49 protein-coding genes and 1 riboswitch (2 of these 50 only partly in view) are annotated in these 56,953 nt (G+C 61.3%); of the genes, 19 read left to right on the top strand and 30 right to left on the bottom strand.

The window, feature by feature from the left end; translation table 11 throughout:
• The 5 genes from LNV06_RS01680 to LNV06_RS01655 form a co-directional block, all read right to left on the bottom strand.
• On the bottom strand, positions 1 to 95 hold the 5' end (the start) of the coding sequence (locus LNV06_RS01680) for a type IV pilin protein (RefSeq protein WP_318013405.1). 409 nt of this gene lie to the left of the window's left edge; only the first 95 of its 504 coding nucleotides appear in the window; its start codon is at positions 93 to 95; its stop codon lies off the left edge, out of view.
• 119 nt (positions 96 to 214) lie between these two features.
• Entirely contained in the window at positions 215 to 760 is a 546-nt protein-coding gene (locus tag LNV06_RS01670) for a GspH/FimT family pseudopilin (protein WP_263536508.1), read from the bottom strand.
• A 127-nt stretch (positions 761 to 887) separates the two neighbouring features.
• Positions 888 to 1,331 (bottom strand): transcriptional regulator NrdR, encoded by a 444-nt coding sequence (gene nrdR, locus LNV06_RS01665; RefSeq protein ID WP_263536507.1) that lies wholly within the window; start codon positions 1,329 to 1,331, stop codon positions 888 to 890.
• Between the two features lie 21 nt (positions 1,332 to 1,352).
• Complete coding sequence (gene glyA / locus LNV06_RS01660) at positions 1,353 to 2,600, bottom strand: serine hydroxymethyltransferase (protein WP_263536506.1); 1,248 nt, start codon at positions 2,598 to 2,600, stop codon at positions 1,353 to 1,355.
• 68 nt (positions 2,601 to 2,668) lie between these two features.
• Positions 2,669 to 2,804: riboswitch (ZMP/ZTP riboswitch) on the bottom strand.
• A gap of 61 nt (positions 2,805 to 2,865) precedes the next feature.
• The gene (locus tag LNV06_RS01655) at positions 2,866 to 3,762 is read right to left on the bottom strand and encodes a lytic transglycosylase domain-containing protein (RefSeq protein WP_263536505.1); all 897 of its coding nucleotides are present in this window, start codon (positions 3,760 to 3,762) and stop codon (positions 2,866 to 2,868) included.
• A 264-nt stretch (positions 3,763 to 4,026) separates the two neighbouring features.
• Here LNV06_RS01655 and LNV06_RS01650 point away from each other — a divergent pair, with 264 nt between their 5' ends.
• Complete coding sequence (locus LNV06_RS01650) at positions 4,027 to 5,604, top strand: UbiD family decarboxylase (protein WP_263536504.1); 1,578 nt, start codon at positions 4,027 to 4,029, stop codon at positions 5,602 to 5,604.
• Positions 5,605 to 5,823: 219 nt separating this feature from the next.
• Here LNV06_RS01650 and LNV06_RS01645 read toward each other — a convergent pair whose 3' ends face one another.
• A complete protein-coding gene (locus LNV06_RS01645; RefSeq protein WP_263536503.1) occupies positions 5,824 to 6,627 on the bottom strand; it encodes a YdcF family protein in 804 nt (267 codons plus the stop codon).
• A 139-nt stretch (positions 6,628 to 6,766) separates the two neighbouring features.
• Between LNV06_RS01645 and LNV06_RS01640 the strand changes: the two genes are divergently transcribed.
• The 5 genes from LNV06_RS01640 (at position 6,767) to LNV06_RS01620 (ending at position 13,795) form a co-directional block, all read left to right on the top strand.
• The gene (locus LNV06_RS01640; RefSeq protein WP_263536502.1) at positions 6,767 to 10,633 is read left to right on the top strand and encodes a DUF748 domain-containing protein; all 3,867 of its coding nucleotides are present in this window, start codon (positions 6,767 to 6,769) and stop codon (positions 10,631 to 10,633) included.
• Positions 10,634 to 10,710: 77 nt separating this feature from the next.
• Positions 10,711 to 11,268, top strand: a complete 558-nt coding sequence (gene msrA / locus LNV06_RS01635) for a peptide-methionine (S)-S-oxide reductase MsrA (protein WP_263536501.1) — start codon at positions 10,711 to 10,713, stop codon at positions 11,266 to 11,268.
• Positions 11,269 to 11,278: 10 nt separating this feature from the next.
• Positions 11,279 to 11,974 (top strand): ABC transporter ATP-binding protein, encoded by a 696-nt coding sequence (locus LNV06_RS01630; protein WP_263536500.1) that lies wholly within the window; start codon positions 11,279 to 11,281, stop codon positions 11,972 to 11,974.
• Entirely contained in the window at positions 11,971 to 13,200 is a 1,230-nt protein-coding gene (locus LNV06_RS01625) for an ABC transporter permease (protein WP_263536499.1), read from the top strand. The genes LNV06_RS01630 and LNV06_RS01625 overlap by 4 nt, the downstream gene beginning before the upstream one ends.
• Before the next feature lie 85 nt (positions 13,201 to 13,285).
• Positions 13,286 to 13,795 carry a DUF3299 domain-containing protein gene (locus LNV06_RS01620; RefSeq protein WP_263536498.1) on the top strand — a complete coding sequence of 170 codons (510 nt, stop codon included), beginning with the start codon at positions 13,286 to 13,288 and terminating at the stop codon, positions 13,793 to 13,795.
• A gap of 10 nt (positions 13,796 to 13,805) precedes the next feature.
• Here the strand turns inward: LNV06_RS01620 and pdxH are convergent, their stop codons facing one another.
• A complete protein-coding gene (gene pdxH, locus LNV06_RS01615; RefSeq protein WP_263536497.1) occupies positions 13,806 to 14,444 on the bottom strand; it encodes a pyridoxamine 5'-phosphate oxidase in 639 nt (212 codons plus the stop codon).
• A 211-nt stretch (positions 14,445 to 14,655) separates the two neighbouring features.
• On the opposite strand from pdxH, the gene LNV06_RS01610 reads away from it, so the two are divergent.
• Positions 14,656 to 15,315, top strand: a complete 660-nt coding sequence (locus LNV06_RS01610) for a nucleotidyltransferase family protein (protein ID WP_263536496.1) — start codon at positions 14,656 to 14,658, stop codon at positions 15,313 to 15,315.
• Between the two features lie 42 nt (positions 15,316 to 15,357).
• Here the strand turns inward: LNV06_RS01610 and LNV06_RS01605 are convergent, their stop codons facing one another.
• Entirely contained in the window at positions 15,358 to 16,086 is a 729-nt protein-coding gene (locus LNV06_RS01605) for a gamma-glutamylcyclotransferase (RefSeq protein ID WP_263536495.1), read from the bottom strand.
• A 164-nt stretch (positions 16,087 to 16,250) separates the two neighbouring features.
• On the opposite strand from LNV06_RS01605, the gene LNV06_RS01600 reads away from it, so the two are divergent.
• Positions 16,251 to 17,243: an amino acid ABC transporter substrate-binding protein gene (locus LNV06_RS01600; RefSeq protein ID WP_263536494.1), complete on the top strand. Its 993-nt coding sequence runs from the start codon at positions 16,251 to 16,253 to the stop codon at positions 17,241 to 17,243.
• A gap of 18 nt (positions 17,244 to 17,261) precedes the next feature.
• On the opposite strand, the gene LNV06_RS01595 is transcribed toward LNV06_RS01600, so the two are convergent.
• Together LNV06_RS01595 and LNV06_RS01590 are read right to left on the bottom strand one after the other, a co-directional pair.
• On the bottom strand, positions 17,262 to 18,605 hold the full coding sequence (locus LNV06_RS01595) for a sigma-54-dependent transcriptional regulator (RefSeq protein WP_263536493.1): 1,344 nt from the start codon (positions 18,603 to 18,605) through the stop codon (positions 17,262 to 17,264).
• Complete coding sequence (locus LNV06_RS01590; protein ID WP_263536492.1) at positions 18,598 to 20,493, bottom strand: sensor histidine kinase; 1,896 nt, start codon at positions 20,491 to 20,493, stop codon at positions 18,598 to 18,600. The genes LNV06_RS01595 and LNV06_RS01590 overlap by 8 nt, the downstream gene beginning before the upstream one ends.
• A 450-nt stretch (positions 20,494 to 20,943) precedes the next feature.
• Between LNV06_RS01590 and LNV06_RS01585 the strand changes: the two genes are divergently transcribed.
• From LNV06_RS01585 to LNV06_RS01570, 4 genes are read left to right on the top strand one after another with little or no spacing between them, the layout of a single operon-like run.
• The gene (locus LNV06_RS01585) at positions 20,944 to 21,867 is read left to right on the top strand and encodes a branched-chain amino acid ABC transporter permease (protein ID WP_263536491.1); all 924 of its coding nucleotides are present in this window, start codon (positions 20,944 to 20,946) and stop codon (positions 21,865 to 21,867) included.
• An 18-nt stretch (positions 21,868 to 21,885) separates the two neighbouring features.
• Positions 21,886 to 22,977: a branched-chain amino acid ABC transporter permease gene (locus LNV06_RS01580; protein ID WP_263536490.1), complete on the top strand. Its 1,092-nt coding sequence runs from the start codon at positions 21,886 to 21,888 to the stop codon at positions 22,975 to 22,977.
• Positions 22,978 to 23,000: 23 nt separating this feature from the next.
• Positions 23,001 to 23,777 (top strand): ABC transporter ATP-binding protein, encoded by a 777-nt coding sequence (locus LNV06_RS01575; protein ID WP_263537483.1) that lies wholly within the window; start codon positions 23,001 to 23,003, stop codon positions 23,775 to 23,777.
• Between the two features lie 24 nt (positions 23,778 to 23,801).
• Positions 23,802 to 24,527 carry an ABC transporter ATP-binding protein gene (locus LNV06_RS01570; RefSeq protein WP_263537482.1) on the top strand — a complete coding sequence of 242 codons (726 nt, stop codon included), beginning with the start codon at positions 23,802 to 23,804 and terminating at the stop codon, positions 24,525 to 24,527.
• A gap of 52 nt (positions 24,528 to 24,579) precedes the next feature.
• Here LNV06_RS01570 and LNV06_RS01565 read toward each other — a convergent pair whose 3' ends face one another.
• From LNV06_RS01565 to LNV06_RS01550, 4 genes are all read right to left on the bottom strand, one after another.
• On the bottom strand, positions 24,580 to 25,149 hold the full coding sequence (locus tag LNV06_RS01565; protein WP_263536489.1) for a YSC84-related protein: 570 nt from the start codon (positions 25,147 to 25,149) through the stop codon (positions 24,580 to 24,582).
• Between the two features lie 138 nt (positions 25,150 to 25,287).
• Positions 25,288 to 26,340, bottom strand: a complete 1,053-nt coding sequence (locus LNV06_RS01560) for a hypothetical protein (protein ID WP_263536488.1) — start codon at positions 26,338 to 26,340, stop codon at positions 25,288 to 25,290.
• Between the two features lie 102 nt (positions 26,341 to 26,442).
• Complete coding sequence (locus LNV06_RS01555) at positions 26,443 to 28,266, bottom strand: hypothetical protein (RefSeq protein ID WP_263536487.1); 1,824 nt, start codon at positions 28,264 to 28,266, stop codon at positions 26,443 to 26,445.
• 13 nt (positions 28,267 to 28,279) lie between these two features.
• A complete protein-coding gene (locus LNV06_RS01550) occupies positions 28,280 to 29,911 on the bottom strand; it encodes a phospholipase D-like domain-containing protein (protein ID WP_263536486.1) in 1,632 nt (543 codons plus the stop codon).
• A 292-nt stretch (positions 29,912 to 30,203) separates the two neighbouring features.
• Between LNV06_RS01550 and edd the strand changes: the two genes are divergently transcribed.
• Positions 30,204 to 32,021: a phosphogluconate dehydratase gene (gene edd / locus LNV06_RS01545; RefSeq protein WP_411970069.1), complete on the top strand. Its 1,818-nt coding sequence runs from the start codon at positions 30,204 to 30,206 to the stop codon at positions 32,019 to 32,021.
• A gap of 64 nt (positions 32,022 to 32,085) precedes the next feature.
• Positions 32,086 to 32,721: a bifunctional 4-hydroxy-2-oxoglutarate aldolase/2-dehydro-3-deoxy-phosphogluconate aldolase gene (locus LNV06_RS01540; protein ID WP_263536484.1), complete on the top strand. Its 636-nt coding sequence runs from the start codon at positions 32,086 to 32,088 to the stop codon at positions 32,719 to 32,721.
• A gap of 6 nt (positions 32,722 to 32,727) precedes the next feature.
• On the opposite strand, the gene LNV06_RS01535 is transcribed toward LNV06_RS01540, so the two are convergent.
• The 13 genes from LNV06_RS01535 to aptA form a co-directional block, all read right to left on the bottom strand.
• Entirely contained in the window at positions 32,728 to 33,186 is a 459-nt protein-coding gene (locus tag LNV06_RS01535; RefSeq protein ID WP_263536483.1) for a hypothetical protein, read from the bottom strand.
• A 29-nt stretch (positions 33,187 to 33,215) separates the two neighbouring features.
• Positions 33,216 to 33,854: a DsbA family oxidoreductase gene (locus LNV06_RS01530; RefSeq protein ID WP_263536482.1), complete on the bottom strand. Its 639-nt coding sequence runs from the start codon at positions 33,852 to 33,854 to the stop codon at positions 33,216 to 33,218.
• A 40-nt stretch (positions 33,855 to 33,894) separates the two neighbouring features.
• Positions 33,895 to 35,403, bottom strand: coding sequence for an aldehyde dehydrogenase (locus LNV06_RS01525; RefSeq protein WP_263536481.1), 1,509 nt, complete (start codon positions 35,401 to 35,403; stop codon positions 33,895 to 33,897).
• 10 nt (positions 35,404 to 35,413) lie between these two features.
• Positions 35,414 to 36,799 carry a DUF3138 family protein gene (locus LNV06_RS01520; protein ID WP_263536480.1) on the bottom strand — a complete coding sequence of 462 codons (1,386 nt, stop codon included), beginning with the start codon at positions 36,797 to 36,799 and terminating at the stop codon, positions 35,414 to 35,416.
• Positions 36,800 to 36,853: 54 nt separating this feature from the next.
• On the bottom strand, positions 36,854 to 37,711 hold the full coding sequence (locus tag LNV06_RS01515) for an ABC transporter permease subunit (protein WP_263536479.1): 858 nt from the start codon (positions 37,709 to 37,711) through the stop codon (positions 36,854 to 36,856).
• Positions 37,708 to 38,670: an ABC transporter permease subunit gene (locus LNV06_RS01510; protein ID WP_263536478.1), complete on the bottom strand. Its 963-nt coding sequence runs from the start codon at positions 38,668 to 38,670 to the stop codon at positions 37,708 to 37,710. Before LNV06_RS01510 ends, LNV06_RS01515 begins: the two co-directional genes overlap by 4 nt.
• A 15-nt stretch (positions 38,671 to 38,685) precedes the next feature.
• A complete protein-coding gene (locus tag LNV06_RS01505; protein WP_263536477.1) occupies positions 38,686 to 39,774 on the bottom strand; it encodes an ABC transporter ATP-binding protein in 1,089 nt (362 codons plus the stop codon).
• A 38-nt stretch (positions 39,775 to 39,812) separates the two neighbouring features.
• Positions 39,813 to 40,904 (bottom strand): polyamine ABC transporter substrate-binding protein, encoded by a 1,092-nt coding sequence (locus tag LNV06_RS01500; protein WP_411970068.1) that lies wholly within the window; start codon positions 40,902 to 40,904, stop codon positions 39,813 to 39,815.
• Between the two features lie 193 nt (positions 40,905 to 41,097).
• A complete protein-coding gene (locus tag LNV06_RS01495) occupies positions 41,098 to 42,498 on the bottom strand; it encodes an aspartate aminotransferase family protein (protein WP_263536475.1) in 1,401 nt (466 codons plus the stop codon).
• Positions 42,499 to 42,516: 18 nt separating this feature from the next.
• Complete coding sequence (locus tag LNV06_RS01490; protein ID WP_263536474.1) at positions 42,517 to 43,884, bottom strand: glutamine synthetase family protein; 1,368 nt, start codon at positions 43,882 to 43,884, stop codon at positions 42,517 to 42,519.
• 54 nt (positions 43,885 to 43,938) lie between these two features.
• The gene (locus LNV06_RS01485; protein WP_263537481.1) at positions 43,939 to 44,706 is read right to left on the bottom strand and encodes a gamma-glutamyl-gamma-aminobutyrate hydrolase family protein; all 768 of its coding nucleotides are present in this window, start codon (positions 44,704 to 44,706) and stop codon (positions 43,939 to 43,941) included.
• Positions 44,707 to 44,756: 50 nt separating this feature from the next.
• Complete coding sequence (locus LNV06_RS01480) at positions 44,757 to 46,085, bottom strand: NAD(P)/FAD-dependent oxidoreductase (protein WP_263536473.1); 1,329 nt, start codon at positions 46,083 to 46,085, stop codon at positions 44,757 to 44,759.
• Between the two features lie 9 nt (positions 46,086 to 46,094).
• Positions 46,095 to 47,402 carry an omega-aminotransferase AptA gene (gene aptA / locus LNV06_RS01475; RefSeq protein WP_263536472.1) on the bottom strand — a complete coding sequence of 436 codons (1,308 nt, stop codon included), beginning with the start codon at positions 47,400 to 47,402 and terminating at the stop codon, positions 46,095 to 46,097.
• 172 nt (positions 47,403 to 47,574) lie between these two features.
• Between aptA and LNV06_RS01470 the strand changes: the two genes are divergently transcribed.
• Positions 47,575 to 48,045: an Lrp/AsnC family transcriptional regulator gene (locus LNV06_RS01470; RefSeq protein ID WP_263536471.1), complete on the top strand. Its 471-nt coding sequence runs from the start codon at positions 47,575 to 47,577 to the stop codon at positions 48,043 to 48,045.
• Positions 48,046 to 48,107: 62 nt separating this feature from the next.
• Here the strand turns inward: LNV06_RS01470 and LNV06_RS01465 are convergent, their stop codons facing one another.
• From LNV06_RS01465 to LNV06_RS01455, 3 genes are all read right to left on the bottom strand, one after another.
• The gene (locus tag LNV06_RS01465; RefSeq protein WP_263536470.1) at positions 48,108 to 48,317 is read right to left on the bottom strand and encodes a hypothetical protein; all 210 of its coding nucleotides are present in this window, start codon (positions 48,315 to 48,317) and stop codon (positions 48,108 to 48,110) included.
• Between the two features lie 162 nt (positions 48,318 to 48,479).
• A complete protein-coding gene (locus LNV06_RS01460) occupies positions 48,480 to 49,397 on the bottom strand; it encodes a DMT family transporter (RefSeq protein WP_263536469.1) in 918 nt (305 codons plus the stop codon).
• Positions 49,398 to 49,500: 103 nt separating this feature from the next.
• Positions 49,501 to 50,307 (bottom strand): ferritin-like domain-containing protein, encoded by an 807-nt coding sequence (locus LNV06_RS01455; protein WP_263536468.1) that lies wholly within the window; start codon positions 50,305 to 50,307, stop codon positions 49,501 to 49,503.
• A gap of 309 nt (positions 50,308 to 50,616) precedes the next feature.
• Between LNV06_RS01455 and LNV06_RS01450 the strand changes: the two genes are divergently transcribed.
• The 4 genes from LNV06_RS01450 to hslO form a co-directional block, all read left to right on the top strand.
• Complete coding sequence (locus LNV06_RS01450; protein WP_263536467.1) at positions 50,617 to 52,524, top strand: methyl-accepting chemotaxis protein; 1,908 nt, start codon at positions 50,617 to 50,619, stop codon at positions 52,522 to 52,524.
• A 739-nt stretch (positions 52,525 to 53,263) separates the two neighbouring features.
• Entirely contained in the window at positions 53,264 to 55,237 is a 1,974-nt protein-coding gene (locus LNV06_RS01445) for a tetratricopeptide repeat protein (RefSeq protein ID WP_263536466.1), read from the top strand.
• 271 nt (positions 55,238 to 55,508) lie between these two features.
• A complete protein-coding gene (locus LNV06_RS01440) occupies positions 55,509 to 56,042 on the top strand; it encodes a gamma carbonic anhydrase family protein (RefSeq protein WP_263536465.1) in 534 nt (177 codons plus the stop codon).
• Positions 56,039 to 56,953 carry the 5' portion of an Hsp33 family molecular chaperone HslO gene (gene hslO / locus LNV06_RS01435; protein ID WP_263536464.1) on the top strand. Its footprint extends 48 nt past the window's final position, so the window shows 915 of its 963 coding nt (coding positions 1-915); it begins with the start codon at positions 56,039 to 56,041; its stop codon lies off the right edge, out of view. Before LNV06_RS01440 ends, hslO begins: the two co-directional genes overlap by 4 nt.

The following is a 56,953-nucleotide window of genomic DNA, read 5'->3' as shown; positions in this document are numbered from 1 at the left end:
AAGACCAGCTCAATCAAGGTAAAGCCTCGATCGGTTCGGCCAATCCAAGACCGCGCCTTCATCTGTGGGTCACGGGCATGCGCTTGTGCTTTCATGGATGAATTATGAAAAACACCGATCTGAATCGTGCGCGCTTCGGACCGCTAATCGGTGGACGGCGGCCGCTGGTCGGAGTCCACTTAAATGAGGGGGTGTCGTTTGCGGCCGTGTCGTGTCAGCACCGAGGGTATTGACCCATATCGGCGGAGGGCGTGCAGGTCCGGACCCGACCCGCGATGCTGACGATATGGCGGATGGACTCACCGCTGCTCGCGTTGACATCAATGCTGCCCGTGCTGGTCACCGCGCCTTGTCTAGCCTGAAAGCTGAAGCTTGCGATATTGGCTCTGAGCTCGACCTTGTTGGTCTTGGGAATCCAAGCCAGCTTCAAGACCTTGTCGGTGTTGGCACATACCGCCAGCCCTCCAGCATCACATTGGCAGTCTCCTGCAGCGCCGGTGTGCAAGATGTAGCAAGTGCCGTTGGGGTGACGGTTGAAGCGCACTTGCACTGTGTCAGCACGGGAGACCGCCAGGCTGCGCGCTTCCTGCAAGTCTGTAAATAGAGTCGCGGCGATGGCTTCTAAGCGTTGACGTTGTCTGATGCGCTCCAATGAGGGCAGAGCCAAGGCCAGCAAGATGCCGACGATAGCGACGCAGACGCACAGCTCGACCAAGCTGTAGCCGTGAGAGGCGATGAGTCTGACTTGGCGTACTTGCATGGCGCCCCCTCAGTGCTGGTGGATGAGATCAGCACAAATTTAGGTGGGGCAAAGCAAGCTTTCAGCCCTGCTCTAGGGGGCTGGACCACCTCGAAAGGGTGAAGCCGTGATCGGGCGCTCAGAACGCTCAGATATCGCGTATCAGCTTGCGGAACTCGTCAACGTCCTCAAAGCTGCGGTAAACCGAAGCGAAGCGAACGTAAGCCACTTTGTCGATGCGCTTGAGTTCACGCATCACGAGTTCGCCGAGTCGGTTTGACGGCAATTCGCGCGCACCGCTGGTCAACAGGGTTTCTTCAATCTTGGCCAGGGCAGCGTCGATCTGCTCGATGCTGACCGGGCGCTTTCGCAACGCCAGTTGCATTGAGGCGCGCAGCTTCTTGGCGTCGAAGTCCGCGCGCGTGCCGTCTTTTTTGACGATCACCGGCAGGGCGATTTCCGCCCGCTCGTAAGTGGTGAATCGCTTGTCACAGCCCAAGCACCGACGCCGGCGCCGCACCACATCGCCTTCGTCGGATTCCCGCGTCTCGGCGACCTGGGTTTCGGCGTGGCTACAAAAGGGGCAGCGCATGGCGACGGGAGCTGGGTCGGTTTAGCGGTAGACCGGGAAGTCGCGGGTCAAGGCGGCAACCTTGGCGCGCACCGCTTCCAGATTGGCTTCGTCGTTCGGGTTGTCCAAAACGTCGGCAATCAAATTGGCGGTCAAACGGACTTGTTCTTCCTTGAAGCCGCGCGTGGTCATGGCCGGCGTACCCAGACGGATGCCGCTGGTGACCATGGGCTTTTGCGGGTCGTTCGGGATGCCGTTCTTGTTGCAAGTCATGTGGGCGCGGCCCAGCACGGCTTCGGCTTCCTTGCCGGTCATGTTCTTAGGACGCAGGTCCACCAACATCACATGGCTCTCAGTGCGGCCGGAGACAATGCGCAGACCGCGTTTGGTCAACTCTTCAGCCAAGACCACGGCATTCTTCAAGACCTGTTCTTGGTAGGCCTTGAATTCGGGGGTCAGCGCTTCCTTGAAGGCCACGGCCTTGCCGGCAATGACGTGCATCAAGGGGCCGCCTTGGATGCCTGGGAAGATGGCGCTGTTGATCTGCTTGGCGACATGGTCCTTCATCAGGATGATGCCGCCACGCGGGCCGCGCAGGCTCTTGTGGGTAGTGGAGGTGACCACATCGGCGTGGGGTACTGGGTTGGGGTACACGCCCGCAGCGATCAAGCCGGCGTAGTGAGCCATGTCCACCATGAAATAGGCGCCGACTTCCTTGGCAATCTTGGCGAAACGCTCGAAGTCAATACGCAGGCTGTAGGCCGAGGCGCCGGCAATGATCAGCTTGGGCTTGTGCTCGCGCGCGGTGCGCTCCATGGCCTCGTAGTCGATTTCTTCGCGCTCGTTCAGGCCGTAGCTGACGACCTTGAACCATTTGCCGCTCATGTTCAGTGGCATGCCGTGGGTCAGGTGACCGCCTTCCGACAGGCTCATGCCCATGATGGTGTCACCTGGTTGCAGCAGGGCGAAGAACACGCCCTGGTTAGCCTGCGAGCCGGAATTGGGCTGCACATTGGCGTTTTCAGCGCCGAACAACTGCTTCAGGCGGTCAATGGCCAATTGCTCAACCACGTCCACATACTCGCAACCACCGTAGTAGCGCTTGCCGGGATAGCCTTCGGCGTACTTATTGGTCAGCTGGCTGCCCTGTGCCTGCATGACGGCCGGCGAGGTGTAGTTCTCGGAAGCGATCAGCTCGATATGTTCTTCTTGGCGCTGGTTCTCGTTTTGAACGGCGGCCCAGAGATCGGGATCGACAAGGGCGAGGGTAGAAGTGCTACGGTCAAACATGGTGGATGGCAGTGCTCAAGTAGTGGAGTCCCTGGCGGCACGCACTGACTTCGTCAATGCGAGCACTTCAGGGGTGCCCAGGCGAACGGCTGGATGCCACCAGGGGAGGGAAAATCTCCCAAGTGGTTCGCGCTCCCCGGTGGTCCACCACCTTGGACTGCCTCAAATTTGAGTCAGCCTTCATCGCCAGTCGCGCGAAGCTTGCAGTGTAGCGGCAGCGCGAGACCTGTCCGCCAAGCTAGTACCGGTGTGCGTCGGAGCTTGATCAGCGAGCCAGTGCGACGCGCTGAGGCTCGATGGACGCAGATTCAATGTCCACCGGCAAGGGTTGGGCCACAGGGCCTGCGGCCTCACGCAGCGGTTTGGCCGCAGGAGCGGGGGCGGCTGCTGGGGCGTTGGGTACGGCGCGGCCCGCAGCCACGGCCTTCATCTGCTCATGGACGGCCATCACGCGCACAGCGTAACCCGCGTCATCGCTCAGATTGGCTGCACCCACATAGAAGCGCAGGCCTTCTTCCACGCTGCCCGCACGCTGAATGCACTCTTTCAAAACCTGGACGCCAACTCGCAAATTGGTGATGGGGTCAAAAGCTGCAAGATTGCCGCCAAACGCTTCGTACTTGTCGTTGTGCACCCGGGTCATCACCTGCATCAAGCCCTGCGCACCCACATTGCTTTGAGCAAAAGGATTGAAGCTGGATTCAATCGCCATGATGGCCAGGATCAATGTGGGCTCAACCTTGGCGCGCTGGCCGACCGACCAGGCCTCTTGGACCAGTCTGCTGATGGGCTCAGGCGCCACTTTGTAACGATTGGCCAGCCAATGGGCAATTGCAGCCTGCTGGCGTGGCAGATCCTTAGGATCGGACGCGGTCGCACGGTTGATGGCCTCAGCATCATTGCTGTTGACCAAGATATTGCCCTGAGCCAAGGCGCGGGCTTCTTCGCGTTCATGCAGCCAGCCCAAAGCCTGGTCTTCCAGGCGATGGCGTAAGTCAGCTTGGCTGACAAAAGTAATCACAACGGCGACGACAGCCAAGCCCACCAGGGCCAAAGTGTTGTGGCTGACGACCAAAAGGCCTTGGCCAATGTCCTTGAAAAACAAGGAAGTAGCGGCTCCAGTATTGCGAGCCAGGGATAAAAGATCACGACGCGCTGTCATGCGACTCCTTTCTTCTCTGCAGCGCAGGGCTATCGAACCTAAGGGCTCGGCGGCACAAGTGCGGCAGTGATAATGGGCCGGTCCGTTAAGTTTTTGCTGACTTTGGGTCAGCTTGCTTCGGAACGCCGTCCATCGGCAGCGGGGCGTTTTTGCCCTCCCCAGGACAAAAACACGGGTAAACCCTGGATAAGCAGGATGGGCGGATTTTAGGTTGCAAAAATAACCCGTCAAGCTTGTAAGTGCATTTCAATATTACTATTGGTTATGAAGTACCGAGATTTACGTGAATTCATCCACGGACTAGAAGTGATGGGGGAGCTCCGTCGTGTCCGTGAGCCAGTCTCGCCCGTACTCGAAATGACCGCACTGAGCGACCTTGTTTTGCGCCAAGAAGGCCCAGCGCTTTTGTTTGAGAAACCAACGGGTCACGCCGTTCCCGTTTTGAGCAACCTCTTTGGCACAACCCAGCGCGTTGCCCTGGGCATGGGGGCTAAAAGCTTGCAGGAACTTCGTGAGGTGGGTCATGTGCTGGCCAGCTTGAAGGAGCCTGAGCCTCCTAAGGGACTGAAAGATGCCGGCCGTTTGGTGCACATGCTCAAGTCCTTGTGGGACATGAAACCAAACCTGCAGCGGCGCGGTGCTTGCCAAGAGGAGGTCTTTGAGGGTTCGGATGTCAATCTGAAATATTTACCCATCCAAACCTGCTGGCCTGGCGATATCGGACCCTTGATCACCTGGGGTTTGGTGGTCACGCGCGGCCCGCAATCGGTGCCGAAGCCTCGAGCACGGCAAAACCTGGGTATTTATCGGCAGCAACTGATCGGGCGCAATCAATTGATCATGCGCTGGCTGGCGCATCGCGGAGGCGCCCTCGACTTCAGGGAATTCGCTTTGGCCAATCCTGGCCAGGACTTTCCGATCGTGGTGGCGCTTGGCGCTGACCCCGCCACCATTTTGGGGGCGGTGACGCCGGTGCCGGACAGCTTGTCCGAGTATCAGTTTGCCGGGCTCTTGCGTGGCTCTCGAACCGAATTGGTCGAGAGTGGTGTCGGTGAGGGCGGTCGAATGCTTCAGGTTCCCGCCAGTGCAGAAATCGTGCTTGAAGGATGCATTCCGGTTGCTGCCGCGGGGTTCACCGGCTTCAGCGAAGACGGCGTGCCTCTGAAGGAAAAAGGGGGCTATTTGCATGCCCTGGAGGGCCCCTTTGGCGACCACACCGGCTATTACAACGAGCAAGACTGGTTCCCGGTGTTCGAGGTTCGGCGCATCACGCAGCGCAAAGATCCGATCTATCACTCGACCTATACCGGCAAGCCGCCTGATGAACCCGCCATTTTGGGCGTCGCCTTGAACGAGGTGTTCGTGCCCATCTTGCAAAAGCAGTTTACCGAGATTGTCGATTTCTACCTGCCGCCCGAGGGTTGCAGCTACCGCATGGCGGTCATTTCTATCAAGAAGGCCTATCCCGGCCATGCCAAGCGGCTGATGTTCGGTTTGTGGAGTTATTTGCGTCAGTTCATGTACACAAAATTCATTGTGATCGTGGACGAAGACGTCAATATCCGTGACTGGAAGGAAGTGGTTTGGGCTATCACCACGCGCATGGACCCGGTGCGCGACACCACTTTGGTCGATGGCACGCCGATCGACTATCTGGATTTCGCTTCGCCGGTCAGCGGCTTGGGCGGCAAGATGGGCTTGGATGCCACCAATAAGTGGCCCGGTGAGACTGCACGTGAATGGGGCAGGACAATCACCATGCCGGCGGAAGTGCAGCGCCGCGCCGAGGCTGTCTTTGAAAACCTGTTCGGATCGACAGCATCGGGTTTGTCTGGGTCTTGAAACAGTGAGTTTCGTCGCCTAAATTTCAAAAGCCTTTTGAAGGCATAAGCACTGGCGCAGTCTCTGCGCGCCAGGAGCCCTTCGGCAAATCGCCTTAGAGCTCCAAAGGTGGCGTAAGCCACCCACCCCTCGCAGTCTCTCCGGCTTCGAGGGGTTTCTCTTTTGGGCGCTGAAACTTAAAGCCCAAGCTGTAAGCACGGCCCTTAGAAGGTATTTAGCTCAATGTCCGGCCACATTGGCAACCCACTCGTAAACGGCGTAGTTGACTCGAGCCAGTCCAGTAGCGCTGGGTACCCAGTCATGCCACTTAGACATGGCATCACGGCGTTGACCAACTGGCGCAGCGATGACACGAATTTCGTCGCCTGCCTTAGTTTGGAAGGCTCTCATTGACCGTGGCATGTGCATATCCTGTGTAACCAAGACCACAGTTTTGATGCCGTCTTTCTTGAGCATACTTAGGCTTAGGGCCGCGTTTTCACGCGTGTCTTTCGATTGCTCTTCCGCCCAGCGCAGAGGCATACCGTGTTCATCTCGTGCGATACGACCGGCCACAGCAGCCTCCGTATCGATCTGCCGCTTTGCGGTCCAGCCGATTCCGCCCGAATAGCCCAGTGGCGCATTCAATCGCTTGGCCAGCCAAATGCCAAACAAGAGCCGCTCCTGGCTGATTTCATTTGGGCGTGGACCTGCGTACTCCGGGACGTCCTGACGAATTCCCCCGCCTAAGACGAGCACGGCAAGCTTGTGGTCGCGCTCCGATTCTGCTTTCAACATCGCCAATTGGGGCGGGTTCAGTGCGGCAGGTGTACCAATCCAATACTTGGCCAGCAATTGCCCCATGCCTTCGGTGCAACTCAAATAGGCCGCAATAAAACCTGTGAAGAGCAGCACTCGCCCCAAGTTACGTCGTGATCGAAGCTGCCCCGCGCCGAACAACATCAAGCCCAAAAAAGGCAGAGGCGGTTGAATCAGCGTCATCAAAACCGGTTTCAATGCGTAGAGAAAACTGTTGAAGTCCAAGCGTGTGTCCAGTCAGGGCAGGGTTTCGAGGCTTTGGCGCCGACTGTTTTGAAGTCGGCTTCGGGCTTTGGCATTGGGCGCTATTTGATAATGCCGCTGCACCGGCATCGATTTTCACTCTTGGGCGCTAACTTCAAATATGGCTGCAGTCTCGAAACCTACTGAACGAGTCACCGGGCTGGGCTGGAAACGCTGGACCATGGTGGGCATTGCGGGCCTGGCGATGTTGGCTCTGGCCTTGTGCCTGGGTTTGCCCTGGTGGGTCAAAAGCAGCGGTGCTCATCTGGCTTCGCAAGCTTTAGGGCGGCAGGTGACGATTGACGAGTTCTCGGTGGCACCCTGGCGTTTGGGCGTGGCCTTGGAAGGCTTGCGGATCTCGGGTGCGGACGGCAAGTCCGAACCTCTATTGGAAGTTCAGAGCATTGACGCGGCTTTGTCCCTGCGTTCGCTTTGGTTTGCTAGCCCAGTCGTGGAGCATTTGAGCATCACGCGGCCGGTCTTGCGCTTGTCTCACTTAAGCGCAGGTCACTATGACATTGATGACCTCTTGGCTCGCTTCGCCAGTCCTAAGACTCCCGGTGAGGCAGAAAGTCCGCCACCAAAGTTGGCGGTCTACAACATCAGCCTTCGCGAGGGGCAGGTCTTGCTGGATGACCAGCCGGCCCATCGTCAGCACCAATTGAGCGAGCTGGCCCTGGACTTGCCCTTTGTCTCCACCCTGGATGCTGATGTCAAAGTACACGTGCAACCGCAGGCCTCAGGGCGACTCAATGGCGTGTATTTTGGCGGCAAGGGGCAGGCTTTGCCCTTTGCAGAGCATCGTGAAGCAAAGCTTGATTTCAAGTTGGAAGGCTTTGATCTTGCCCCTTACATCGACTATTTGCCTCGCGATTTGCCCTTGCGCTTGAAACAAGGGCGAGTCGATGCTGCGCTAGCCCTGAAGTTTCAGCAGCCCCGCGGTCAGGCGCCGAATGTGGGGCTGAGCGGCAGCCTGGATCTCGCCAAGTTCGCACTGCAAACACCCGGGGGGGATCCCTGGCTGTCTTGGCGCGATTTGCATATTGAACTGCGTGATGTGCAGCCCTTGCGCCGACAGCTCGACTTTGGTTCGATTCAGTGGAAAAGTCCTGAAGTGGCGCTTTCACGGGACGCGCGTGGTCAGCTTTGCTTGCCTGGAGCAAGTGTCAAGGCTGAAAGCAATCCGGCCAAAGCCGAGGTGCCCGAGGCCAGAGTCAGCAAGGCTCAAGCGCCGGCGACCCCATGGCGTGTTTCATCGGCTGGGCTGGAAGTCACGGATGGCCGCGTCAGTTGGCGTGATGCGTCCCTTGCTTCGCCGGTGGTCTTGAGCGTCTTCGATCTGCGCACTCAGGTGGGCGCCGTGGCTTGGCCGCTCAAGGCCGAAGTGCCCATCGAGTGGGGAATGTCGATAAGCCCAGAGGCGGCAGCCGCGCAGACCGCGGCAAAACTGAGCGGGCAGGGGCGCTTGAGCCCCGATGCGCTGAACATGGATTGGCGTGTTTCGGCCTTGGACCTGCATTCTTTTGAACCCTATGCCCGTCCTTTCTTGCAAGCGCGAGTCAAGGGCAGACTGGACGTAGCAGGCCAGATCCAATTGAAAGCCCCCTTGCTCGTTGATCCTGTACAGCGCTTGGCACTGGGTCTGCGTGAGCTGGAATTGAGGGGCCTGTCCTTGAGCGCATTGACCGGCCCGGAGACGCTTTTGAGCCTTGGGGCTTTGGGCTTGGATCAGCTGGATGTCGATCTGGGTGCTCAGCAGCTGGTGGCTGGTCAACTCAAATTGAGCCGTCCTGTGGTGGCACTCAAGCGTGACCTCCAAGGAGTTTGGAATTTCCAGGCTCTGTCGGCTCACAAGACCATCCTCGCACAGAAGGAAGATCAAAGTAAGCCAACGCTGCCTCCGTCTTCAAAGGCAGCGGATCGTCCTTGGTCACTGCAGCTGAAGAAGCTAAACCTGGAACAAGGTCTCGTGCAGGTGACTGACGCGGCCACGCGGGGTTCGCCTGCTGCATTCAAGATTGAGCAACTGGGACTCAGTGTTGCAGATCTGGCTTGGCCTGCCTCGCGCGGCGCAATACCGGTCAATCTGAGCTTCAAACTTGGCGCTCTGACTAGCGGTGGCAAGACCAGGTCCAACACTGACAGCAAGGCTTTGGGGAGTTTGCAGTGGCAGGGGCAAGCAAGTCTCGAGCCCATGAGCGCTAGCGGGCGGCTGCGCCTGGATCGATTGCCCTTGCACTTGGCTGAGGGTTATCTCGATCCGGCCCTGGGTTTGCATTTGCAGAAGTTAGAGCTCGGCTTGCGCAGCGACTTCAATGTGAGTCTCCTACCTGCCGGCTTGCAAGCTCGCGCCAGTGGTGACGCGCTTTTGGCCGATTTGAAGCTGCAGCAGTCCCGTCGCATTGATGGCCAACAAGTGGTCGGCGAGGACCTGCTGGATTGGCAAGCCATGAAGCTCAACGGCTTCAAGCTCGAACTTCAACCTGGGCAGGTGCCGCAACTCTCGGTGGGGGAAGCCAGCTTGAGCGACTTCTACGCGAGGGTCATCATCAATGAGGCCGGGCAGATCAATCTGCGCGAATTGGGTGCGGGGGATGCGGCGAGGGAAGCTCGTCCTTCAAAGGCATCAATGCAGCCCAATCAAAACTCCGGGATCCCATTGGCCCCGGACGCCAAAGAGGTGGCTTTGAATGGAGCGGCGTCCCAGGCGGCTGCATCGCCCGCGCCCATGGCGGTCAGCGTTGGACAGGTTCTGCTTGAAAAAGGCCGGGTGGACTTCAGTGATCGCTTTGTGCGCCCCAATTACAGCGCACGCTTGACCGAGTTGCGGGGCAGCTTGGGCGCAGTCAGCTCGACCAAGACCGATATGGCTCCTTTGACCCTGCGAGGCCGTGTGGCGGGCACGGGTTTGCTTGACATTACTGGGCAGCTGAATCCTTTGGGCAAACCCTTGGCCCTCGACCTGACAGCGTCGGCCACCGATATTGAGTTGGCGCCGCTGTCACCCTATGCCGCTAAATATGTGGGTTATGGACTGGAGCGCGGCAAATTTTCCAGCAAGTTGCAATACAAGATCGATCCGGACGGACGTTTGAGCGCCAACAATCAGATCATCCTCAACCAGCTGACCTTTGGCGACAAGGTCGACAGCCCGGATGCCACCAAGTTGCCGGTGCTGTTTGCGGTGTCCTTGTTGAAAGACAAAGACGGAGTGATTGACATCGAACTGCCCGTCAGTGGCTCGCTCAACGACCCTCAGTTCAGCCTCGGAGGCTTGATCTGGAAGGTGATCGTCAATCTCTTCAGCAAGGCCATCACTTCACCGTTCTCCTTGTTTGCGGGCAGCGGAGGAGCCGACCTGAGCCGCATGGAGTTCGTGCCGGGCACGGCCCAAGCGAGCGCGCCAGCAGACCTGGACAAGGTCGCCAAGATGCTGAACGAGCGCCCTGGTTTGGCCTTGACCATCACCGCTTGGGCCGATCCGCTTGGCGAGCGCGAGGCCATGAAGCAGCGGCAGTTGGACGAAGCCCTGTTTGCCGAGCGCAAACGCGAGTTGCAGCGCCAGCGCACGGGCGCATCGTTCGCGACTGCGCAGGAAGAAATTAAGGACTTAGGTCCGCTCAGTGATGCTGAAAAAGCGCGCTTGTTAAAGGTGGTCTACGAAAGCAGCAAGCTGCCGACGAAGCCGCGCAACTTCCTCGGCATGGCCAAGGACATCCCCGCCGCTGAGATGCGCCGGCTTTTGCTGGATAGTTTTGAGGTCAGTGAGGAACGCGTGCGTCAGTTGGCCTTGGAGCGCGGGGTGGTGCTGCGTGATGCCTTGATCGCCAAGGGCCTGCCCAATGGCCGCTTGTTCTTGGGCGCACCGCGACTCTTGCCACCGCAAGTTTTGCCGGCCAAGGAGGCGGCCGCGTCGGCCCCGGCGCAAGAAGCGCCTCCCGCCCAGGCCTGGGCACCTTACGCCGAATTGAAGCTGAGCAGTCACTGAAGCGAAGGTGCGACTCGGCTATGCTTCCATTCGATTGCTTGCCGAACAGGCCCTGAGTTTTTTGACCGAGATCTGCCATGAATTCCCCCGTCCTGACCGCCTCCGTATCCGAACGCATCACCCTCGGCGGGGGCTGTTTTTGGTGCACCGAAGCTGTGTTTGAACGGGTGCGCGGCGTGCAGCATGTCGAGTCGGGCTATTGCAATGGCGATGTGCTGCAGCCGGCCTATGAGCAAGTCTGCGGAGGCAAGACCGGCCATGCGGAAGTGGTGAGAGTGGACTTTGATCCCGCTGTCGTCAGCCTGCGCGAATTGCTGGAGGTATTTTTTGCCATTCACGACCCGACCAGTTTGAATCGCCAAGGCGCCGATGTGGGCACCCAGTACCGCTCAGGCATCTATTTTCATCATGAAACGCAAGAGGCCGTGGCCCGCGAGGTCTTGGCTGAAGCCCAGGTGGCTCACCGGGGGCAGGTCGTCACCGAGTTGCTGCCCGAGCGCAATTACTGGCCGGCCGAGTCCTATCACCAGCATTACTACGCCCGCAATCCGGAGCAAGGCTATTGCGCCTTTGTTGTGGCCGCCAAGGTGGATAAATTCCTCGCCACTTTTGCCCGTTTGACGCGCTCGGATTGAGTCGTCGGCGATGTCGGCCTTGATCGAATGGCGCGGCCTGCGCTACCGCTACCCCCAGGGCACGCTGCTCAGCTTTGACGACTTTCAGCTGCCCGCTGGCAAGCATCTTCTGCTGCGGGGTAAGTCCGGCAGCGGCAAGTCCAGCCTGCTGGCCTTGTTGGCCGGTTTGTTGAGTCCCACCGAGGGGCAAATCGTCATCGCTGGTTCCGCGCTGCATCACTTGAACGCGCGCCAGCGTGACGCCTGGCGCGGGGCTCAGCTCGGCTTTGTGCCGCAGCGCTTGCATCTCAGCCCGGCGCTGACGGTACTGGAGAATTTGTCTTTGCCGGCCCTCAGTGCAGGCCTGGTGCCTGATCTCGTTCGAGCCCGTGAACTGCTGAATCGTTTGGACCTGGGGGAAGAATTGGCTCAGCGCCGTCCACATCAGCTTAGTCTGGGTCAGGCGCAGCGTGTGGCCTTGGCCCGTGCCTTGATGCGCCGGCCGCAGCTCTTGCTGGCCGACGAGCCCAGCGCCAACTTGGATGACGAGAGCCTGCAGCGCATGTTGGAGCTCTTGCTGCTGAGCGCCAAGGAAAGCGGCGCCTGTTTGGTTTTGGCCACCCATGACCCACGGCTGGCGGAGCGCTTGCAGCAAGGCTCCGCAGCGGGCCATTGGCAAGAGCTATGTCTCAAGCCGCATGCCGCATCGGTGGGGGCCTGGGCATGAAAAGCTTGTCGCGGCTGGCCTGGCGCTATTTGTGGGCGCAGCCCTTGACTTCCAGTCTCAATCTTTTGCTCTTGAGTCTGGGGCTGGCCGCCATCAGTTTTGTGTTGTTGGTCAGCGAACAGATTGAAGCCGGGGTGCAGCGTGATTTGGCGGGCATTGATTTGGTCGTGGGGGCGAAGGGCAGCCCCATGCAAATCATGCTGTCCGGCGTCTTTCATCTGGATGTGCCCACGGGCAATATCCCCTTGCAAACGCTGACACTGTTAAAGGCTCAACCCTTGGTGGCGCGGGCAATTCCGCTGTCCTTGGGCGACAGCCTGCAGGGCTACCGAATCGTGGGTACCACGCCTGAGTATTTGGAGCTCTACCGCGCCAAGTTGGCAACTGGGCAGCTCTGGCAAAGACCTTTGCAAGCGGTTTTGGGCGCCGAAGTGGCGCGGCAACTCGGGCTGCGCCCGGGCCAACAGTTCAGCGGCAGTCACGGCCTGGGGGAGCAGGGCGATGCGCATGCCGAACAGCCCTATACCGTGGTGGGCGTTTTGGCCTCGACAGGGGGCGTGATCGACCGTTTGGTCTTGACCGATCTGGCCTCGGTTTGGGCTGTGCATGAGGCGCACCATGGATCAGATCAACATGGCTCGGATCATCAAGCTGAAGATGCGCCGCATGAAGAGGCGGGGCGTGAAGTCACCCTGGCCCTGCTGAGCTATCGCAGCCCGCTGGCCGCGATCAGCCTGCCGCGCTGGGTCAATGCACAGCCCGGCCTGCAAGCCGCCGCACCCGCCTTAGAAAGCGCCCGGTTGTTGCGCATGATGGGTGTGGGCACCGAGGTCCTGCGTGGCTTTGGTTTGATGCTCTTGCTGGCGGCGGCGGGCTCGGTCTTCGTCACCCTGCTGCACTCGGTGCGAGCGCGGCAGGCGGATCTGGCGATGTTGCGCATGTTGGGGGCGCCGCCTTGGCGGGTGGCTGCCCTGGTGAGCCTCGAGGCTTTGTATCTGGCCTTGCTGGCCAGCGGCTTGGGGCTGCTGCTGGGCCATGGCCTGGTCGGCCTTCTGGGCCATGTTTTGGCGGCGGATCGCTCCTTGCAGATGAGCGGCGTCTGGTTCTCTCGGTGGGAGCTAGGGATTCCCGTGCTGGCCTTAGGCTTAAGCCTGCTCGCGGCGGCTTGGCCGGCGCGCGCTGCATTTCGCCTGGACGTCAGCGACTTGCTCCAGGCGCCGCGTTGAATCGGCGGCGCTGAACCCGCGAGGTCGAAATGGGCCGGGCACAATGGAGCTTTGGCGAAGCGTTTTTGCCCTTGAAGAGACCCGGATGAAAAGCAAGATGTTCCCAGCCTCACTCTTGTTGGCGCTCAGTCTATTGATCGGCTTGAGCGGCAGCGGCGCATGGGCGCAGGCCACGATCGGCGCAGGACCGGGCTATCACGATCCGCGCAGCCCGTTCAAGCCTTTGCAGGAGCGGGATGGGGTGCTGTCCTGGAGTGTCTTGTCCGCGGTCACCACCAAGGCAGAGAAAAACCGCCTGCTGCCGACCTTCCCAGCCCAGGTCTTGGCCTTGGACAAGCAGAAGGTCAAAGTCCAAGGCTTCATGATGCCGCTCGAGCCGGGCGACAAGCAAAGCCACTTTTTGCTGTCGTCGGTGCCGACCAGTTGTTCTTTTTGCGTGCCTGCCGGGCCCGAAGGCCTGGTCGAGGTCCGTACCAAACAGCCGGTGCGCTATACCTTGGAACCGGTGGTGGTGGAAGGGGTCTTTGCCGTGCTGACGGATGATCCCTACGGCATGTTTTACCGTGTGGTGGACGGGCAAGGCCTCAAGCGCTGAGACCTTGAATTCAAGGAGCCAGACGTTCCTTCAGCCAATGACCATCGTCTTGCAGCCGGTAGCTGAGTCGGTCATGCAGCCGTGATTTACGGCCTTGCCAAAATTCCCAGCGCTCGGGTTTGAGCCTGAAGCCGCCCCAGTGCGGCGGACGCGCCGGGTTCAAACCATGCTGAACCGCCGCCTTGGCCGCATTGGCAACCAGCACGCCGCGCGAAGCGATCACCTGGCTTTGGGGTGAGGCCCAGGCGCCCAAGCGAGAGTCCAGGGGGCGCGATTGGTAATACTCATCCGAAGCTTCAGGCTCGATCTGCTCCACCTGGCCTTCAATGCGAACCACCCGCTCCAGTTCCACCCAGTGGAATTGCAGTGCTGCATGCGGATTGGCCGCCAGTTCCTGGCCCTTGCGGCTCTCGTAATTGGTGAACCAGACAATGCCGCGGGCATCAAAGCCCTTGATCAGGACGATGCGGGTCGACGGGCGGCCATCTGCGCCCACGGTCGCCAAGGTCATGGCGTTCGGCTCGGGCACCTTGCTGGCCAGGGCATGATCCAGCCATTGCTTGAATTGGCTCAGGGGTTCCTGGGCCGCCAGACTTTCGTCGAGCTCGCCTTGTTCATAACTTTTTCGGAGATCGGATAGCTTGTTCATGACAGCAGTATGGCGGGTTCAGGCCCGCTAGGCCTTGGTTTAAGCGGTAGTACACCTTAGGTGAAGGTCCCACTGTTGCATCGAAAGCGCAGACGTCATGCTATGCGCACAAGTGCCAGCCTGGCGACAAGGCTGCAAAACTACTCAGAATCTGAGTAGTCGCAGTGCAATGATCGGGCGTCACTGAGGGAAGTTCAAAAGGATGTTGGGCATGATAAGACGGCGACCAGCAATCCTGGTGCTGGCCGCTGGCCGAGGTCAGCGGTTTCTGGGTCAAGGCCACAAGTTGGCGCAAAAATTGGGGGATCAAGGGGAGCTGGCGTTCGATGCCGAACCCGGGCTGTCTGATACCGTGCTGTCAGCCACCGTGGCCCACGCGATTGAGACGCGCTTGCGGGTGGTGGTCGTTACCACCGCCGCTTTGGCGCCCTTGGTGCTGGGGCTGGTGGCGGCCCGCGATGTGGTCGTGCTGCCAGAGTTTGACAGCAGCGGTCGGCCCGCCTCGGTGGGCATGGGCCACTCGATTGCCGCCGGCGTCGGGGCCAGCGGCGATGCTGATGGTTGGTTGATCGTGCCCGGCGACATGCCGCTCTTGCAGGCTTCTAGCATTTTGGCGGTGGCCAAGGCGCTGGAGCAATATGCGGTGGCCTTTGCTCAACACCATGGCCGGCGCGGCCATCCCGTCGGCTTCAGTGCGGAATTGTTTCCAGAGCTATTGGACCTGCAGGGAGATGAGGGCGCGAGGCGACTGGTTGCGCGTTATCCCTCGCAGGCAGTGGAGCTGGACGATCCCGGTGTCCTGCTCGATGTGGATACTGAGGAAGACCTGGCGCGACTGAAACGCTTGAAGCAGTCCTTGCTGAAGACCTGAGCGAGCCTGGGCCTCAAGCCTCAAGCCTCAGCACATCTCAGTTCAATTCAATGCCGGGCACAGGCCATGGCGGGCCGCGAGTCTCCATTGCCGTTCCAGATCGGCGTCTCGCAGTCCTCGGTCCCGCAGGCTTTGGACGGTGCGCATCAAATAGTCCAAGGTACTGCCGTAACGACCGTGCGAGTGCTTGAAGATGTCGAGCAAGGCCGCATCGCTGAGCTCGCCCACATAGCCGGGGCTGGCGCGCGACAGGGTGAAGCCAAGGGCTCTTACCGGGCCATGTGGCGTCTTGCAGTTCAGCCAACGCGGCTCATACGAGCCCACCACCATTTCCCTTGCCCACAAAACGTTCAGCAGAGTTTCACTCTCGGCAGGCTTTGCTCGGTAGACCAAGCCGTGGCAGCTGCCCCCCGACAGCAAGGTCAGGACCAAACCCGGTCGCTCTTGGCTGCCCCGGTTGACCAAGGAGCGCAGACGCAAGGCTCGGTGATAGCCATGGACCTGAGCCGGCAGTGTTTGTGCGGGCTCAAACCCCGGCTTCCAGATCAAGGAACCATAGGCAAACAAACACAAACCCTGCTGCCTGTCCCAAGCCTGCTGGGCTATTTTTAGCAACTGCTGGCTTCGTTGCGGTAAGCGCGCGAGCGCTTCGTCCAGCTCAGGCAAGGCCTCGGCTTCAAACAGCGCAGCCCCTGAGTGGCTGGCGGGGTCGGCAATGGGTGCGGTCTTTCGGCTCATCGGCAAAGGCATGGCATCACGAATGCCTGCCATGCTGCCACAGGCCAAGGCCTTGGTGCTTCTACGCTTGTCAGCGGCTTGTGGCTGGCGACAATGCCCGCCACGGCTTGGGGGAACCTTCCTCGCCCGCCAACTGCCGAGGTCCGATGTCTGTGTTGTCCAATTCAGTGCCCGTTAAGTCTTCCTGTTTCCGTCTCTTGTTTGCACAGCTTTCTCGCCATAGCCCAGCCCAGTTGCTGTTGGGGGCGGTGGTTTTGCTTGGGTTGGGCACGAGCCCGCCTGCTGGGGCCAATTCACTGCCGGTGCCCGGTACGCCGCAAGCTGCCAGCTCGGCGACTCAAGCAAGCCTTGCCGAATCGGCGACCCTGCGCAAGATTCAGGACACCGGCGTCTTGGTGCTCGGCCACCGGGTGGCTTCTGCGCCGTTTTCCTATCTGAATGCCCAGCTCAAACCCATCGGCTACTCGGTGGATATTTGCCAACACATCATCGAGGCGGTGCAGCAGCGCTTGGGGCTGCAAGAGCTGGAGATCAAGCGGGTGGCCGTCACTTCGGCCACACGTATGCCCTTGGTGGCGAATGGCTCCATTGATCTGGAGTGCGGCATCACCACCAACACGCTGGAGCGGCAAAAAACGCAGGCCTTTTCTTTGACCACCTTTGTGGCCGAGACCCGGCTGCTCTCCAAGCGCGCCAGTGCGGTGCGCAGCCTCGCCGATCTGCGTGGCAAACCGGTGGCTTCCACCATCGCCACCACCAGCATTCAGTTTCTGCATCAGGCCAATGTGAGCGAGGGCCTGGATTTGAAGATTTTGGTCGGGCAGGACGATCGCGATGCATTTCGTCTGCTGGAAACCGACCGCGCCGTGGCCTATGCCATGGACGATGTGCTCTTGCGCATGGCGCTCTTGGGAAGCAGTCGCCCCGGCGACTATCTGGTCTCCGATGAAGCCTTTTCTTTAGAACCTTATGCCATCGGCCTGCCCGCGGCAGACCCGGTGTTCAAGGCCCTGGTTGATAGCGTGATTGGTGGGCTCTATCGCTCTGGAGAGATTCAGACCATCTACCGAAAATGGTTTCAGTCGCCGATCCCACCCAAGGGACAAAACCTGCAACTGCCCATGAGCGACTCCTTCAAGCGTGTGATCGCCAAGCCCAGCGACTCCGCTGATCCTCAGCATTACCGCTAGGCTTGGCCCATGGGCTGATTAGCGGAAGCGCTCCAGCTCAATGCCGTGGCGGTTGAGCTTGTCGTACAGCGTCTTTTTGGCGGTGCCCAGCATTTCCATCGCGGCGGGCACACGCCCCTGGCAGCGCCGCAGTGCCTGCTCGATCAACGCTTTTTCAACTTGGTCCATTTGCTGCGCCAAGCTGCTGCTCGGCGCGGCCTCTGGAGAGTCGCTGGCACCCTCCTGGCCGACGATGTCGAGGACAAAGCGGTCGGCCGCATTGCGCACCTCGCGCACATTGCCCGGCCAATCGTGGGCCATCAACTCGCGCAAGCGCTGTGGCGTCAGCTCCGGCGCGCTGCGCTCATAGCGGCTGCAGGCCTGGGCCACGAAGTGCTCGAACAGCAGCGGAATGTCTTCGCGTCGCTCACGCAGCGGCGGCAGGCTCAGGGTCGCCACGTTCAGGCGGTAATACAGGTCGCCGCGGAATTTTTGCTGCTCGCTTAAAGTCCGCAAATCGGCCTTGGTGGCGGCTATCACTCGCACATTGATGGGCAGTTCTTCATTCGAGCCGAGCCGCTCGACGCGTCGCTCTTGCAGCACCCGCAGCAGCTTGATTTGCAGCGCCATCGGCATGGTTTCGATTTCATCCAGCAGCAAGGTGCCGCCGTTGGCATGCTCGATCTTGCCGATGCGGCGCTTGCCGGCCGAGGTGAAGGAGCCGGCTTCATGGCCGAAGAGCTCGCTTTCAAACAAGGCTTCGGGCAGGCCGCCGCAGTTGATGGCGACAAAGTTGCGGTCACGACGCTGGCTTTGGTCATGCAGGCAGCGCGCCACCAGTTCTTTGCCGGTGCCGGTTTCGCCCAGAATCATCACATCGGCCGAGGTGTCGGCCAGGTTCAAGACCTGGCGGCGCACCTGATGCATGGCCGGTGAGTCGCCCAAGAGCACGGCCTCCATGCCGCTGCGGCGCTGCAACTGGCCGCGCAACTCATCCACCGCCACGCGCAGCACCCGCTTGTCCAGCGCGCGCACCACGGCGTCCACAAAGCGCTCCGGTGCGAAAGGCTTTTCGATGAAGTCATAGGCGCCGGTTTGCATGGCGCGCACCGCCATGGCCACATCGCCATGCGCGGTCATCAAGACCACCGGGATCTCGGCATCGGTGGCCACCACATGGTCGAGCAGGCCCAAGCCGTCCATGCCCGGCAAGCGCACATCAGTGGCCAGCACCAACTGGGCGCCGGGCTGAATATGGGGCAGGGCTTCTTCGGCTGAGCCGCAGGCCAAGACCTCCAGTCCGGCCAGTTCCAGGGTTTGCGTGAGACTGGCGCGCACCGGCGGGTCGTCTTCCACGAACAAGACCTTGAATCCCTCAAACATTGATGCCATCCCTTGTGCAGACTTCCAGATCGAATTCAAACGTCATGCCGCCGCCCTCGTCGGCCGGCCGTGCATGGGCGCGCAAGCTGCCGCCGAACTCATGGATGATTTTCGACGAAATGACCAAACCTAGACCCAGGCCTTGGCCAGCCGGCTTGGTGGTGAAAAAGGGCTCGAACAGGCGCGGCAGCAAATCGGCGGGCATGCCGGCGCCGCTGTCGCTCACCCGCAGCAAGACGCGACGGCCGGCGCTCTCGGGCAGGGCGGCGGTGCTGATGGCCAAGCGCTTGTGGGGCGCGTCCCTCATCGCATCAACGGCATTGGCAAACAGATTCACCAGCACCTGCTCTAGGCGATTGGGCTCGCAGCGCACCCAGACTTGGTCCAGCTCGGGGCTCATCGCAAAGTCCACCAGTTCGGCTTGCAAACGGTGCTCCAGCAGCAGCTTGGCGCCGCGCACTGCCGCTGCCAGTGACACCGGCGCATGCACCGACTCGGCCTTGCGCGCAAAACTCTTCAGCTGGCGGGTGATGCCGGTCATTCGCTCCACCATCTCGTCGATGGTGCGCAAATTGTTGCCCACCGATTCGGTGCGGCCTTTCTCCAACAGCAGCAAGCTGTTGCGGGAAAGCGCGCGCAGGGCGGTCAAAGGTTGGTTCACCTCATGCGCAATGCCGGCTGACATCTGGCCCAGCACGGCCAGCTTGGCGGCCTGCATCAGCTCGTCTTCCGCTTGCAAGCGCTGGGCAATCTGGCGCTTCAATTCCTGATTGGTGTGACTCAACTCCTGGGTGCGCTCGCCCACCTGGGTCTCCAGATGGGCATGGGCCAGGCGCAGGGCCTCGCTGGCTTGCAGGAGCTGGTCATGGGCGCGGCGGCGCGAGGCCAAGTAAAGCGCCAGCAGGCCGATCAAAGCACCGACCGCACCGCCGCCCCAGGCGGCATAGCGAGACTGACGCCATACTTCAGCGGGATCTGACAGCGTCACCAAACGCAAAGCCAGCGGCACCAGCGCGCGCTGCTGAGCCAGCAGCTTCTGCGTTGCGACCGATTTGCTCTCGGGTGGCGGCGCTGAAGCCTCGTGCGTCGGCGGGTTCTGCAGCAGAGGCACCGCCACCACTCGTGCCTCGTCTTGCAGACCATCATCATCAAACAGATTCAGGGCGCCGCGCAGCGGCCCGGCATAGCGCCCCGAAGTCTGCAGCTCGCCGCGCTCGGCCGCGCTGCGCTCACTGAGCAAGTGGTATTTCCAGGCTGGTACCGAAGACATGATGACGACCTCTTTGTCGTCCACCACCAGCAGCTTCTCGCCTTGCGAGCGCAGGCCTTGGTCCACCCACGTGGCTTCCAGCGGAGCCAGATTCAGGCGCAGCACGATCTGACCGAGCGGACGACCCGCACGGCTGATGTTGTGCAGCAAGAAGTAGTCGGTGCTGCCGTTGTGTTCATTGGCGGCGAAGAAATGCGCATTGCTGGAGCGCAGATGCGCGCCGAGGCGCCGCACTACTGCCTCGGCGGCGGCCGGCTGCGGCTCGCTGGTGGCCAGCACCCGGCCTTCAGCGTCGGTGACAAAGCTCAGACTCAGGCCGGCGCGCACCTTGATGCCAGCCAGCTTGCGACTCGCCTTTTGGCGCAGGGTCGCATCCTCGGGCGCGGCCAACAGACCTTGCAGATCGGCGTCGATCGCCATCAGGCTGGGCAGATAGGCATGTCGGGCCAGCTCAGCCTCCAAGCTGGCGGCGTAAAGCTCTAAGCGTTCCGCAGCAACCGCGGCCAGCTGCTCCATGCCCGCGCGCTCGCTCAGGCGCTGGCCTAAAGCCATGCCAGCCAGGATCAGCAGCACCGTCAGATAGACCAGGGCACTGGTGCGTGGCAAGCGCCGGGCCATGGCTTGGAGTGGTCCGGGCGCTGCTGCATTTGTTAGGGGCGTTGGCGCCGGGCTTGATGGGGACTGGGTCATGGTGCGCTTGAACGAGGAGCTGCGCTTCTATCGGTCTATCCGTCTAGCGGACTATCGGACTATCGATTTCTCTGAAAGGCTGCGTAGTGTGCCCAATGCCGGGGCTTCTGTCCCGATTGCTTGCTAGATGTTTTTGTGCGCCGGGGACGCAGCGAGGGGCTCGGGGCGTGTTGAGGTCAGCGCCTTGTGTCGAAGTCCGCCCAAGGGCAGGGCAGTGGGTGCGGAAATCCGCCCTGCTGCGGCGGGAACCATGCCCAGAACTGGGCTTGCGTCATGGGGGGCTCTCGGTGCTTACCCGAAGACCATGATTTTTGGCATATGGCTTGCGAGTCAGAAGCTCAGTTCGACGACAGATTCGTACATAAAGGAAGACAAGCAATGGAAACTTTTTTGCAACAGATCATCAACGGTCTGGTGCTGGGCAGCATGTATGCCTTGGTGGCCTTGGGCTACACCATGGTCTACGGCATCATCAACCTGATCAATTTTGCCCACGGTGAAATCTTGATGGTGGGTGGCCTGGTCAGTTGGACCGTCGTCAGCGCCTTGGCTGACAGCGGCCTACCGGGCTGGCTGATGATGTTGATCGCGCTGGCCTGTGCCGTGGTGGCCTGTGTGATCCTGAATCTGCTGGTCGAGAGAATTGCCTATCGGCCCTTGCGCAATGCACCACGCCTGGCGCCGCTGATCACCGCCATGGGCATGTCGCTGCTCTTGCAGACCTTGGCCATGATCATCTGGAAGCCGAACCCCAAGCCGTTCCCGCTGCTCTTGCCGACCACCCCGATCGACCTGGGTGGCCCGGTGATCACGGTCACGCAATGCGTGATTCTGGGCTCTACCGTGATGATCTTGGCTGCGCTGATGTGGCTGGTCAATCACACCAAGCTGGGCCGCGCCATGCGAGCTACCGCGGAGAATCCACGGGTTGCGGGCCTCATGGGTGTGAAGCCCGACTTCATCATCTCCACCACCTTTGTGATCGGTGCCGCTTTGGCTGCGGTAGCCGGCCTGATGTGGGCGGCCAACTACGGCACGGTGCAGCACACCATGGGCTTTATGCCCGGCTTGAAGGCTTTCACTGCAGCTGTCTTGGGTGGCATCGGCAATCTGGCCGGCGCCATGGTGGGTGGCATCTTGTTGGGCTTGATCGAAGCGATCGGTGCCGGCTATTTGGGTGACTTAACCGGCGGTGTGCTGGGCAGCCATTACGCCGACATCTTTGCCTTTGTGGCCTTGATTCTGGTGCTGACCTTGCGGCCTTCGGGCTTGCTGGGTGAGCGTGTGGCCGATCGCGCTTGATCGAGCAAGGAGATAAACATGCAAGAACAGAAAAACAAGATCTTCGTCTTCCTGCTGGCGGCACTGGGCCTCTTGGTCGTGCCCTTGATCGCGCAGCAGTTCGGCAACGGCCCGGTCCGCATCATCGACTTGGCGCTGCTCTATGTGATGTTGGCTCTGGGCCTGAACATCGTGGTCGGCTACGCGGGTCTGCTGGATCTGGGTTATGTGGCCTTCTACGCGGTGGGCTCGTACATGTTTGCGCTCTTGGCCAGCCCGCATCTGAGCGACAACTTTGAAGCTTTCCGCGCCGCATTTCCAGAAGGCTTGCACTCGCCGTTGTGGCTGATCATCCCGCTGGGTGCTGGTTTGGCCGGCATCTTCGGCGTGCTGCTGGGCGCCCCAACGCTGAAACTGCGCGGCGACTATCTGGCCATCGTGACCCTGGGTTTTGGCGAAATCATCCGCGTATTCCTGAACAACTTGGAGCATCCGGTCAATATCACCAACGGCCCGCGCGGCATTGGCCAGATCGACGCCATCCACTTCTTTGGCCTTGATCTCGGCAAGGGCCTGGAGGTGTTTGGTTTTAGGCTGCCCTCGGTGACGCTGTACTACTACCTCTTCCTGGTGCTGGTGGTCTTCAGCGTGATCATCTGCTATCGCTTGGAGAACAGTCGCATCGGCCGCGCCTGGATGGCGATTCGTGAAGACGAAATCGCTGCCAAGGCCATGGGCATCAACACCCGCAATATGAAGCTCTTGGCCTTTGGCATGGGCGCCACCTTCGGCGGTGTCTCGGGCACCATGTTTGCGTCCTTCCAAGGCTTTGTGAGCCCTGAGTCCTTCAGCTTGCAAGAGTCGGTGATGATCGTGGCCATGGTGGTTCTGGGCGGTATCGGCCATATTCCTGGTGTGATTCTGGGTGCGCTGCTGCTGTCGGCCTTGCCTGAGGTGCTGCGTTATGTCGCCGGACCTTTGCAAGAGATGACCGGCGGCCGCTTGGATGCATCCATCCTGCGTCAGTTGCTGGTGGCCCTGGCCATGATAGGCATTATGTTGGTGCGCCCTCGTGGCCTGTGGCCTTCGCCTGAGCATGGCAAGGCCGCTGCACAACCGGTCCGCCAGTGAACGCAAGGGAATCAGCCATGAGCATGCAAGACGTAATTTTGAAAGTCGCCGGTGTCTCCAAACGATTCGGTGGCCTACAAGCCTTGTCCGATGTGGGCATCCAAATCAACAAGGGCCAGGTCTACGGCTTGATCGGCCCCAATGGTGCCGGTAAGACCACCTTTTTCAATGTGATCACCGGGCTTTACACCCCGGATGCAGGAACCTTTGAGTTAGGCGGCGCAGCTTATGCACCGACCGCGGTGCATGAAGTCGCCAAGACCGGCATCGCGCGCACCTTCCAAAACATCCGGCTGTTTGCCGAGATGACCGCGCTGGAGAACGTGATGGTCGGTCGCCACATCCGTACCGGCTCGGGCCTTTTGGGCGCGGTGTTCCGCACGCCAGGCTTCAAGGCAGAGGAAGCGGCGATCGCCAAACGTGCGCAAGAGTTGCTGGACTATGTGGGCATCGGCAAGTACGCAGAGTACAAGGCCCGCACGCTGAGCTACGGCGACCAGCGCCGCCTGGAAATTGCACGTGCCCTGGCCACCGACCCCAAGCTGATTGCCTTGGACGAGCCGGCCGCTGGCATGAACGCGACCGAGAAAGTGGTGCTGCGCGAGTTGATCGATCGCATCCGCAAAGACGGCCGCACGATTTTGCTGATCGAGCACGACGTCAAGCTGGTGATGGGCTTGTGCGACCGCGTCACCGTGCTGGACTACGGCAAGCAAATCGCTGAGGGCACGCCTTATGACGTGCAGCGCAATGAAAAGGTGATCGAGGCTTACCTCGGCGCCGGCCACAGCAACGCTTAAGCAACAGCCCAGGAGACACAAGCAATCATGGAAAAGAAAAACACCCTGCTCAAGGTCAAAGGCCTGAAAGTGGCTTACGGCGGCATCCAAGCGGTCAAAGGCGTGGACTTTGAGGTGCAGGAGGGCCAGTTGGTCAGCCTGATCGGCGCCAACGGCGCCGGTAAGAGCACCACGTTGAAAGCGGTGACTGGTTTGCAACCGGTGGCCGATGGATCGATCGAATACCTGGGCAAAGCGATCAAAGGCCAGGGCGCCTGGGATCTGGTCAAGCAAGGATTGGTGATGGTGCCGGAAGGGCGGGGCACTTTCACCCGCATGACCATCACCGAAAACCTCTTGATGGGCGCCTACATCCGCAGCGACAAGGCGCAGATCGATGCCGATATCGAGCGCATTTTTGGCATCTTTCCGCGCTTGAAAGAGCGTCGCAATCAGCTGGCCGGCACCATGTCGGGCGGTGAGCAGCAGATGTTGGCCATGGGCCGCGCCTTGATGACACAGCCCAAGGTGCTACTGCTGGATGAGCCGTCCATGGGCTTGTCACCCATCATGGTGGACAAGATCTTTGAGGTGGTGCGCGACATCCATGCCCAAGGCGTGACGATTTTGCTGGTGGAGCAAAACGCCAGCCGCGCTTTGCAGATCGCCGACCGCGGCTATGTGATGGAGTCGGGCGTGATCAGCATGAGTGGCGATGGCCGCACCCTGCTGAACGACCCCAAGGTACGGGCCGCCTATCTGGGCGAGTAAGCCCGCTTGGTTCAGCCAGGGGCGGACCGCAAAATGGCCGCCCCTGCTGCGATCACTTCTTCTTGTAATTGAACTTCTGTCCGCTGACGGTGGCCTCATACATCAGGCCGCCGTGGGGCAGGGTGAAGATGGCCATGCCGTGGTTGTAGGCGCCCACCGATTTGGCGTTCTCACGGCCGCCACTGACCTGGGCGGATGAGCCTGTGGTGGTCGCTTTGGCGCCCGCGCCCGCGGTGATGGCCACGGCCGAAGCTTCAGCTCCGAACTCGAATTCCCCCTTGGTGAAGGTCTTCAAGGCTGCCTGGTCTTCGAAGTAGATGATCTGGCTGAAGCCTTGGCCGCCGAGCTGGAAGCCAACGCTGACCTGCGTCATCGAAGTGTTGCCGATGTACTTGCCTTGCTCATAAACGCGGCCCTTGCCGAAAGCACCGCCGATGCCAATGCCTGCCTTGCCGATGGTGGGGAAGACGGCGTAACCGTAGGCCTTTTCGGCGATCTTGCCGCTTTCTTCGGCCTTGGCGAAGGCTTTGATGGTGTTTTGGTAATCGTCAGCCAGGACGGGCGTAGCGGCCAAGCTCAGGGCAGACAGTCCGAGCGCGCTGAGAAAGAGTCGTTTGTTCATCATTGTTCCTTGCTGTTGAGAGATCGGCATTGCAATTCGAACGGCGCCGACGAGCGAGCCTGCCGTCCGCTTGTTTTGACTTTAATCCGATTCTCATGACGCCAGGTGACAAGCTGTATCTGCTGTACAGCATACAAGTTAGGGGCTTGTTCCCACGGTCCATTTGATCAAGGCGCGGAACATGGCTTCACGCGGATAGCCGCGTTCGCTGGTGCTGGCGCGCATCCAGGCGCTGGGGTGGCGCTCGCGCGGCAGGGCAATGTCCCAATGGTCGGCCCTGGCTTCAGCCAGCAAGCTGCTGCCCGGCAGTATGGCGTCCCGGCTGAGCAGTTGCCCATCGTTGCGCGGGTCTATGGTGTTCAAGGCGCTGTGAAAAGGGCGCAGGGAAATGCCCACCTCGGCGCTGGGTACAAAGCCGACCACCGAGTGATAGCGCAGCTGGCGCGGTGGTGGGTGGGCCACCAGCCAGGCCACACTTTCGCGCTGGGTGACGCTGCTGACTTCTTGCCCATCGGAGGCTGAGCACCCAAAGGCCTCGATGCGCGTGGAGAAGGACTCAAACAGTTCTTCAAAATGGTCGGCCAGTCGGGTGCCCATCACCACGCCGGCCACCGAGATCAAGTCGCTCACCGCCGGCGGCAGGCCCTGGGCTTCGCTTTGCAGCAAGTGCAAGGCGCGCAGGCTGTCCGGCACACCTTTGGAGTAAGCCAGCAGTACGATGCGCTGCACGCCTGGGCGCTCGGCCTCTTGCCGAATCGCCTCGGCCACCCGTTTGGCATTGGCCGCGCTGGACTCGCGCCCCAGCACCGCCACGGCCCGAATGCTGGCCAACCCTAAATCGGCATATTGACGGTAAGCCTCGGTGCGGCTGAGGCTGCGCTCGCGCACCAAGCCGTCGCCGAATGGCACCGATTGGTCATCAAAACAGTCAGAAAACAAGCCGGGAATCAAGAGAACCGAGGTGCCGCCGGCCAAGGATTCGAATCGTTGATTCAAGGCTTGCAAAGCTTCGACGCTGAGCACTGGGGCGGCTTGTGCCGGCTCAAGGCCATACAGCCAGGCCTGCAGCGGCTGCGGCTTGGCACCGGGGTGAGCTTGCAGCTCTTGTTGAAACAGGGCGCCAAAGCGCTGCCGCTCATCGCTGATGCCGGCTGCAGCAATGGGCAGATTGACGATGGGCAAGGGGCTCATCACCGGGGGTGGGGCCACCCAACTGGCGCAGGCACTGAGCAGCAAAGGGAGAAAGAGGCAGCACAGGGGCCGCAGCCATAAGGCTCGCAGAGTGTTCACGTTTCAGTCCATGCCCACGGTAGCTTCGGTCCAGAAAAATCGCTCGGCGCGGCGATTGGCTTCGCTTCGGTTTTCATTGCGGGTTTCGGCGGTGGCGTCAAAGTCAATCTTGGCGGCCTGCACCGCGCGACAAGTCATATAGGCCTTGGCGCGGGGCTCGGTCAAATCGTCGAGATGGTTGGCCAAGAGATCCACCAATTTGGCTTTGCGCCGGAACAGGTTCACATGGCTGGCGTAGTCGCTGGGCTGTTCAGCGCGCAGCGACTGGATGCAGGCTTCAAAGTCATTCCCCTTGCACCAGCTAGGCAAGTCGGCGAGCACCAGGGCTTTGGTGTCATAGCTGACAAATTGCTTGACCTGCAAAATCGCATCCAGCAGGGCGTCCTGATACACCTGCGCGTGTTCATACAACGTTTGATCGCAGCCTTCGCAATCGGGACCGAAACGCTTGATCAACCAGCCCAGCAGATTGCCGCGTGCCTCACGTTGCTTCAGCACCAGCTCATGGTCAACCGCTCGCAATTGCTCGACCGCCACATCCAGTGAGCCGCAGGTCTGGGCCTCCCAGGCAGCCAGGAGGTCGGCATCGCTTTGCACGGGCTGCTCGCCGCGTGGCATCAACTCACCACGCACCTTGATGCGGTTAGCGGCAGCGTCGTAAGCAAAGCTGACGCGGCGGTAGGCAACAGGCCAGTCCGACAGCGAACTGACATTGAGCTCAAGCACCGGGCGGGTGTCGAGCTCGCGATGCGCGGCCCAAAAGCCGCGATGGGTATGGGCCGACAAATACACCAAGGGATGGCTCACTTGAGACATCAGATTGCGCAGCAGCAGGCGCGAAGGCAGGCCCAGCGCGCGCCAGTTGTGGTGGCCTGCGAACACCACCAAGTCGCCCTTGCTCATGGCTTCGGTGACCCAGTGCGTCAGCGCACGAACCTGGTCGAGGTTGACATGGCCAATGCTGCCGGGACTGCGGCCCATCAAGGTGTCCCAGCTGCTGACCAAGGCACCGGCTTGGTTGGTGTCCAGGCCGATCACGATCACATCGCGGCTGGCGCCGGCTGCGCGCGGCAGCTTGATGCGCTGGGCCAAGAAGGAGTCGGCATAGGCAAAGCCGTCCAGCACATGGGCTTCGATGCCGCTGAGAAATGCCTCAGGATTGGGGTTGCGCCAGCTGACGCGATGCGAGCCTTTGACGGGCGGCAGCACGATGCCGGGCTGACTGGGCACCGCCGCCTGGCCGGCCAAATACATCTGGATGAAGTCGCGCTTGCTGAAAGCCTCGTTCTCGGTCTTGTGCTTCTTGTCCTCCACGCTGGCACCACGGCGGCAGGCTTGGTTCCATTTCTGCGCATCGCGATTCAGGATGTCGTCCAAGATGCTGTAGCCGTAGATGCCAAACATCAGTCCGTCGTGATTGCCCGGCAGGATGGCGCCGGCGCGGCCTGCGGCATTGAAGACCTTGCTCATGCGCTGCGCTTCCGAGCGGCAAGACATGTCCAGCACATCGCCCATATGCAGGAAATTCTCATCCGGGTGGGCTTGTAGCGCCCACTCCATGATGCGGCGGCCAAACAAGGGCTGCTCGGGCGGGCGCTGCGCCACCTCCACATAGGCATCGACCGCGCTGTCGTTGTCGTACAGCGGCCAGCCGGTGGGTTCATGCTCTTGGGTGTCGCCCAGGGCCACGATGGGCGTGGTCAGGGTCTGGAAGTTGTCTTTGCCTGATGCTGAGGTGTCGGGCGCAGGTTGCGGCGCGAAGCTGGCGCAAGCACTTAAGGTCAAAGCTCCGGCCAAGCTTGCGAGTCTGATGAGTTGATGCCTCATGGCTGGTCCATGCTCAGTAATAGCTGGAGGGCATGAGCTTGAAGAACCAGCTCTGCAGCCGCTGCCAGTTGCTGCGAGCCGGTGCGCGCTCCAGCAGCTGATCGGCGCTGCGCCAGACCACTTGCTGATCGCCCTGCAGGCCTTGGAGGTCTAAGTGCCAGCTGTTGTCGCTGCTCATGTCCCGCTCCATGCGCTGCGCCAGGCGCTCGGCCAGCGCAGGGCTGTCGATGATCACGCCCATTTCTGAATTGATGATTTCAGAGCGCGGGTCCAAGTTCATCGAGCCGATGAAGCTGCGCTGACGGTCAATCACCATGGCCTTGCTGTGCAGGCCGGAGAAGCCCGAGCGCACCGGGGCGGAATCGACGAACTCGCTCTTGATGGCGGGGTCAGGTTTCAACTCATGCAAGGCGGCGCCGGTCTTCAAAATCGGCGCGCGCCAATCTTCGTAATGCGCGTTGACGGCCGGCACATCATGGGAGGCCAGGGAATTGGTCAGGATGCGCACCCGCACGCCGCGCGACTGCAAGTCCGCCAGGTCTTGCATGAAGTGGGGGTCGGGGATGATGTAGGCGTTGGTGATCAGCACTTCTTTTTGGGCCGAGCGCATCAAGGCCCTGAAGGCCTCGGGCATGTGGTTTTGTACGCCCTCGGCGCGTGACGGAGAGTCGGTATGTACCACGCTACGTCCGGCCGCCAGCATGGGGCTCAGCGCTTCTTGTTCCGCAGCCCAGCTGTGTCGGCCGGCCAGCAATTCCTTCATGGCCGGGTGGGCGGCGGCGGCTGCTGGCAGTTCGATGTCGGCGGCGGTGATGCGGCGAGCGCGTGTGCTGAAATGCGTGGGCGCAGCGCTGGCGGGAATCGGCTGCACCCAATCGCTGTTCCAGTAGCGATCAAACACGGCGCTGGCTTGGCGGGCCACCGGCCCCACGCCCAGCACATCCAGATCGTGGAAGTTGAATTCGGCATTCATGCCGAAGTACTCGTCGCCAATATTGCGCCCGCCGATGATGGCCACGCGGTTGTCCACCACCATCTGCTTGTTGTGCATGCGTCGGTTGATGCGACTGAACTCGCTGGCGCCCTCGAAGACTCGGCCCAACCAGTCGCGTTTCTGCCAAGCATTGAAGGTGCGCACCTGGATGTTCGGGTGTGAGTCAATGGCGGCCAGCATCTCGTCGCGCAACTCCGGCGCCGACATATGGCGCAGCATGGTGCTCAAGTCATCGAAAAGCAGGCGCACCTTCACGCCGCGCTCGGCCGCCGCAATCACCCGCGCCATCAGCAACTGGCCGCTGGCATCGCCAAACCAGACGTAGTACTGCAGGTCCATGCTGTGCTTGGCTTGGTCGATCAGGGCCAGACGCCATTTCAGACCCTCCGCGTTCCTGTCCAGCAAACGAAAGCCCGAGAGCTCGGGGCCATGTTGCGCCGCCACTTGCGTCTCGGTCTGCGCCCACACGCCGGAACTCTGCGGCGCTATCGCAAAGGCCGGTGGCGGCCTGGGTCCAGGTGGCGGTGCACTGGCGCAAGCCGCCAGCAAGAGGGCCAAGGGTGCAGCCAGAGCAAAGACCGAAACACGGCGCAAGCCTTGCAGACTCAGGCCGTGCAGGAACGAAGGCAGCAAGCCCATTACAGAACGCATGCGGTTGCACTCATGAAACGCTTTGCGAAGCATTGTCAGTGAAAAGCCGAGCGATTCTGCGGCGAAGCGGCGGGCCTTGGAACTTCGCTCGGCTGACTGGCCCTGCCGTGCGGCATCAAGGTTATGCGGAAACCTTGGGCGGCAAATTTGGGCGGCAAAGTGAGCCGGCCGACACTTTGCGTCGATGTAACAGCGCTGTACCCGGATTTGGCGCGGGACGGGTGTGCTTGTTGAGAGGGATCGTGTAATATGGTTACCAATTTTCACCATGCCGAGTTACACGGCCGTGCGTATGAACCAAACCCTTCTTGCCGTTACCGAGCGCATTCGTCAGCGCAGCGCCTCGACTCGGGGCGACTATTTGCAGCGACTTGAGCGCATGGGCGGGCGCAAGCGGGGCGTGGAGCGCATGGGTTGCGCCAATGTGGCGCATGCGGTGGCAGCCATGCCGGCGAATGACAAGCTGCGCATCGTGGCCGAGAAGGCGCCGCATCTGGCCATCATTACCGCCTACAACGATATGTTGTCGGCGCACCAGCCTTACGAGGCTTATCCCGCGCTGATCCGCGACGAGGCCCACAAGCAAGGCGCGACAGCGCAAGTGGCTGGCGGCGTGCCCGCCATGTGTGACGGCGTCACCCAAGGCCTGCCCGGCATGGAGCTGAGCCTGTTCTCGCGCGACAACATCGCCATGAGCACCGCCATCGGTCTGAGCCATGATGTGTTTGACGCCGCGCTGCTGCTGGGCATTTGCGACAAGATCGTGCCCGGTCTCTTGATCGGCGCTTTGCATTTCGGCCACCTGCCTTGCATCTTTGTGCCGGCTGGACCGATGAGTAGCGGCCTGCCGAACAATGAAAAAGCCAAGGTTCGCGAACTGTTTGCCCAAGGCAAGGTTGGCCGCGATGAGTTGCTGAAGGCCGAATCCGCCGCCTACCACGGCGCCGGAACTTGCACCTTTTACGGCACGGCTAATAGCAACCAAATGCTGCTGGAGGCCATGGGTCTGCATGTGCCGGGCGCAGCCTTTGTGCATCCGCACGATCCCCTGCGCGAGTCGCTCACCCGCGAAGCGGTGCGCAATGCCTTGGCAATCACTCACAAGGCTCGCTACACACCCATCGGCCGGCTGGTGGATGAGCGCGTCATCGTCAATGCCATGGTGGCCTTGCTGGCCACCGGCGGGTCGACCAATCACCTGATTCACTGGGTGGCTGTGGCACGTGCCGCTGGCATCATCATCGACTGGAGCGACTTCTCGGAGTTGTCCGGCGTGGTGCCTTTGCTGTCGCGCGTCTATCCGAACGGCGCGGCCGACGTGAACCAGTTCCAAGAAGCCGGTGGCCCGGCCTTTGTGATCCGCGAACTCTTGGACGCGGGCTTGATGCACGAAGACGTGCTGAGCGTGGCTGGCGATTCCTTGCGGCCCTTTGCGCGCCTGCCTTCGCAGGGCGAGGGTGCTGCCGTGGTCTGGCAAGACCTGGCCCCAGAGAGTGGCGACGAGACCGTGGTGCGCAAGGCCACAGCGCCGTTTAGCAGCAGCGGTGGTTTGAAGCTGCTGGACGGCAATCTGGGCCGCGCTGTCATCAAGACCTCGGCCGTGCCAGACGACCGCCATATTGTTGAAGCCCCGGCCCGAATTTTTAGCGACCAAGAATCGATGCTGGCCGCCTTCAAGGCCGGTGAGCTGGAGCGCGATGTGGTCGTGGTGGTGCGCTTCCAAGGCCCACAGGCGAATGGCATGCCCGAGCTGCACAAGCTGACCCCGCCGCTGGCAGTTTTGCAGGGCAAGGGCTTCAAGGTGGCCTTGGTGACCGATGGCCGCATGAGCGGCGCTTCGGGCAAGGTGCCTGCTGCCATTCATGTCTCGCCCGAGGCTTTGGCAGGCGGCCCCTTGGCCAAGCTGCGCGATGGCGACATCGTGCGCATGGACGCCGTCAGCGGCGAACTGTTGGCCTTGGTGCCTGCCGCTGAGTGGGCGGCGCGCGAATTGGCGCAAATCAGCGACGCTCAAGTGGACGAAAACGGCCACGGCCTGGGTCGCGACTTGTTTGCCGGTCTGCGCCGCAATGTGAAGAGCGCCGAAGAGGGCGCGGTCAGCTGGCTCTGAACGAGCCCCGCAAGCGCCACGACCTCGTTCACTCGATCCGAGAACACAGCAGAGAAACAAAGCCATGAGCAATAGCAACACCCTCAGCCTGGCCAGCCACGGCCCCGTCATTCCCGTCATCGTGATTCAACGTCTGGAAGACGCAGTGCCGCTGGCCCAGGCCTTGGTGGCCGGTGGTGTGCGCGTCTTGGAAGTGACCCTGCGTACCGCCTGCGCGCTGCAGGCCATGGAAGCGATGGCGCGCGCCGTGCCCGAGGCCATCGTCGGCGCCGGTACCTTGCGCAGCGCCGCCGATGTGCTGGCAGCTAAGAATGCCGGCTGCCAGTTCGGCGTCAGCCCTGGCTTCACCGAGGCGATTGGCTCGGCTTGCCAAGAACATGGCCTGCCGCTGCTGCCTGGCGTGTCCACCGCCAGCGAAGTGATGCAAGCCAATGCCGCGGGTTACAACTTCTTGAAGCTCTTTCCTGCAGTGGCGGTGGGTGGCGTCAATTTGCTCAAGGCCTTGGGCGGCCCATTCCCAGATGTGGCCTTCTGCCCGACCGGCGGCATCAGCCTGGAAACTGCCCCGCAGTTCCTCAGTTTGCCCAATGTGAAGGTCTGCGGCGGCTCTTGGCTGACGCCGCAAGACGCGGTGGATGCGGGCGATTGGGCTCGCATCACCCGTTTGGCGAAAGAAGCTGCGGCGATTCCTCGCCCCTGAGTCCCTTCAACCGGGGCTTGTGTCTTGGCTCCGGACTTGCGGCTCAATCTGCTTCGCCTGTAGGCCTTGCTGCGCCAGCCATGCCAGGCCGTCTTCTGGCCTTGCACTGAGCTGGTAACGCGTCAGCCGGCCGGCTCGCTCGGCCAATGACTTGACCATCGCTTCATGAAACTGCGAGGGCAGGACGTCGGTGACGGCGACCATGCCGTGGCGCACGCCGTCCTCGAAGAAGGCCCACCATTCGGCCAAGGCCTCAGGCGTGCCGCCTTCCCATTCGCGGGCGTCGCTGAGCAGGCCCCAGGCCTGCGGCTGTCCATTCGCTTGAAGTCCGCGCTCGACCCAGAGTGCGCGAGCCTGGCGGTGCAGATTGCGCGAGGCCACTTCGTTCCAGGTGCCGCAGTAGCTCGCGATCAAGACATCGCCTTGCCATCGCAAGCTGAAGCTGCCGTGTTGGGGCCAAACCATGGTCATGGCGAGTCCTGGGGCTTTCGCCTTCAACCTGCAGCGGCGATCTGCCGCAGCGCCTGCTCAAAGACTTCGGGTGGCTGACCACCAGAAATCAGGTGGCGCTGATTGATGACGATGGCCGGCACCGACTGAATGCCTTGGGCCTGCCAAAAACTCTCGGCCTGGCGGACTTCTTCCTCGAACTGATTCGTGCTCAAGACGCTTGCTGCCGCCTGTGCGTCCAGGCCCACCTCGCCGGCGGCCTTGAGCAGCACTTCATGCGAGCTGGGGTTCTGCCCCTCGGTGAAATAGGCCTTCAGCAGCGCTAACTTCAAGTCGCGCTGGAAATGCCCGCCTTGTAACTCGGCCCAATGCAAGAGGCGATGCGCATCGAAGGTGTTGTAGATGCGGTCGCGGGCGCCCTTGGTGAAGGTAAAGCCCAATTCGGCGCCACGCTGACGAATCGTTTCGCGGGTTTGCGCCAGCTGGACCGGCGCCGCGCCGTATTTGCGGGCCAGGTGGGCATTGATCTCTTCGCCTTCGGCCGCCATTTGCGGATTCAACTCAAAGGGTTGGAAATGCAGGTCCACCTGAAGCTCGGGCATTCGCGCCAAGGCTTGTTCAAGAGACTTGAGCCCGATGGCGCACCAGGGGCAGGAAACGTCGGAGACAAAATCGATACGCATGGGCCTGACTCTAGCCGAGTCCGCAGCCCAGCGTGTCGCCTCAGCTGTTGTTGATACGCAGCCAGGTGGTTTTCAGCTCGGTGTATTTGTCAAAAGCATGCAGCGATTTGTCGCGCCCATTGCCGCTTTGCTTGTAGCCGCCAAAAGGCACGGTCATGTCATCTTCGTCGTACTGATTCACATGCACCGTGCCGGCGCGAAGCGCGCGGGCCACCCGGTGGGCGCGGTCGATGTGCTGGCTCCAGACGCTGGCTTGCAGGCCGTAAGGGCTGTCGTTGGCGATACGCACCGCTTCGGCTTCGTCCTTGAAGCGCAGCACACTCATCACTGGGCCAAAGATCTCCTCGCGAGCGATTTTCATCTGCGGCGTGACGCCGTCGAACACCGTGGGCTGAACAAAATAGCCGCCGCTGTCGGCGCGCGATTGCCCGCCACCTGCAGCCATTCGCGCACCTTCTTCTCGGCCCGATTCGATATAGCCCATCACCGTGCCGAGTTGGCCGGCGTCCACCAGGGCGCCCATGACCGTGGCAGGGTCCAGCGGGTCGCCGGCCTGGTAACGCGGCGCTTCAGCGGTGAGCAGGGCCACGAACTCGTCGGCAATGCTCTCATGCACCAAGACGCGTGAAGGCGCATTGCAGGACTCGCCTTGGTTGAAGAACATGCTGCCAGCGACCGTCTGCGCGGCACGCTTCAGGTCCTCAAAGTCAGGGAAGACCAAGAAAGCGGACTTGCCGCCCAGCTCGTTGTAGACCCGCTTGAGGTTGGAGCGTCCCGCGTACTCCAGCATCTTGCGGCCCACTCGGGTGGAGCCGGTAAAGCCGATGGCGTCCACATCCATATGCAGGGCCAGGGCTTCGCCGGCCTCATGGCCGTAGCCCGGCACCACATTGAAGACGCCGTCCGGCAAGCCGGCTTCGAGCGCCAACTCGGCCAGTCGCAGCGCCGTCAGCGGCGATTTTTCGCTGGGCTTCAAGACCACCGAATTGCCCGCCGCCAGCGCCGGCCCGAGCTTCCAGGCGGCCATGATCATGGGGTAGTTCCAGGGCACGATGGCGCCGATGACGCCCATGGCTTCGCGCTGGATCAGGGCCAGGGCATTGCGGCCGGTGGGGGCGATTTCGTCATAGACCTTGTCGATGGCCTCGGCATACCAGGCGATGCAGCGCGCGGTGGAAGGCACATCGACGCTCAGCGAATACTGGATGGGCTTGCCCATGTCCAGCGTCTCCAGCAGGGCTAGTTCTTCCTTGGCCTGCAAGATTTTTTCGGAGAAGTTTTGCAACACCCGTTTGCGCTGGGCCGGTGATCGGCCGGCCCAGCGGCCGTCTTCAAAGGCGGCGCGAGCACTGGCAACGGCGCTGTCGATATCGGCGGCCTGGCCGCGGGACACTGCGCCCAGGCTTTGCCCGTTCAGCGGCGAGATGCAGTCGAACTGCAGACCGGCTGCCGTATCGACGCGGCGACCGCCGATGACGGGGCGGCCGTCGATGCTCAGGCCTTGGGCACGGCTGTGCCAATCGATGGCAGCTTTACGGGTGTCACTCATAGAAAAGACCTCAGAAGCTGACCACCATCGAGGTGCCCAGCAGGTGGTTGCGCTTGCCCCAGCTGTTGTCGCTGCGGTTCAAGAAGACGGCCTCGCTGGCAGCGTCCATGCGGTATTCCAGCTTGAACAGCGTGGTTGGGTTGAACAGATAGTTCAGGCCCAGGGTCAGGGCATAACGGTCTGCGCCCTTGGCGGCGCCAATTGGGTCAGGGTTGGCTTCGTCCCAGGTGAAGCCATTGCCACGGCCCAGGCCGTTACGGCCGTCATTGTCGCTGTAGCCAAACAAGCCGCCGCCGTTCTTGCTATTGCTCAGGTAGTCCAAGCGCGCCACGGCTTCCCAGCGCGGGATGAATTTGTAGGCGGCCAGGGCGGACAGGCCGGTCCAGCTGGCATCACGCAGTTGCCCGTCGTCGTGGAAGATGGCGCTACCTTTTTGGCGGCCCCAGCTGACTTGGCCTTGCAGGGTCCAGTCGCCGCGGATGAAGTAGGCATCGGCTTCCAGCAGATCCACCCGGGTGTCGCGCGCGCGCTCGCCTTCGGCCAAGAGGGCGTCGGCCGCGTAGTTGTAGGCCTTGCCATGCAGGCCGGTGAAACCAAAGCCCTGGAACTCACCCTTGGCATAGTCGACGCGGTAAATCAGCGCCGGCGTGGTGTTGCCACTGGACTTGCGGGCATTGTTGACATTGGCCAGTCCGGCCTTGACCAGCCATTTTCCCAGGGTCAGATCCAGCACCGCGCCGGTGTAGGCCGTGGGCGCGGTGAAGTCAAACAAGAGGTTGTGAGTAACCAGCTTGTTCAGCGGCGACAGCGTCATCTCATAGCCGGTCCAGTCAGGGATCTGGCCCAGCCAGAGCCGGGTTTGCAAATCGCCCAAGGGGATGTTGACCGAGGCTTCGTGCACGATGGAGCCGCCATTGAAGACCGCCCCCGTGCCGCGCTCGGGGGCCAGGGTCAGACGCCATTTGGTGCCGCCTTCCATTTCCTTTTGGAAGTCGATCAAGGCCATGCCGAAATAGCCGTTGTCGTAGGCGTAGGGGTCTTTGTTGAGCAGTTGAAAGCCCGCGCTGTCTTGAGCGCGGTTATAGATAAAGGCCGGATCGATGAAGCCGCTGATTTTTAAGTTCTTGGTGCCCATGGCTTCGGCCGCGTCTTCCAAGGCCTCGGTCTTGACCGCAATGCGGTTGAACTCCTGGGCTTGCTGCGGCGTCATGCCCCACTGCGCGGCGGCCGGAGCTTTGGCTTCGGCCGCTTTGAGTTTCTCTTCCAACTGATTGACCCGTTCGCGCAGCGCGCGCAACTCTTTCAGTACTTCATCATTGGTCTGGGCCAGGGCGAAGCTGGGGAAGGCCGCGGCAAGAGCCATCGTCAGCGCGGCGAGCGTGAAGGAATGTTTCAAGATCGTCTTCCTTTTTTTAGAGCGAGGAGGAGGGAGGAAAAAGGGGAAGTGCTATCAGTGGCCGCCACGCATGGCCGCGGCCATCTCGGCGCTGCGTCGGCGTTCGGCCTTGGCGATCAAGTAACTGGCCAGCACCACGCCAATGGCCACGACCACAATGATGACGGTGGCCACCGCATTGATGCTGGGGCTGACGCCCAGCCTTGCTCTGGAGAAGATCACCAAAGGCAGCGTGGTGGAACCCGGGCCCGACAAAAAGGCCGACAGCACCACATCGTCCAGCGAGAGCGAGAAGGTCAAGAGCCAGGCCGACAACATGGACTGCGAAATCATCGGCAAGGTGACCAGATAAAAAACCTGATGCGGCCGCGCCCCCAGATTCATGGCGGCCTCCTCCAACTGCGGACTCAACTCGCTCAGACGCGCCTGGATGACCACCGTGGCATAGGCCATGCCCAACAGCAGATGTCCCAGCCAGATGGTCATAACGCCACGCTCCGGAAATCCCAGCGCCCGCTGCATGGACACCAACATCAAGAGCAAGGAAAGTCCCACGATCACCTCGGGCATCACCAGCGGTGCATTGATCATGCCGGCGAACAAGGTGCGGCCGCGGAAGCGCTTGTACTTGACCAAGGCAAAGGCGGCAAAGCAACCGAGCAAGACCGAGGCGGTAGCGGTGGCCACTGCAATCTCCAGCGAAAGCTTCAGGCCGCTCAGCAACTCGGTATCGCTGGCCAGGGCCGTGTACCACTTGAGGGTGAAACCACCCCAGACCGAGGGCAGCTTGGAGTCATTGAAGGAGTAGATGATCAGGGTCAGGATGGGCAGGTAGAGAAAGGCGAAGGCCATCACCATCCAGCCGATGCCAAACCGGCGGCTGCCCTTGGGGCCTAGCAGCGCGCGCTTCATGGCCGGCCTCCTGCGGCGCTTGGGCCCTTGCTTTGGCTCTCGGCCTGATAGCGGTTGAACAGGGCCAGCGGCACGATGATCAAGAGCACCATCACCACGGCCACCGCCGAGGCCATGGGCCAGTCGTTATTGCTGAAGAACTCATCCCAGAGCACGCGGCCAATCATCAAGGTCTGCGGGCCGCCCAGCAACTCGGGGATCACGAACTCACCGACGCAGGGGATGAAGACCAACATCGAGCCGGCGATGATGCCGGCCTTCGACAGCGGCACGGTGATGCGCCAAAAGGCCTGCCAAGGCGTGGCACCCAAATCGCTGGCCGCTTCCAGCAGGCGCAGATCCATCTTGGCCAGATTGGCATAGAGCGGCAGCACCATAAAGGGCAGATAGGTGTAGACCATGCCGACCACCAAGGAGAACGGCGTGTTGAGCAGCTTGCCCAGGGCGGGGATCATGCCGGCAGCCAGGAGCAGTTGATCCAAGCCCAAGGCCTCAATCGCCTCGGCCACCCAGCCGTGCTCACCCAGCAAGCCCTTCCAGGCATAGACTCGCAAGAGAAAGCTGGTCCAAAAGGGCAGCATCACCAACATCAGCAGGGCCGGTTGCAGCGAGGCCAGGGCGCGCGCCATGAAGTAGGCAAAGGGATAGCCGATCAGCAGGCAGCCGGCGGTGGTGATGGCCGCGTATTTGAGGCTGGCCAGATAGGCCTTGATGTAGAGATCATCTTCGGTGATGAAGACATAGTTGCTGGTCTTAATCGCTAGGCGCCAGACCCCATCGGCGTAAGTAATCAGGTCTTTGAAATGCACCGTCTCCATTTCCGAGACGCTGATCTTCATGACGATCAGGAAGGGCAGGGCAAAGAACAGCAACAACCAGCTGTAGGGCAAGGCAATCACCGCATGCCGGCCCGAGAACAGCTGAGAGAGGCGAGCCCGCAGACCTTGAACTGGCTTCATGTGCTTGCCCCGGCTTCAGTGCGTGAGCACCACTTGCGAGCTGGGCGACCAGGAGGCCCAGACCTCTTGATCCCAGGTCAGTGGATGCTCGCGGTAACGTGCCAGATTGCTCTCGCTGACCTTGATCAGTTGTCCGCTGGGCAGTTGCAAGTGATAGACGGTGAAGGCGCCGAAGTAAGACAGCTCCCGCACCTTGGCGCGCACCTGGTTGAAATCACCCTCGGGCTTGTCGCTGCTGAGGCGGATTTTCTCGGGTCGCAAGGCCACGCTCACTGCCATGCCGGCGGTGCCGGTGATGCCATGGCCCACATAGTGCTGGCAGTCGGCGCAGGCGATCACCACATGGTCGGGTTCATCGACGCTGAGCGTGCCTTCCATCAAATTGACATTGCCGATGAAGTCGGCCACGAAGCGGCTGGACGGGGTTTCGTAAATATCCGCCGGTGCGCCGATTTGCAGGATGCGGCCTTCACTCATCACCGCGATGCGGGTGGCCATGGTCATGGCTTCTTCTTGGTCATGGGTGACCATCACGCAAGTCACGCCCACGCTTTCGATGATGTTGACCAACTCGATCTGGGTTTGCTCGCGCAGCTTTTTGTCCAGCGCACCCAGCGGTTCGTCAAGCAAAAGCAGCTGCGGTTTCTTGGCCAGGCTGCGCGCCAGGGCGACCCGTTGCTGTTGGCCGCCCGAGAGTTGGTGCGGCTTGCGCTGTGCATACTTGCCCAGCTGCACCAGCTTGAGCATGGCCTCGACCTGAGTCGCGATTTGATCTGTGGGCAAGCCATCGCGGCGCAGGCCGAAGGCGATGTTGTCCCACACGCTGAGGTGCGGAAATAGCGCATAGCTCTGGAACATCATATTGATGGGCCGCGCATAAGGCGGCAGGCCCGCCAGGTCTTGGCCATTCAAGATGATGCGGCCGCTGCTGGGAGTTTCAAAGCCCGCCAACATGCGCAGCAAGGTGGTCTTGCCGCAGCCGGAGGAGCCCAGCAGGGCGAAGATCTCGCCCTTGGCAATGTCGATGGATACGCGGTCCACGGCCACGGCGCCACCGCCGAAGTCCTTCACCACATTGTCGATTTGGAGGTAGTTGCTGCTCATCGGTGAAGGATTCCAGCTGAGGCCGTGGCAGGGCGGGTTTACAGACCGGTCTTGAAGGAGGTGTAGATGCGGGTCATCTGGCGCCGGATGTCGTTGTTGATGGAGTCGGGCGCCGCCATCTTCTTCATGTCTGCATCGCTCAGGAAGACGCTGGGGTTGTTGGCCACCTCAGGCTTGACGAACTTCTTGGCCTCCTTGTTCGGGTTGGCGTAGAAGACCTTGTTGCTGAGGTTGGCGTGCACCTCGGGGCGCAGGATGTAGTTGATGAATTTGTGGGCGTTGCCGGGGCGAGGTGCGTCGGCCGGGATCACCATCACATCCATGAAGATGATGCCGCCGGTCTTGGGGATCAGGGCTTCGATCTTCTGGCCGGTCTTGCCGTCGATGGCACGCTGGCGCGCGATATTGATGTCGCCCGAGAAGCCCAGCGCCAGGCAGATCGAGCCATTGGCCAGGTCATTGATATAGCCAGATGAGCTGAACAAGGTGACGCTGGGGCGAATCGCCTTCAGCAAGGCCGGTACAGCCGCAAAGTCGCCGATGGACTTGGTGTAGGGCGGCTTGCCCAGATAGTGCAGGGCGGCGGGTACCACCTCGGTGGCCGAGTCCAACATGCTCACACCGCAGCTCTTGAGCTTGCTGATGTACTCAGGCTTGAAGAGCAGGTCCCAAGCGTTCTCGGGCATGGGCATGCCGCCGAGTGCCGCCTTGACCTTGTCCACATTGATGCCGACGGTGGTGAAGCCCCAGAGCCAGTTGACGAAGAATTCATTGCCGGGGTCCAGCTTGGCGAGCTGCGCCTGCACCTCGGGGTCGAGGTTTTTGTAGTTGGGGATCTGGCTCTTGTCGATCTTGCGCAGCAAGCCGCCGTCGGCCTGCAGCTTGGCCCAGTAGCTGGAGGGCACGACGATGTCGTAGCCGGTCTTGCCGGCCACCAGCTTGGCGTGGACGATTTCGTTGTTGTCGAAATTGTCGTAACGCACCTTGATGCCGGTTTCTTTCTCGAAGTTCTTGATCGTGTCTTCGGCGATGTAGTCGGACCAGTTGTAGACATTGAGGACTTTTTCTTCCTCTTGCGCCTGCGCCACCGGGCTCATCAAGCTGGCCGCAGCCAGCAAAGCGGCCGACATCACCGAATTCAAAGTCGCGCCGAAACGGGGGAGGGGGCGACGCGAAGCGATCAAGTTCATGGAAGGTTTCCTCTCAAATAGGGCTGAGCAAAAACAAGCAAGGATCTGCAATGAGTCTAGGGTTTGTGGGCGCGCTGCCCATCCACCGAAACCCGCAGTTGTGGCGGACAAGACACCGCCGCAGCACTGGGGCTTACAGCAAATCTCGACGCATCAATTCCTCCAGCGTCAAATCCAGGCAGCGGCGAACCAGGGTCATCATTTCGTCGATCTGTGCCCGCGTCATCACCAGCGGTGGCGCCACGATCATGCGGTCACCCACGGCGCGCATGATCAAGCCGTTGCCGAAGCAATGGGCGCGGCACATCATGCCGACCTCCAGCGCCGGGTCGAAGACCTGGGCGGCTTGTTGGGCAGAGGCTTTTTTCTTCACCAATTGCACCGCGGCCATCATTCCGCAGCTCTGGGTTTCGCCCACCAGCGGATGCTCGTTCAGCTCTGCAAAGCGCTGAGCAAGGTAGGGTCCGATGTCTTCGCGCACATGCTCCACCACTTTTTGCTCGCGCAGCAGCTTCAAATTGGCCAGGGCCACGGCGCAAGCGGTGGGGTGGCCTGAATAGGTGAAGCCGTGGTTGAACTCCCCGCCTTGCTCGATCAAGACCTTTGCCACTCGTTCGCCCACCAGCACACCGCCCAAGGGGATGTAGCCGGACGTGACGCCCTTGGCAAAAGTCATCAGATCGGGCTTGAAGCCCAGGGTCTCGCAGCCAAACCAGTTGCCGGTGCGGCCAAAGCCGCAGATCACTTCGTCACTGACCAGCAAGATGCCGTACTTGTTGCAAATGCGCTGGATCTCGGGCCAGTAGGTCGAGGGCGGCACGATCACACCGCCCGCGCCTTGCACCGGCTCGCCAATGAAGGCCGCGATCCGGTTGGCGCCCAGGGCCAGGATCTTGTCTTCCAGCCAGCGGGCGGCCTTGATGCCGAAGTCTTCGCGGCTCATGCCCTGGCCATGCTCAAACCAATGCGGCTGCTCGATATGGCTGATATTGGGAATGGGCAGTCCGCCTTGCGCATGCATGCCGCTCATGCCGCCCAGCGAGGCCCCCGCCATGGTGGAGCCGTGATAGCCGTTGTTGCGGCCAATGATGACCTGCCGCTCCGGTTGCCCCAACACATCCCAGTAGCGCCGCACCATGCGCACAATGGTGTCGTTACCTTCCGAGCCCGAGCCGGTGAAGAACACATGCTCAAAGCCCGCCGGCGCAATCTCGGCCAACACCTCGGCCAACTCGATGGCCGGCATGGTGGCGGTTTGGAAGAAGGCGTTGTAGAAGGGCAGTTGCTTCATCTGCTCGGCGGCGGCATCGATCAGGCTTTGTTGCCCGTAGCCGATGTTCACGCACCAAAGACCGCTCATGCCGTCAAGAATCTTGTGGCCCTCGCTGTCCCAGAGATAGATGTTGTCGGCCCGCGTGATGATGCGTGAGCCTTTTTTGGCCAGGCCTTGAAAGTCGGTGAAAGGGTGCAGAAAGTGGCTGGCATCCGCGGCCTGCCAAGCCTGGGTGCTACGTGTTGTTGTCGTTGTCGTCATGACTTCATTCCTTGTGCATCAAACATGCAGCAGCAGGTGCTCGCGTTCCCAGGGCGAAATGACCTTCATGAACTCCGCGTACTCGATCTCTTTGACCTCGGAATACACGGTCACAAAGGATTCACCCAGCACGGCCGCCAAGTCCTTCTCGGCGCGCAGCAGATTGAGGGCTTCGCCCAGGCTACGCGGCAGTTGGAAGTCGCCCAAATACGCGTCCCCCTTGCACTCCGGCGAGGGCTCGACCTTGTTCTTGATGCCCAGGTAGCCGCAGGCCAGCGTGGCGGCGAGTGCCACATAGGGGTTGGCATCGGCGCCGATGACGCGGTTCTCGATGCGGCGCGCATTCGGCTCGGCCAGCGGTGAGCGGATGCCGACGGTGCGGTTATCCGTGCCCCATTGAATATTGATGGGCGCTGCAGTGAAGCGGGCCAGGCGTCGGTAGCTGTTCACATAGGGGGCGAACAAGGCCATGGCAGCCGGAATGTATTTTTGTAAGCCGCCGATGTACCAAAAGAACTCTTGGCTGGGCGAGCCGTCTTCATTGCTGAAGAGGTTGCGGCCGGTTTTCTTATTGATCACGCTTTGATGCACATGCATGGCGCTGCCGGGTTCGCCGGCAATCGGCTTGGCCATGAAGGTGGCAAACATATCGTGGCGCAGTGCCGCCTCGCGCACCGTGCGCTTGAAGAAGAACACCTCGTCGGCCAAGCCCATGGGGTGGGCGTGGAAGAAGTTGATCTCCATCTGCCCGGCGCCCACCTCATGGATCAAGGTGTCGACGTTGAGTTCCATCTTCTCGCAGTAGTCGTAGACGTCTTCGAACAGCGGATCGAACTCATTGACCGCGTCGATGGAGTAGGCCTGGCGCGAAGTTTCGGCGCGGCCGGAGCGGCCGATGGGCGGCTTCAGCGGCATGTCGGGGTCGCTGTTTCGGGCCACCAGATAGAACTCCAACTCGGGTGCCACCACCGGGTCCCAACCCTCGGCTTCAAACAAGCCGCAGACGCGGCGCAAGACCGAGCGCGGTGCAAAAGGCACCAACTCGCCATGGCGATCAAAGCAGTCGTGGATGATTTGCGCGGTCGGGTCGATGGCCCAGGGCACCAGGCGGGCCGTGGTCGGGTCGGCGCGCAGATGCATATCGCGGTCGTTCGGGCTGATGACGTCGTAGTAAGGCCCTTCTTCGGGGAACTCGCCGGTCACGCCCATGGCTACCACCGCTTCGGGCAAGCGCATGCCGCGGTCTTCGGTGAACTTTTGGCGCGGCAGGATCTTGCCGCGCGCCACCCCGGTCAGGTCAGGGACCAGACACTCGATCTCGGTCACCCTTTGTTGTTGCAGCCACTGTTCCAACTCGCTGAAAGAAAATTGCGTTCGATTCACCATCGTGATTCACCTTGAAGCTGTGTTCTTGAGACCGAAGGGAGTGGAGGCTTGGCGCTAGGTTTCTGGCTCTAAGCCATGTTTGCTGCTTTGGTAGTTGCTGCAGGCCTGGCCGAAAGCCTTCAACAAGGCCATGGACACCGGGTTGCTGGCGGCGCGCCACTCCGGGTGCCACTGCACGCAGAGATTGAAGCCCTTTGAGTCCGCATGGGAGAAGGCTTCGACCAAGCCGTCTTCCGCCACCGCCTCGATGCGCAAGCCGGGGGCCAACTGCTTGACCCCTTGACCATGCAGGGAGTTGACCGCGAAGGCTTCGCGCCCCAGCAAGTCGGCCAGCAAGCCGCCCGGCAGCACTTGCACCTGGTGTTGCTCGGCGTACTGCACCTCGGGCGGTTGGCCCTCGGGTGCGCGGTGATCGTTCAAGCCGCTTTGCTCCTGCACCGCCTGATGCAGCGAGCCGCCCAGCGCCACATTGGCTTCTTGAAAGCCGCGGCAAATGGCGAACAGGGGCATACCCAGGGCCAGGGCTTTGGGCACCAGGGGCAGGGTCCAGGCGTCGCGCTCAGCATCCAGCGGCAGGGCGGGGTTGTGCACCGTTTCATCGAAATGGCTGGGGTGCACATTGGAGGGCGAACCTGTCAGCAGCACGCCGTCGGCCAGCGCCAACAGTTCATCCAACTCTTCAGGTGTGCTGGACGGCACGATCAGCGGCAGGCAGCCGGCCAGACGCACCGCGTCGATGTACTTTTTGCCGGCGATGTGAAAGGGGTGATCCCCCACCATGCGGTTGCAGGCGGGCACCAGCACGACCGGCTTGCCCTGCATGACTGATGATTGCTTTTTCAGAATGACGCGGGTTTCAGCAGTTAGCGAAGTCAAAGCATGTCCCTCAATCGGTAGTAGCTCATGCCCAGCACCAAGGCCGGCATGCGCATCAATCGGCCGCCAGGGAAGGGGCGGTGTTTCAGGCGAGCAAAGGTGTCAAAGCGGCCGGCGTCGCCCAGCATGGCTTCGGCGACCAATTTGCCGGCCATGCCGCTCAAAGCCAGGCCATGGCCCGAGAAGCCTTGCAGGTAGTAAATGTTTTGTTGGCCGCCCAGTCGACCAAAATCAGGGGCGCGGTTCATCGAGATGTCGACAAAGCCGCCCCAGCCGTATTGCATTTGCACGTCCGCCATTTGCGGGAAGCTCAGCAGCATGCGCTCACGCATGCTGGCCTTCAGGTCGCGCGGAGAGAGCGTGCTGTAGCTGACCCGACCGCCGTAGAGCAAGCGCTGGTCGGCGGTGGGGCGGAAGTAGTCGAGCACGAAATTGGTGTCGCAGACCGCCGCGCGCGAGGGAATCAGTGCCCGCAGTCGCTCTTCCGGCAGGGTCTCGGTGCAGGCGATATAGGTGCCCACCGGCATGATGCGGGCGCTCAAACTCGGGGCCAACTGTGGCGCAATCTCCGGCAGATAGACGTTGCCTGCCAGCAGCACTTGCTTGGCCTTGACTTGCCCAGGGCCGCTGGGTGATGCGGTGCTCAGTGTGATCTGTCCTTGGGCTTCTTGCATGGACGAAACTGCGCTGTGCTCAAACAAGCTTACCTTCAGCGCAGCCGCTGCTTGGGCCAAACCCAGGCAGTATTTGAGGGGGTGCAAATGGCCGGAGGCGCTGTCGTACACACCGCCGTGGAAGCGTTCACTGGCGATCCAGTTGGGCATCTCGGCGGCCGTCAGCCAGCGTTGCTGGTGCCCATAGTCGCGCGCCATGCCTTCGTTCCAGTCCTGCAATTGCCGTGCTTTGCGAGGGCTGGTGGCCAGGCTGAGATAGCCCTCTTGCCATTCGCAGTCAATGCCAAAGCGCTGGCAGCGCTGCTGGATCAAGGCAATGGCTTCCAGGCTCATGGCCCAGATGCGTTGCGACTCGGCCAGGCCAAGTTGCGCCTCGATGTTCGCTTGCTCGCAGGCCAGGCCGGCCAGGGCTTGGCCACCATTGCGGCCCGAGGCACCGCCGCCAACTTGGCCCGCTTCCAGCAAGACCACCGTCATGCCGCGATCCGCCAATTCGATGGCGGCCGAAAGTCCCGCTAGGCCGCCGCCGACGATGGCAATGTCACAAGCGATGCTGCCCTGCAAGGGAGCGAACTGCTGCTTGCGCGGCGCGCTGGCAGCATAGTAGCTGTCTTGCGCCAGTTTGCGGTCTGAGTCGAGCAGCGAACTCATATTGAAAAATCAAGCCGCCCGTTTGAGTGCGCCGCGCACGGTGTCGACGATGTGATCGATGTGCTGACGCTCGATGATCAGCGGCGGGCTCAGGGCGATGGTGTCGCCGGTGGTGCGGATCAAGACGCCTTTCTCCCAGCAGTCCAAAAAGACCGAGAAGGCGCGCTTGCCGGGCTCGCCCGGCAGCGGCGCCAATTCCACGCCGCCGACCAGACCGATATTGCGGATGTCGATCACATGCGGCGCGTCTTTGAGCGAATGCAAGGCTTCGGCGAAGTAACCCTGCATTTCGGTGGCGCGGGTCAGCAGGCCGTCTTCGGCATAGGTGTCCAGCGTGCCCAGCGCGGCGGCGCAGGCCAGTGGGTGGGCCGAGTAGGTGTAGCCGTGGAAGAACTCGATCAGGTGCTCAGGGCCTTGCATAAAGGCGTCGTAGATGAAGTCCTTGGCCAGCACTGCGCCCATGGGCACGCAGCCGTTGGTGAGGCCCTTGGCCACGGTCATCAGGTCGGGCGTGACGCCAAAGGTCTGGGCGCCAAAAGGATTGCCGGTGCGGCCAAAGCCGGTGATGACCTCGTCAAAGATCAACAAGATGCCGTGCTTGTCGCAGATCTCACGCAAGCGTTGCAGATAGCCTTGCGGCGGGATCAGCACGCCGGTGGAGCCGGCCACCGGCTCGACGATGACGGCTGCGATGGTGGAGGCGTCATGCAGGGCGATGACGTTCTCTAAGTCATTGGCGAACTCGGCCCCGTAAGCCGGCTGTCCCACCGAGAAGGCATTGCGCGCGGGGTCGTGGGTGTGGCGGATGTGGTCCACGCCGCCCAGCATCTGGCCGAACATCTTGCGGTTGCCGACCATGCCGCCGACCGAGATGCCGCCAAAGTTGACGCCGTGATAGCCGCGCTCGCGTCCGATCAGCCGGGTTCGCGCGCCTTCGCCGCGGACGCGGTGGTAGGCAATCGCCATCTTCAGCGCGGTGTCCACCGACTCCGAGCCCGAGTTGGTGAAAAAAGCCTTGCTCATGCCGGCGGGCGCCAGGGCGGTCAGGCGCTCGGCCAACTCGAAGGCTTTGGGGTGGCCCATTTGAAACGGCGGGGCAAAGTCCAGCTCGGCGGCTTGCTTTTGAATCGCCTCCACGATGCGCGGCCGGTTGTGGCCGGCGTTGACGCACCACAGGCCGGCGATACCGTCCAGCACTTGGCGGCCTTGGTCATCGTGGAAATACATGCCGTCGGCACGGGTGATCAGGCGCGGTGACTTTTTGAACTGGCGGTTCGCGGTGAACGGCATCCAATAAGCGTCACGGGGGCTGGACATGGGCGGGTACTCCTAGATCTGATGGGGCGAAGGGGCCCTGGATCTGCCCCTCTTCTGCCTAACAGTCTAGTCAAGCGGTGACGCAATGTGCGAGCGCATTGGGACCCGATAAACCCGTGGATTTGCAATCCGCTGCGATAATTCATCGACAAAACGACGAATTATTCGATTTATGAGTTCTGAAGTGAAATTGGATGCGATCGACCGCAACATCCTGAACGAACTGCAGCGGGATGGTCGTTTGCCCAATATTGAGCTGGCGCAGCGGGTGCACCTCTCGCCCTCGGCCTGTTTAAGGCGCGTCAAGCATTTGGAGGAGTCAGGCGTGATTGCCCAGTATGTGGCGCTGCTGAACCCCAAGGCGGTGGGCAAGCAGGGCACCAGCTACACCATCATCAATCTGGAGCGGATGACGACCGCCGCCTTGGCGGCCTTTGAGCAAGCGGTGCAAGACAGTCCAGACATCCTGGACTGCTTCTATGTGGCGGGGACCAATGACTATGTGATCCGCTTTGCCTACAAAGACGCCGAGGAGCTGGAGCGCTTCCATACCGACGTCTTGATGCAACTGCCCGAGGTGGCAAGGTCCAACTCCATGCTGGTGCTGCGCACCATCAAGAGGACCACGGCGTTCAATCTTTGAGCCGTCTCGTGTTTTGAGTTCGCCGATTTGGCTGCCGATCAAGCTGCCGACCGAGCTGCCAATCAGGCAGCGGCGACCACGGCGGTCAAGGAGGTCAACCAAGCCAAGGTGAAGGCGGCGGCCATCACCCATTCTTCGCCCTTGGAGCTCAAGCTTTGGCGGCCAAAGCTGGCTACGGCTGCGCTCTGGCCGGCCAAGCGCGCATCGGCGGCGGGCATGGGCGACACGAAGTAGTGTTGCGAAGTGGCGATGAAGTGGGACAGTGCAAACATGTCGGTGCTCTTTCAGATGAGTTGTTCGAAGTTTTCTGAAGAGGCCCGAGGCAAAGCAAAACATCCACTTGGCTCAGGCCGTTTGATGCATCAATTGCTGCATCACGGCCGTGAGTGTCACAGAGATTAGTGAAAACCCTATGACAAAAATCAGGGATTACCCTAGTTTTGAAGAATTCGTGAATTAATGCTCTTTTGCAGCATGGAAAACATGGGGATCAGCTGAATCAACATCATGCTGGCGAAGATCAGCGCACAACCGAGCAGCCCGGCGGGGCTCAGGCGGTCGCCCATCATGAAGTAGCCGAACAAGGCGGCAAACAGCGTTTCGGAGGACAAGATGATGGCTGCGTCTGCCGCATGCGCGTAGCGCTGCGCAACCACTTGCGCGGTGAAGGCGATGCCGACCGAGAACACGCCGGTGTAGAGCAGCGAACCCACCGCCGCTTGCAAGCCGCTGGCACTGATGGGCTCGTTCAGCAAGGCCCAGCCCAGGGCGAGCAGGCCGCACACCGCAAATTGACCGCCGGCCACCAAGAAGGGTGCGGCCATGCGGTCCGCAACCCGTCCGACCAAGACCACATGGAAGGCCCAGGGCAGGGCCGACAAAATCACCCAAAGATCGCCCCGGCCAATGCTCAGCGACTGGGCGCCCGACAGCAAATAGGCGCCGACCAAGCAAGCCAGCGCACCCGGCCAGACCGACCAATGCGGCAGATGGCGCCACAGCAACCAACCCAGCACCGGCACCAGGGGCACATACAGCGCCGTCAAAAAGCCCGCGTTGGTGACGGTGGTGCTGACGATGCCAATCTGCTGCATCGCCGCGCCCATCAGCAAAAGACTGCCCAGGCCGGCGATCTTGGCGCCGTCCACCGGGCGCAAAGCGCGATCTTGGGCTTTCAAACCCTGCCACTCGCGCCACATCAAGGGCGCCACCACCAGGGCGCCGATCAGAAAGCGAATGCCGGTGAAGGCCATCGGGCCGAGATGCTCCATGCCATGGCTTTGCGCCACAAAGGCCGAGCCCCAGATCACGGCAATAAAAATCAACAAGAGATTGGCGCGGATGCGGCTCATGAAGGGCTGGCCCGGTGAACGCGGGCTTGGCCCGACAGGTGAAAACCCTCAATTATCGAGCATGCCCGCCCAGACAGCGCTGCTGGGTAGGGCTCCGCCCGCCTCAGGGCTGCGCCCAAGCCTGCAGATAGGCGATTTCTTCGGCGCTGAAGCCGGCCGCTTCTCGGGCCTCCAGATTGAAAGGCGCGCGCAATCGGGGTGCCTCATACCGGCGCACCAGATCGGGGTAGATGGCGATCGGGTCCAAGCCCTGCAACTGGCAGCAGTGGCGGTACCAGCGGTTGCCGATCAGCACATGGCCGACCTCGTCGCGCAAGATGATGTCGAGAATCTCGACCGCTTTGTGATCCCCGGCGCGCGCCAACTTGGCTTGCAGCGGCGGGGTGGCGTCCAGTCCGCGCGCTTCTAGCGTGCGCGGCACCAGGGCCATGCGGGCCAGCACATCGCCTGCGGTGCGCTCGGCCATGGTCCACAGGCCGTCATGGGCGTCAAACTCGCCATAGCTGCGGCCCAGACTGCTTTGCAGGTGCTGATGCAAGAGATCGAAATGAAAAGCCTCTTCGGCCGCAACCTTGAGCCAATCCAAGTAAAACGCTGCCGGCATATCGGGGAAACGCCAGACGGCGTCAAGCGCCAGGTTGATCGCATTGAATTCGATATGCGCAATTGCATGCAGCAAGGCGGCGCGGCCCTCGGGGGTGAAGGGCGAGCGGTTGGGCACTTGCAGTGCCGACAGCAGACGCGGCCGTTCGGGCCGGCCCGGGAGCTCCGCCGGGCATTCGAAGCGCTGGGCCTCATTCAATGTCGTGCGTCCCTGCTGTGCCAAGTCATACAAGTCGCGCACCGCTTGAGCCTTGGCGCTGGGAACTTTGAAGCAAAGAATATCGAGAGCAGCAGCGCGAATTTCCATGGGCAGGATTATCACGTTGTGCCTACTTGTGGCCCGTGTGCCTGTCTAAACGTCTCGGACTTGATGTCCGGAAAACGTAAGCACTCATGGCAGTCTCCGCTGTGCTCAAGTTTGTAGTACCGCCTGCCGAAAGCGAAAGCTTGCGAGCCTCTGCAATACCATTTCAAGCGAGTGCGCCTAGGCATCGCATTTCCTATGCACCTTTGAGCCTCTCCGCCAGCACCTCAACTTCCAGTCAAGCTCATGCGCCAACACCCTTCATCGCAGACAGACTCGGTCCCCAGTACTCCAGCATGGGCCCGCCCCGGCGTGAACTGGTTCCGCAAGATGATGTTCCCGGCCAAGGCCGCGGTGATTTTGCTGTTGCTGGTGCTGCCCATGCTGCTGACCTTGGGTGTGCTGATCTCGGATCGGCAGGCCGCCCGGCAGAGCACGGCGGCCGAGCGTACGGGCCTGGCCACGATTCAGGCCTTGCTGCCGGCCATGGAGGCAACCCAGCTGCTGCGCCGCGGTCTGGTCGACCGCGCTAACGGTGTGGAGCGCAGCGATCTGCCGGCCCTGCAAGACAAGTTCAAGCAGGCCATAGCGCTGATGCACAAGGAAGCCAAGCCACGGCTGGAGAGCTTTGCGGACAAGGGCGATGAGCACTGGAAACCCTTGATGGCCGCACTGGACAGCGCCTCGCGCCAGAACAGCCAGGGCCTGAGCGCCGCCGAGGTGCGCAAGCCCTATGTCGAGATCAGCGGCCACTTGGGCGAGCTGGTCAAGCATGTGGTGGATGCCAGCGGTCTGGCCCTGGACCCCGAGGGCGACAGCTACTACCTGATGTTGGCGAGCACCGTCAACCTGCCCCAGCTGATGGAGAACCTGGGGCTGAGCCGCGGCGCTTTGGCCGCTTATGTACAAGACCCGAAGTCGCAGCGCCTGGCCACCGCCGCTGCCAGCCTGGCCGTCGACAAAGCTCTACTCGGCAATTTGTACGAGGACCTCGCCCATGCCACCGAGTTCAATCCCGCCTTGAGCAAACTCAAGCTGGAAGAGAAATTGGCCGGCACACAGGCCTTCGTTACGCGCTACGAAGCTTTGCTGCTGCAGGACGAAGTCAGCGAGCACAAGCCCGCCGTCATTGTGCAGGAAGCCAGCGCGATCCTGGTCGAACTGAGTGCCATGCAGAAGGCCACCGCCAAGCAACTAGACCAGCTGCTTGAAGCCCGCCAGCAGCGACTGTTGGATGGCATCGTTTTCGGGGCCAGCAGCGCCCTAGCCCTGTTGCTGGCCGGGCTCTACTTCTTCTACTGCTTCTACCGCGTCATGAACTCGGGCATCCGCACCCTGATTCAGCGCATGCGTGCCATGGCCGGCGGCGACTTGACCGACACCCTCACGCCCAAGGGCCGTGACGAAACTTCTCTATTGATGGGCGCGCTGGCCGAGATGCAGCTGTCCTTGCGGGCCACCGTCCGCGAGGTGCGCGAAGCGGCCGATGCCATCAAGCTCTCGTCCGACGAGGTGGCCACCGGCAGCATGGACCTTTCGCAGCGTACCGAGCAGGCCGCCGCCAATCTTGAGGAAACTGCCTCGGCCATGGAGGAGATTGGCTCCACCGTGAACAACACCACCGACGGCGCCGCACAGGCCGCCGGCGTAGCCGCGCAGAACGTCAAGCTGGCGGGTCAAGGCGGGCAGGTGATTGAGCAGGTGGTCACCACCATGTCCGAGATCCAGGACTCCAGCCGCCGCATCGGCGAGATCATCGGCGTGATCGACAGCATCGCATTCCAGACCAATATCCTGGCCCTGAATGCAGCGGTCGAAGCCGCCCGCGCCGGTGAACAAGGCCGCGGCTTTGCCGTGGTGGCCAGCGAGGTGCGGGCCCTGGCTCAGCGCAGTGCCGAGGCCGCGCGCGAGATCAAGCAGTTGATCGTTGCCAGCGGAGAACGGGTCGAATTGGGCAACCGCATTGTCAGCGAAGCCGGCACCACCATGCGCGCCATTGTCGAGAGCACCAGCAAGGTCGGTAGCTTGCTGCAAGGCATCTCCAGTGGCGCACGCGAGCAAGCCCTGGGCATCGACCAGGTCGGCAAGGCCATCCACGAACTCGACCAAATGACGCAGCAAAATGCCGCCTTGGTTGAGGAAACGGCCGCCGCTTCCAGTGGTATGCGCCAGCAAGCCGATCAGTTGGCCCGCGCGGTCGACGCATTCAAACTGCCGTGACGACAAGCGGCCGAGATCGATTCCCAGATGTGCTTTTCGCCCCAGTCCGACTCGCTTTCGCATGTATCAAGCCCTGGTCTCGCCGACATCGTTGACTCACTGGACGCGAAGGAAGCTGGGTCAAGCGATCAATCTTCCTGGGCTTGGACCAAGCGATAGCCAAGAATGCAGCCTGTATGTTTTCAGGTCTGCGAGGCCAAGTGCTTCCGGCCCATCAGCTCAAACGCTGCACGGCCGCATTCGGGCGATGCACCGCAAGCAGGGAAGGTCAGCTAGTGGGTCAGCAACTCTCGAGCGACCTTGTGGCGCGAATGTCGGAGATGGGCGCGATGGAGACGCCCGGTCCAGGACCGTTGAAACCAGCGGCCCATATCGGTTTGTTGCTGGCGCAACCCTGGCGGAATCGAAATCCAGCTTGATTCGGCAGGCCGAATTCGTGGCCCGATACTTCCTGCAAGCGAGGAACCCGCAGAGCCCCAATCTGCGTATCAAGTTCAATTGTTCTCAGAATTTCAAGCAGATCAAAAGGTAGCGCCGTAGCAGCGACCAGCGCTTGCTCAATTTGGCCTCGAAGCAAACAAGGCGAGCACCAGCGGATTCTTTGTCTTCATTTGTCTTCACGGCTTGTGTTAATTTTCTGTTGCGCGCGGTGTCCTGGCTTTTTGCATTGAAAGCGGCAGACTGCGGGAACTGAGCCGTTCTATCTTGTGGGCGCTGACTGAACCTGAGGGTCGCTGCGATGGCAATAGCAAATGAATTCGATCTGTTCCCGCTGGAGCGGGATGTGCTTGCAGCCAGCACACTGCTGACTGAGCAGTCAGATTGGAACTCGCGCCTGTATGTCGCCTGGGGGTTGCGGCAGCTCAACAGCCCGCGTGCACTGGAGTTGGCGACCGGGCTGCAAGCCGAGCTCGAGCGGGAAGTGGAGCAGGTCGCTTTCGTCGACCCGGCGGTCTTGAGTCATATGCGCGGGCGCTTGTTTTTGATTCAGGCCGAAGTCGCGATGTTGATGATGAGCTTGGACGAAGCCGAGCAACGCTTGACCCAAGCGCGGACCGAGTTGGAGGCCCATCCGAATCTTGTCGCGCTGGCCGACATGGTTTGGCTGCGCTCCTGTGTGCATGCCGACAAAGGCGAGGTCGACGCCCATCGCGAGGCCATGCAGCAGGCTGTGGATCTGGCCGACCAGGCCTTGGACGCAGAGCGCCAGCTTTACTTTCGAGCCAGCCTGGCCCGGTCTGATTTGTTTCGCGACTTCGAGTTGGCCCGTGTCACCTGGTCTGAACAACTGCCTCACAGTCTCGACGGCCTGAGAACCCAGAGCAGCGCGGCACTGGCCGACTACCGCGCACTGGAGCATGGCCTGGCATCCGACTACCTGGAAGCCGCCCGCTGGCTGAACTTGGCGTATGACGCCAGCCTGGAGTCGGGTCAGGTACGTCGCGCGATTTCGGTGGCATCCAATCAAGGCTACACCTACACCCAAATCGCGGACTTTGAGACCGCTCTGGCTTGGCTGAAGAAGGGCCTGACACTGGCGCGTAAGGTTCGTTGGCCGGGCGCCATCGGCATGTGCCTGGCCCATACCGGGGAAGCCTTGCGTCGCGTCGGCCAGACCGCTTCCGCCCGTGAGCTCTTGCGTGAATGCCTGCAATCCTTGGCGCAACACCCGAACAACCACACCTCCATGCTGGCCCTGAATTACCTGGGCCTCACTGAGATGGATGAGGGCCATTTTGAAGCGGCCCTGAAGCACTTTGAAACGCTTGGCGAACGCGAGATGCAGGCCCACGCAAGCGATATGCGCAACAACGTTGTGCTGGGTCGCGCGCGTGCGCTGATGCATCTGAATCGCATCGATGAAGCGCGCGAGGTGGCGCTGGAAGCCGCCAAGGCCGCAGCAATCCAGCAACAAAAATCCAGCTTGGTGGAACTCTGGCAAGTGCTCGCTGAGATCGAGAAACGCTGCGCCGGTACGCCCGAGGCGGTGCTGCATTGGTTGAATTTGGCGCTCGAGCAAGCCCAAGCCTTGGAAGGCTTCCAAGCGCCGCCGCGCCTTTTGGAAGCCGCCGCCGAAGCGCTGGACCAAGCCGGTCGACCGCAAGAAGCCTACGCCATGGCAAGGCGGGCTTCGCTGGCGCAGCAGGCGAGTTGGACTATCGCGGCCAAGCATGGGCGTCAGCAGGTTGATATCGCCCGCAATGAGCGGCAGCATGCGCGGGCCTTGGCGCATGCAAAAGAGACGCGCATGAACAAACTGCAGGCGGCGCATGAGGACTTGCAGCAGCTGGTCATCTTGAGTCGGGAACTCTGGCGGCAGCCCAGTCCGGGCCTGATCTTCACCGCCCTGGGGCGCGCCTTGAGGTCGGTGTTGGGCGTTGAACTGCTGGCTACTTATCGGCCCAATGCCGCGGGCCAAGCACTGCAACTGGGCGAATCATCCAAAGGTGAGCACGAGGGATTGCCGCTGAGCATCGCCCTCAATGATGCGCAGCACCCCGGTGCCAAGTGCAGCCGTGACTGGTCCGAGCAGCAGCTCTTGCTGCCCTCCGGCCTGACCCGAGTCTTCGCTCCAATGGTCGGCGACGATGCCACACCCGGTGTGCTAGCCCTCGACTTGGACCCGGCGCGCCCCTGGGGCGTGCGTGAGCAAGGCATGCTGCGACATCTGAGTACCGATGCCGCCCTGGCCTTCAAGCGATCACAGATTTGAGCGGCTGAGTTGACTGAGCGAGCGGCCGAGAGTGAACCCAAATTGCTAGGGTTGAACTGGCCAACAAGGCGTTCTTGAATACTCGCGGTGGGTATGTGCTGTCACAAACAAGTGAATCGCCGGAGGTCTGCGCTGCTCAGTTGAATCCATTCGTCCCCAAGCCTCCATGTGCGGGCTCCCCATCCGAAAATCTGTGTTGCTACAGATGCCAGCCTAAAATCCCGCCCTTGGGCCAAAGGCCCAAGACTTCATCAAAGGCAGAAGGGACGATATGGCTGTTTATCAGTTGGACGAGCATTGCCCCCAAGTGGATGAGTCGGCCTGGGTGGCCGAGAGCGCCGAGGTGATTGGCCGAGTGAGCTTGGGCGCCGATGTGTCTGTCTGGTTTCAAGCCGTGTTGCGCGGCGACAGCGAGCAATTGACGATTGGCGCCGGCAGCAATATTCAAGACGGTTCGGTGCTGCACGCCGACCATGGTTTTCCTCTGGTCTTGGGCGAGGGCGTCACGGTGGGCCACAAGGTCATGTTGCATGGTTGCAGCGTGGGTGATCATTCTTTGATCGGAATCGGTGCGGTGGTCTTGAATGGCGCACGTATCGGCCGCAACTGTTTGGTCGGCGCAGGCGCTTTGGTGACCGAGGGCAAAGAGTTCCCGGATGGCAGCTTGATCGTCGGCAGCCCTGCCAAGGTACTGCGTGAATTGACTCCCGAGCAGATCATGGGCCTGAAGGCCAGTGCTCTGCATTACATAGCCAATGGCCGGCGCTATGCGCAAGGCCTGAAGAAGAAAGAAAGCTCTGAATGAGCGAACTGCATAAATTTTTGTTCGAAGGCCTGCCGGTGCGCGGCATGTTGGTGCGTTTGACCGACAGCTGGCGCGAGGTCTTGAAGCGCCGCGAGGTGGTGGGTGCGCATCCGCCCGAGTTGCGCGCCTTGATGGGCGAGATGGCAGCCGCAGCGGTGTTGATGCAGTCCAACATCAAGTTCAATGGCGCGCTGGTTTTGCAGGTCTTTGGTGATGGACCGGTCAAGCTGGCCGTGGCTGAGGTGCAACCGGACCTGAGCTTTCGCGCCACCGCCAAGCTGGTCGGCGAGGTGCCCGTGGGCGCCAAGCTGGAGGCCATGTTGAATGTGCATGGCCAAGGACGCTGCGCCATCACGCTGGACCCCAAGGACCGCTTGCCCGGCCAGCAGCCCTATCAAGGCGTGGTGCCCCTGCATGGCGACCACAAAGAGCCGCTGCAAAAGCTCTCGGAGGTCTTGGAGCACTACATGCTGCAGTCCGAACAGCTCGATACCAAGATGATTTTGTTCGCCAATGACGAAATCGCCGCCGGGCTCTTGATTCAGCGACTGCCGATTCAGGGCGAAGGGAATTTGGAGGGGCAGGGCAGGCGCGATGAGGACGACATCGGCCTGTCGGATGCCTTCAATCGCATCAGCATGCTGGCCTCGACCTTGACCGCCGAAGAGCTGCTGGGCTTGGATGCCGACACCGTCTTGCGCCGCCTGTTCTGGGAAGAAACGGTGCGTCGTTTTGAACCGCTAGCGCCCAAGTTTGCCTGCAGTTGTTCGACCGGGCGAGTCGGCCAGATGCTCAAGGGCCTGGGCCGCGAGGAGGTCGATTCGGTGCTGGCCGAGCGCGGCAATGTGGAGATTGGCTGCGAGTTCTGCGGCCAGCAATATCACTTCGATGCGGTCGATGTGGGTGAGTTG

This window comes from Paucibacter sp. Y2R2-4 (assembly GCF_025717535.1).
Taxonomy (GTDB): Bacteria; Pseudomonadota; Gammaproteobacteria; order Burkholderiales; family Burkholderiaceae_C; genus Paucibacter_A.
This window is presented reverse-complemented; position numbering and strand designations above follow the sequence as displayed.

Bases quoted from the DNA above. Each gene is read 5' to 3' on its own strand.
- LNV06_RS01670 (WP_263536508.1), bottom strand. From the start codon at position 760: ATGCAAGTACGCCAAGTCAGACTCATCGCCTCTCACGGCTACAGCTTG.
- nrdR (WP_263536507.1), bottom strand. From the start codon at position 1,331: ATGCGCTGCCCCTTTTGTAGCCACGCCGAAACCCAGGTCGCCGAGACG.
- glyA (WP_263536506.1), bottom strand. From the start codon at position 2,600: ATGTTTGACCGTAGCACTTCTACCCTCGCCCTTGTCGATCCCGATCTC.
- LNV06_RS01655 (WP_263536505.1), bottom strand. From the start codon at position 3,762: ATGACAGCGCGTCGTGATCTTTTATCCCTGGCTCGCAATACTGGAGCC.
- LNV06_RS01650 (WP_263536504.1), top strand. From the start codon at position 4,027: ATGAAGTACCGAGATTTACGTGAATTCATCCACGGACTAGAAGTGATG.
- LNV06_RS01640 (WP_263536502.1), top strand. From the start codon at position 6,767: ATGGCTGCAGTCTCGAAACCTACTGAACGAGTCACCGGGCTGGGCTGG.
- msrA (WP_263536501.1), top strand. From the start codon at position 10,711: ATGAATTCCCCCGTCCTGACCGCCTCCGTATCCGAACGCATCACCCTC.
- LNV06_RS01630 (WP_263536500.1), top strand. From the start codon at position 11,279: ATGTCGGCCTTGATCGAATGGCGCGGCCTGCGCTACCGCTACCCCCAG.
- LNV06_RS01625 (WP_263536499.1), top strand. From the start codon at position 11,971: ATGAAAAGCTTGTCGCGGCTGGCCTGGCGCTATTTGTGGGCGCAGCCC.
- LNV06_RS01620 (WP_263536498.1), top strand. From the start codon at position 13,286: ATGAAAAGCAAGATGTTCCCAGCCTCACTCTTGTTGGCGCTCAGTCTA.
- pdxH (WP_263536497.1), bottom strand. From the start codon at position 14,444: ATGAACAAGCTATCCGATCTCCGAAAAAGTTATGAACAAGGCGAGCTC.
- LNV06_RS01610 (WP_263536496.1), top strand. From the start codon at position 14,656: ATGATAAGACGGCGACCAGCAATCCTGGTGCTGGCCGCTGGCCGAGGT.
- LNV06_RS01605 (WP_263536495.1), bottom strand. From the start codon at position 16,086: ATGGCAGGCATTCGTGATGCCATGCCTTTGCCGATGAGCCGAAAGACC.
- LNV06_RS01595 (WP_263536493.1), bottom strand. From the start codon at position 18,605: ATGTTTGAGGGATTCAAGGTCTTGTTCGTGGAAGACGACCCGCCGGTG.
- LNV06_RS01590 (WP_263536492.1), bottom strand. From the start codon at position 20,493: ATGGCCCGGCGCTTGCCACGCACCAGTGCCCTGGTCTATCTGACGGTG.
- LNV06_RS01585 (WP_263536491.1), top strand. From the start codon at position 20,944: ATGGAAACTTTTTTGCAACAGATCATCAACGGTCTGGTGCTGGGCAGC.
- LNV06_RS01580 (WP_263536490.1), top strand. From the start codon at position 21,886: ATGCAAGAACAGAAAAACAAGATCTTCGTCTTCCTGCTGGCGGCACTG.
- LNV06_RS01575 (WP_263537483.1), top strand. From the start codon at position 23,001: ATGCAAGACGTAATTTTGAAAGTCGCCGGTGTCTCCAAACGATTCGGT.
- LNV06_RS01565 (WP_263536489.1), bottom strand. From the start codon at position 25,149: ATGAACAAACGACTCTTTCTCAGCGCGCTCGGACTGTCTGCCCTGAGC.
- LNV06_RS01560 (WP_263536488.1), bottom strand. From the start codon at position 26,340: ATGAGCCCCTTGCCCATCGTCAATCTGCCCATTGCTGCAGCCGGCATC.
- LNV06_RS01555 (WP_263536487.1), bottom strand. From the start codon at position 28,266: ATGAGGCATCAACTCATCAGACTCGCAAGCTTGGCCGGAGCTTTGACC.
- LNV06_RS01550 (WP_263536486.1), bottom strand. From the start codon at position 29,911: ATGCGTTCTGTAATGGGCTTGCTGCCTTCGTTCCTGCACGGCCTGAGT.
- edd (WP_411970069.1), top strand. From the start codon at position 30,204: ATGAACCAAACCCTTCTTGCCGTTACCGAGCGCATTCGTCAGCGCAGC.
- LNV06_RS01540 (WP_263536484.1), top strand. From the start codon at position 32,086: ATGAGCAATAGCAACACCCTCAGCCTGGCCAGCCACGGCCCCGTCATT.
- LNV06_RS01535 (WP_263536483.1), bottom strand. From the start codon at position 33,186: ATGGTTTGGCCCCAACACGGCAGCTTCAGCTTGCGATGGCAAGGCGAT.
- LNV06_RS01530 (WP_263536482.1), bottom strand. From the start codon at position 33,854: ATGCGTATCGATTTTGTCTCCGACGTTTCCTGCCCCTGGTGCGCCATC.
- LNV06_RS01525 (WP_263536481.1), bottom strand. From the start codon at position 35,403: ATGAGTGACACCCGTAAAGCTGCCATCGATTGGCACAGCCGTGCCCAA.
- LNV06_RS01515 (WP_263536479.1), bottom strand. From the start codon at position 37,711: ATGAAGCGCGCGCTGCTAGGCCCCAAGGGCAGCCGCCGGTTTGGCATC.
- LNV06_RS01510 (WP_263536478.1), bottom strand. From the start codon at position 38,670: ATGAAGCCAGTTCAAGGTCTGCGGGCTCGCCTCTCTCAGCTGTTCTCG.
- LNV06_RS01505 (WP_263536477.1), bottom strand. From the start codon at position 39,774: ATGAGCAGCAACTACCTCCAAATCGACAATGTGGTGAAGGACTTCGGC.
- LNV06_RS01500 (WP_411970068.1), bottom strand. From the start codon at position 40,904: ATGTCGGCCGCTTTGCTGGCTGCGGCCAGCTTGATGAGCCCGGTGGCG.
- LNV06_RS01495 (WP_263536475.1), bottom strand. From the start codon at position 42,498: ATGACGACAACGACAACAACACGTAGCACCCAGGCTTGGCAGGCCGCG.
- LNV06_RS01490 (WP_263536474.1), bottom strand. From the start codon at position 43,884: ATGGTGAATCGAACGCAATTTTCTTTCAGCGAGTTGGAACAGTGGCTG.
- LNV06_RS01485 (WP_263537481.1), bottom strand. From the start codon at position 44,706: ATGCAGGGCAAGCCGGTCGTGCTGGTGCCCGCCTGCAACCGCATGGTG.
- LNV06_RS01480 (WP_263536473.1), bottom strand. From the start codon at position 46,085: ATGAGTTCGCTGCTCGACTCAGACCGCAAACTGGCGCAAGACAGCTAC.
- aptA (WP_263536472.1), bottom strand. From the start codon at position 47,402: ATGTCCAGCCCCCGTGACGCTTATTGGATGCCGTTCACCGCGAACCGC.
- LNV06_RS01470 (WP_263536471.1), top strand. From the start codon at position 47,575: ATGAGTTCTGAAGTGAAATTGGATGCGATCGACCGCAACATCCTGAAC.
- LNV06_RS01465 (WP_263536470.1), bottom strand. From the start codon at position 48,317: ATGTTTGCACTGTCCCACTTCATCGCCACTTCGCAACACTACTTCGTG.
- LNV06_RS01460 (WP_263536469.1), bottom strand. From the start codon at position 49,397: ATGAGCCGCATCCGCGCCAATCTCTTGTTGATTTTTATTGCCGTGATC.
- LNV06_RS01455 (WP_263536468.1), bottom strand. From the start codon at position 50,307: ATGGAAATTCGCGCTGCTGCTCTCGATATTCTTTGCTTCAAAGTTCCC.
- LNV06_RS01445 (WP_263536466.1), top strand. From the start codon at position 53,264: ATGGCAATAGCAAATGAATTCGATCTGTTCCCGCTGGAGCGGGATGTG.
- LNV06_RS01440 (WP_263536465.1), top strand. From the start codon at position 55,509: ATGGCTGTTTATCAGTTGGACGAGCATTGCCCCCAAGTGGATGAGTCG.